General features: G+C 71.5%; 53 protein-coding genes and 3 pseudogenes. 27 read left to right on the plus strand and 29 right to left on the minus strand.

Annotated elements, in window-relative coordinates:
- From QMF80_RS06200 to QMF80_RS06215, 4 genes and pseudogenes are all read right to left on the minus strand, one after another.
- Positions 1-667, minus strand: a pseudogene (locus QMF80_RS06200) (hypothetical protein); the annotation flags it as partial.
- A gap of 61 nt (positions 668-728) precedes the next feature.
- On the minus strand, positions 729-1,589 hold the full coding sequence (locus QMF80_RS06205) for a hypothetical protein (protein ID WP_283450265.1): 861 nt from the start codon (positions 1,587-1,589) through the stop codon (positions 729-731).
- Positions 1,590-1,770: 181 nt separating this feature from the next.
- The gene (locus QMF80_RS06210) at positions 1,771-1,941 is read right to left on the minus strand and encodes a hypothetical protein (protein WP_283450267.1); all 171 of its coding nucleotides are present in this window, start codon (positions 1,939-1,941) and stop codon (positions 1,771-1,773) included.
- 146 nt (positions 1,942-2,087) lie between these two features.
- A complete protein-coding gene (locus QMF80_RS06215) occupies positions 2,088-2,447 on the minus strand; it encodes a hypothetical protein (protein WP_283450269.1) in 360 nt (119 codons plus the stop codon).
- Between the two features lie 156 nt (positions 2,448-2,603).
- Here QMF80_RS06215 and QMF80_RS06220 point away from each other — a divergent pair, with 156 nt between their 5' ends.
- Positions 2,604-3,635, plus strand: coding sequence for a helix-turn-helix transcriptional regulator (locus QMF80_RS06220; protein WP_283450270.1), 1,032 nt, complete (start codon positions 2,604-2,606; stop codon positions 3,633-3,635).
- A 455-nt stretch (positions 3,636-4,090) separates the two neighbouring features.
- Here QMF80_RS06220 and melC2 read toward each other — a convergent pair.
- The 3 genes and pseudogenes from melC2 to QMF80_RS06235 all read right to left on the minus strand — a co-directional run bounded on the left by melC2 (position 4,091) and on the right by QMF80_RS06235 (position 6,293).
- Positions 4,091-4,916 (minus strand): annotated as a pseudogene (melC2, locus tag QMF80_RS06225) (tyrosinase MelC2).
- Positions 4,913-5,308, minus strand: a complete 396-nt coding sequence (melC1, locus tag QMF80_RS06230; protein WP_283450272.1) for an apotyrosinase chaperone MelC1 — start codon at positions 5,306-5,308, stop codon at positions 4,913-4,915. Before melC1 ends, melC2 begins: the two are co-directional and overlap by 4 nt.
- A gap of 253 nt (positions 5,309-5,561) precedes the next feature.
- Positions 5,562-6,293 carry a hypothetical protein gene (locus QMF80_RS06235; protein ID WP_283450274.1) on the minus strand — a complete coding sequence of 244 codons (732 nt, stop codon included), beginning with the start codon at positions 6,291-6,293 and terminating at the stop codon, positions 5,562-5,564.
- Between the two features lie 197 nt (positions 6,294-6,490).
- On the opposite strand from QMF80_RS06235, the gene QMF80_RS06240 reads away from it, so the two are divergent.
- The 3 genes from QMF80_RS06240 (at position 6,491) to QMF80_RS06250 (ending at position 8,372) form a co-directional block, all read left to right on the plus strand.
- The gene (locus QMF80_RS06240; RefSeq protein ID WP_283450276.1) at positions 6,491-7,396 is read left to right on the plus strand and encodes an NAD-dependent protein deacetylase; all 906 of its coding nucleotides are present in this window, start codon (positions 6,491-6,493) and stop codon (positions 7,394-7,396) included.
- A 285-nt stretch (positions 7,397-7,681) separates the two neighbouring features.
- Positions 7,682-8,215, plus strand: a complete 534-nt coding sequence (locus tag QMF80_RS06245) for a bestrophin-like domain (RefSeq protein WP_283450278.1) — start codon at positions 7,682-7,684, stop codon at positions 8,213-8,215.
- A gap of 16 nt (positions 8,216-8,231) precedes the next feature.
- Positions 8,232-8,372 (plus strand): hypothetical protein, encoded by a 141-nt coding sequence (locus QMF80_RS06250; protein ID WP_283450280.1) that lies wholly within the window; start codon positions 8,232-8,234, stop codon positions 8,370-8,372.
- A 21-nt stretch (positions 8,373-8,393) separates the two neighbouring features.
- Here QMF80_RS06250 and QMF80_RS06255 read toward each other — a convergent pair whose 3' ends face one another.
- The 10 genes from QMF80_RS06255 to QMF80_RS06300 form a co-directional block, all read right to left on the minus strand.
- Positions 8,394-8,669: a hypothetical protein gene (locus QMF80_RS06255; protein WP_283450392.1), complete on the minus strand. Its 276-nt coding sequence runs from the start codon at positions 8,667-8,669 to the stop codon at positions 8,394-8,396.
- A 63-nt stretch (positions 8,670-8,732) separates the two neighbouring features.
- Positions 8,733-8,942 carry a hypothetical protein gene (locus QMF80_RS06260; RefSeq protein ID WP_283450282.1) on the minus strand — a complete coding sequence of 70 codons (210 nt, stop codon included), beginning with the start codon at positions 8,940-8,942 and terminating at the stop codon, positions 8,733-8,735.
- A 5-nt stretch (positions 8,943-8,947) separates the two neighbouring features.
- The gene (locus QMF80_RS06265) at positions 8,948-9,526 is read right to left on the minus strand and encodes a DUF5994 family protein (protein WP_283450285.1); all 579 of its coding nucleotides are present in this window, start codon (positions 9,524-9,526) and stop codon (positions 8,948-8,950) included.
- Between the two features lie 391 nt (positions 9,527-9,917).
- Entirely contained in the window at positions 9,918-10,580 is a 663-nt protein-coding gene (locus QMF80_RS06270) for a hypothetical protein (protein WP_283450286.1), read from the minus strand.
- On the minus strand, positions 10,577-11,119 hold the full coding sequence (locus tag QMF80_RS06275) for a SigE family RNA polymerase sigma factor (protein ID WP_283450288.1): 543 nt from the start codon (positions 11,117-11,119) through the stop codon (positions 10,577-10,579). The genes QMF80_RS06270 and QMF80_RS06275 overlap by 4 nt, the downstream gene beginning before the upstream one ends.
- Positions 11,120-11,195: 76 nt before the next feature.
- Positions 11,196-12,575 carry a pectate lyase family protein gene (locus tag QMF80_RS06280; RefSeq protein WP_283450290.1) on the minus strand — a complete coding sequence of 460 codons (1,380 nt, stop codon included), beginning with the start codon at positions 12,573-12,575 and terminating at the stop codon, positions 11,196-11,198.
- Positions 12,576-12,632: 57 nt separating this feature from the next.
- On the minus strand, positions 12,633-13,442 hold the full coding sequence (locus QMF80_RS06285; RefSeq protein ID WP_283450292.1) for a GH12 family glycosyl hydrolase domain-containing protein: 810 nt from the start codon (positions 13,440-13,442) through the stop codon (positions 12,633-12,635).
- A gap of 293 nt (positions 13,443-13,735) precedes the next feature.
- Positions 13,736-14,155 carry a RidA family protein gene (locus QMF80_RS06290; RefSeq protein WP_283450294.1) on the minus strand — a complete coding sequence of 140 codons (420 nt, stop codon included), beginning with the start codon at positions 14,153-14,155 and terminating at the stop codon, positions 13,736-13,738.
- A gap of 70 nt (positions 14,156-14,225) precedes the next feature.
- Positions 14,226-14,978 (minus strand): IclR family transcriptional regulator, encoded by a 753-nt coding sequence (locus tag QMF80_RS06295; protein WP_283450296.1) that lies wholly within the window; start codon positions 14,976-14,978, stop codon positions 14,226-14,228.
- 23 nt (positions 14,979-15,001) lie between these two features.
- A complete protein-coding gene (locus tag QMF80_RS06300; RefSeq protein WP_283450298.1) occupies positions 15,002-16,120 on the minus strand; it encodes a sugar kinase in 1,119 nt (372 codons plus the stop codon).
- Positions 16,121-16,324: 204 nt separating this feature from the next.
- Between QMF80_RS06300 and QMF80_RS06305 the strand changes: the two genes are divergently transcribed.
- Genes QMF80_RS06305 through QMF80_RS06320 form a run of 4 tightly spaced genes read left to right on the plus strand, consistent with a single transcriptional unit; the run spans position 16,325 to position 21,325 of the window.
- On the plus strand, positions 16,325-17,632 hold the full coding sequence (locus QMF80_RS06305) for an alanine racemase (protein WP_283450300.1): 1,308 nt from the start codon (positions 16,325-16,327) through the stop codon (positions 17,630-17,632).
- A complete protein-coding gene (locus QMF80_RS06310) occupies positions 17,632-19,269 on the plus strand; it encodes an N-acyl-D-amino-acid deacylase family protein (RefSeq protein WP_283450302.1) in 1,638 nt (545 codons plus the stop codon). Before QMF80_RS06305 ends, QMF80_RS06310 begins: the two co-directional genes overlap by 1 nt.
- Complete coding sequence (locus QMF80_RS06315; RefSeq protein ID WP_283450303.1) at positions 19,266-19,934, plus strand: bifunctional 4-hydroxy-2-oxoglutarate aldolase/2-dehydro-3-deoxy-phosphogluconate aldolase; 669 nt, start codon at positions 19,266-19,268, stop codon at positions 19,932-19,934. The genes QMF80_RS06310 and QMF80_RS06315 overlap by 4 nt, the downstream gene beginning before the upstream one ends.
- Positions 19,931-21,325: a GntP family permease gene (locus tag QMF80_RS06320; protein WP_283450305.1), complete on the plus strand. Its 1,395-nt coding sequence runs from the start codon at positions 19,931-19,933 to the stop codon at positions 21,323-21,325. The genes QMF80_RS06315 and QMF80_RS06320 overlap by 4 nt, the downstream gene beginning before the upstream one ends.
- Before the next feature lie 104 nt (positions 21,326-21,429).
- Here QMF80_RS06320 and QMF80_RS06325 read toward each other — a convergent pair whose 3' ends face one another.
- Entirely contained in the window at positions 21,430-23,037 is a 1,608-nt protein-coding gene (locus QMF80_RS06325; RefSeq protein WP_283450394.1) for a CocE/NonD family hydrolase, read from the minus strand.
- A 194-nt stretch (positions 23,038-23,231) separates the two neighbouring features.
- Between QMF80_RS06325 and QMF80_RS06330 the strand changes: the two genes are divergently transcribed.
- Positions 23,232-23,948: a TetR/AcrR family transcriptional regulator C-terminal domain-containing protein gene (locus QMF80_RS06330; protein WP_283450307.1), complete on the plus strand. Its 717-nt coding sequence runs from the start codon at positions 23,232-23,234 to the stop codon at positions 23,946-23,948.
- A 233-nt stretch (positions 23,949-24,181) separates the two neighbouring features.
- Here QMF80_RS06330 and QMF80_RS06335 read toward each other — a convergent pair whose 3' ends face one another.
- On the minus strand, positions 24,182-24,385 hold the full coding sequence (locus QMF80_RS06335; RefSeq protein ID WP_283450309.1) for a hypothetical protein: 204 nt from the start codon (positions 24,383-24,385) through the stop codon (positions 24,182-24,184).
- Positions 24,386-24,641: 256 nt separating this feature from the next.
- On the opposite strand from QMF80_RS06335, the gene QMF80_RS06340 reads away from it, so the two are divergent.
- The gene (locus QMF80_RS06340; protein ID WP_283450311.1) at positions 24,642-24,998 is read left to right on the plus strand and encodes an ATP-binding protein; all 357 of its coding nucleotides are present in this window, start codon (positions 24,642-24,644) and stop codon (positions 24,996-24,998) included.
- A gap of 108 nt (positions 24,999-25,106) precedes the next feature.
- Here the strand turns inward: QMF80_RS06340 and QMF80_RS06345 are convergent, their stop codons facing one another.
- Positions 25,107-25,280: a CsbD family protein gene (locus QMF80_RS06345; protein ID WP_283450313.1), complete on the minus strand. Its 174-nt coding sequence runs from the start codon at positions 25,278-25,280 to the stop codon at positions 25,107-25,109.
- A 204-nt stretch (positions 25,281-25,484) separates the two neighbouring features.
- Between QMF80_RS06345 and QMF80_RS06350 the strand changes: the two genes are divergently transcribed.
- The gene (locus QMF80_RS06350; RefSeq protein ID WP_283450316.1) at positions 25,485-25,646 is read left to right on the plus strand and encodes a hydrophobic protein; all 162 of its coding nucleotides are present in this window, start codon (positions 25,485-25,487) and stop codon (positions 25,644-25,646) included.
- A gap of 358 nt (positions 25,647-26,004) precedes the next feature.
- On the plus strand, positions 26,005-26,358 hold the full coding sequence (locus tag QMF80_RS06355) for a PRC-barrel domain-containing protein (protein ID WP_283450318.1): 354 nt from the start codon (positions 26,005-26,007) through the stop codon (positions 26,356-26,358).
- Between the two features lie 65 nt (positions 26,359-26,423).
- On the opposite strand, the gene QMF80_RS06360 is transcribed toward QMF80_RS06355, so the two are convergent.
- Both QMF80_RS06360 and QMF80_RS06365 read right to left on the minus strand, forming a co-directional pair.
- On the minus strand, positions 26,424-27,002 hold the full coding sequence (locus QMF80_RS06360) for an alpha/beta fold hydrolase (protein ID WP_283450396.1): 579 nt from the start codon (positions 27,000-27,002) through the stop codon (positions 26,424-26,426).
- A gap of 99 nt (positions 27,003-27,101) precedes the next feature.
- Positions 27,102-27,590, minus strand: coding sequence for a MarR family winged helix-turn-helix transcriptional regulator (locus tag QMF80_RS06365; RefSeq protein ID WP_283450319.1), 489 nt, complete (start codon positions 27,588-27,590; stop codon positions 27,102-27,104).
- Between the two features lie 458 nt (positions 27,591-28,048).
- Between QMF80_RS06365 and QMF80_RS38010 the strand changes: the two genes are divergently transcribed.
- The 4 genes from QMF80_RS38010 to QMF80_RS06380 all read left to right on the plus strand — a co-directional run bounded on the left by QMF80_RS38010 (position 28,049) and on the right by QMF80_RS06380 (position 31,298).
- Complete coding sequence (locus tag QMF80_RS38010; protein ID WP_349372185.1) at positions 28,049-28,222, plus strand: hypothetical protein; 174 nt, start codon at positions 28,049-28,051, stop codon at positions 28,220-28,222.
- A gap of 1 nt (position 28,223) precedes the next feature.
- Entirely contained in the window at positions 28,224-28,634 is a 411-nt protein-coding gene (locus tag QMF80_RS38015; protein WP_349372186.1) for a PP2C family protein-serine/threonine phosphatase, read from the plus strand.
- Between the two features lie 376 nt (positions 28,635-29,010).
- Complete coding sequence (locus QMF80_RS06375; protein WP_283450321.1) at positions 29,011-30,453, plus strand: globin domain-containing protein; 1,443 nt, start codon at positions 29,011-29,013, stop codon at positions 30,451-30,453.
- Positions 30,450-31,298: a pyridoxamine 5'-phosphate oxidase family protein gene (locus QMF80_RS06380; RefSeq protein ID WP_283450323.1), complete on the plus strand. Its 849-nt coding sequence runs from the start codon at positions 30,450-30,452 to the stop codon at positions 31,296-31,298. The genes QMF80_RS06375 and QMF80_RS06380 overlap by 4 nt, the downstream gene beginning before the upstream one ends.
- A gap of 3 nt (positions 31,299-31,301) precedes the next feature.
- On the opposite strand, the gene QMF80_RS06385 is transcribed toward QMF80_RS06380, so the two are convergent.
- Entirely contained in the window at positions 31,302-32,513 is a 1,212-nt protein-coding gene (locus tag QMF80_RS06385; RefSeq protein ID WP_283450325.1) for a phospholipase D-like domain-containing protein, read from the minus strand.
- Positions 32,514-32,892: 379 nt separating this feature from the next.
- On the opposite strand from QMF80_RS06385, the gene QMF80_RS06390 reads away from it, so the two are divergent.
- The gene (locus tag QMF80_RS06390) at positions 32,893-33,603 is read left to right on the plus strand and encodes a hypothetical protein (protein ID WP_283450327.1); all 711 of its coding nucleotides are present in this window, start codon (positions 32,893-32,895) and stop codon (positions 33,601-33,603) included.
- 19 nt (positions 33,604-33,622) lie between these two features.
- On the opposite strand, the gene QMF80_RS06395 is transcribed toward QMF80_RS06390, so the two are convergent.
- Complete coding sequence (locus QMF80_RS06395; RefSeq protein WP_283450402.1) at positions 33,623-33,757, minus strand: hypothetical protein; 135 nt, start codon at positions 33,755-33,757, stop codon at positions 33,623-33,625.
- Between the two features lie 17 nt (positions 33,758-33,774).
- Here QMF80_RS06395 and QMF80_RS06400 point away from each other — a divergent pair.
- From QMF80_RS06400 to QMF80_RS06445, 10 genes and pseudogenes are all read left to right on the plus strand, one after another.
- Positions 33,775-33,950, plus strand: a pseudogene (locus tag QMF80_RS06400) (DUF4232 domain-containing protein); the annotation flags it as partial.
- Between the two features lie 887 nt (positions 33,951-34,837).
- Positions 34,838-35,692: a hypothetical protein gene (locus QMF80_RS06405; RefSeq protein ID WP_283450329.1), complete on the plus strand. Its 855-nt coding sequence runs from the start codon at positions 34,838-34,840 to the stop codon at positions 35,690-35,692.
- The gene (locus QMF80_RS06410; protein ID WP_283450331.1) at positions 35,689-38,808 is read left to right on the plus strand and encodes a non-ribosomal peptide synthetase; all 3,120 of its coding nucleotides are present in this window, start codon (positions 35,689-35,691) and stop codon (positions 38,806-38,808) included. Before QMF80_RS06405 ends, QMF80_RS06410 begins: the two co-directional genes overlap by 4 nt.
- Positions 38,809-38,830: 22 nt before the next feature.
- A complete protein-coding gene (locus tag QMF80_RS06415; protein ID WP_283450332.1) occupies positions 38,831-39,832 on the plus strand; it encodes a methyltransferase in 1,002 nt (333 codons plus the stop codon).
- On the plus strand, positions 39,832-43,179 hold the full coding sequence (gene fabD / locus QMF80_RS06420) for an ACP S-malonyltransferase (protein ID WP_283450335.1): 3,348 nt from the start codon (positions 39,832-39,834) through the stop codon (positions 43,177-43,179). The genes QMF80_RS06415 and fabD overlap by 1 nt, the downstream gene beginning before the upstream one ends.
- A gap of 84 nt (positions 43,180-43,263) precedes the next feature.
- A complete protein-coding gene (locus tag QMF80_RS06425; protein WP_283450337.1) occupies positions 43,264-44,526 on the plus strand; it encodes a cytochrome P450 family protein in 1,263 nt (420 codons plus the stop codon).
- On the plus strand, positions 44,523-45,728 hold the full coding sequence (locus QMF80_RS06430; RefSeq protein ID WP_283450339.1) for a cytochrome P450: 1,206 nt from the start codon (positions 44,523-44,525) through the stop codon (positions 45,726-45,728). Before QMF80_RS06425 ends, QMF80_RS06430 begins: the two co-directional genes overlap by 4 nt.
- A 14-nt stretch (positions 45,729-45,742) precedes the next feature.
- Positions 45,743-46,159, plus strand: coding sequence for an aspartate 1-decarboxylase (panD, locus tag QMF80_RS06435; RefSeq protein WP_283450398.1), 417 nt, complete (start codon positions 45,743-45,745; stop codon positions 46,157-46,159).
- Positions 46,160-46,188: 29 nt separating this feature from the next.
- Positions 46,189-47,148, plus strand: a complete 960-nt coding sequence (locus tag QMF80_RS06440) for a class I SAM-dependent methyltransferase (protein ID WP_283450341.1) — start codon at positions 46,189-46,191, stop codon at positions 47,146-47,148.
- A gap of 34 nt (positions 47,149-47,182) precedes the next feature.
- Positions 47,183-48,532 (plus strand): acyltransferase domain-containing protein, encoded by a 1,350-nt coding sequence (locus QMF80_RS06445; RefSeq protein WP_283450342.1) that lies wholly within the window; start codon positions 47,183-47,185, stop codon positions 48,530-48,532.
- 48 nt (positions 48,533-48,580) lie between these two features.
- Here the strand turns inward: QMF80_RS06445 and QMF80_RS06450 are convergent, their stop codons facing one another.
- The 5 genes from QMF80_RS06450 to ccrA form a co-directional block, all read right to left on the minus strand.
- A complete protein-coding gene (locus QMF80_RS06450) occupies positions 48,581-49,135 on the minus strand; it encodes a DUF2087 domain-containing protein (protein ID WP_283450343.1) in 555 nt (184 codons plus the stop codon).
- Between the two features lie 70 nt (positions 49,136-49,205).
- Positions 49,206-49,541 (minus strand): DUF6204 family protein, encoded by a 336-nt coding sequence (locus QMF80_RS06455; RefSeq protein ID WP_283450345.1) that lies wholly within the window; start codon positions 49,539-49,541, stop codon positions 49,206-49,208.
- A 58-nt stretch (positions 49,542-49,599) separates the two neighbouring features.
- Entirely contained in the window at positions 49,600-51,276 is a 1,677-nt protein-coding gene (locus tag QMF80_RS06460) for an MFS transporter (protein ID WP_283450348.1), read from the minus strand.
- Complete coding sequence (locus QMF80_RS06465; RefSeq protein WP_283450350.1) at positions 51,273-52,010, minus strand: TetR/AcrR family transcriptional regulator; 738 nt, start codon at positions 52,008-52,010, stop codon at positions 51,273-51,275. The genes QMF80_RS06460 and QMF80_RS06465 overlap by 4 nt, the downstream gene beginning before the upstream one ends.
- A 117-nt stretch (positions 52,011-52,127) precedes the next feature.
- Positions 52,128-53,418 (minus strand): crotonyl-CoA carboxylase/reductase (gene ccrA / locus QMF80_RS06470; protein ID WP_283450352.1); only part of this gene is annotated, 1,291 nt, incomplete at its 5' end.

Genomic DNA, 53,418 nt, shown 5'->3' on the forward strand with positions numbered 1-53,418 from the left:
CACCGACGCTGCCCGCGCCGTCACCCGTGTACAGCTTCATGTTGCTGTTCGCGTCGATGCCCGCGATGTCCTGCTTGCCGTCACCGTTGAAGTCGGCGCCCACGGTCCGCGCCATGGTCGGCGCCGGGGCCGCGTCGTCGACGATGTTGTTGTAGCGCAGCGCGTCGTAGTAACTGGTCGGCCAGCCTTCCAGGGACGAGCTGTTGATGTTGGCCGATGTCGGGCCGTGCGTCGGGTTGTTGGTGTTGCTGTCGGCGTAGTAGGTGAAGGCGCCCGTGGACTGGTTCGTCCAGCCGGCGAAGAGGAAGGTGTGCGCGTCGGTGTAGTCCATCGCGTCGCCCGCCTTGAGCTGCGAGAAGTTGATCTTGGTGGACACGTCCGGCAGGGTCCACGTGGTCAGGCTGGAGCTCAGGTGCCAGGCCATGGACACGTACCCGGAGCAGTCCTCCCTGTACGTGCCGTTGGCGTCCGTGTGGTAACCGCCCTGGTTGTACGGAACGCCCTGGTCGACCCAGCTCTGGGCGCGGGCTATGACCTCGCCGCGGGTGATCGTGCCCCCGACGGAGGATGCGGCCTGGGCCGGAGCGGAGAGTGTCACGGCGACGCCGGCAGCGGTCAGCACGGTCAGGGACGCGAGAGAGGCCAGGGTGCGCTTGGTACGGGGCATGGTGATGTCTCCTTGGAAGGTCGAGGCGTGGAAGTCGAAGCGCCGGACGGAGCGACGGGACTCAGCGAGTGAGGGCGAGGCTTCCGGCGAGCGTGGTCAGGAGGTCGGCGTCGGCGGCGGGCGAGGCGGAGTTGCCCTGTCCGGCCGATGCCATGTCGCTGTACTGCAGGACGGTGAGCACGGCGCCGTCCTGGGCCAGGTAGACGTGGTGGGTCTGGGAGCCCGGCGCCGACATGCCCGGCACGGCGGTCCACTGGTACTGCCAGGCGGCCGCTGCCGGGTGGGTAGCGGTACGGGCCGACGTGGCGTCGGGGGTGTGGGCGCCCTGTTTGGTCTGTGCGTCACGCAGGGCGGCTTGGCACCCGTCGAGCTGCGCGCCGAGTGACTGGCGGACGTGGTCGGCGTCGGCCGGGGTGGCGAAGGTGAAGGTGTCCTGGATGGCCGGGGTCTTGGCGGTGCTTGCCCAGCCCTGCTGCTGCCAGCCGGTCGCGCCTTGAATGGCGGCGCACTCATTGAGGCTGCTGGTCGGGGTGACGGTGCGGCGCTTGGGCGAACCGATCGGCTTCCAACCCGCCTTGGCCTGATTGGGCAGTTCCCGGACGGTGAGGGGGGCGGGCACCTTGCCGCTCGTCGCCTGGCCGGACGTCGGCGTGACCGTCGGCGCCTTGGCCGTGGCCGAGGGCGCTGATCCTGCGGCGGAGGGCGTCCCGGTGGCAACGGGGGCACCGGCCGCACCGGCAGGCGTCGTGGTCGGGGTCGGCTTACCTGCGGCCGGGGCGGTGAGGGCCTGGGCGGTGGTACGCGGGGCGGCCCGCAGGTCCTCGGCGGCGAACGCGCTGGTGAATTCGGCGGTGGCCAGAACCGCGGCGGCAACCACGGGAACGGCGGCGATCAGCAGGATGCGGCGACGGGGCGTGGACATGGCGAGACAGTCCTTCGGGGCGGTGCGGGCACGGCGGTGCCCTGTGATCGGTGGGATGGCGGCAGATCTGCCGGATCGGCATCAGCGGCCAGGAGTTCGCTCGGGTGCCGCGGTTCGTGACAGCTGCCCTGCAGGCGCAGCGGTCGTGCAAGGGGATACGGCGAGTGACGCCGACCGGGGCCTACTGCCAGCCGGTGGTGGAGTGCGCGGTGGGCCCGATCTGCCAGCCGGTGGTCGCGGTGATGCGGGTGCCGTCGGCCGTGGCGGTGAACTGGCCGCCGAGCACCGGGGTGACCGCGGCGATGGCGAGGGAAGCGACCGCGGCGGCCTGGGCGAGACGGGTTCGAAGCATGGGAACGATCCTTTGCGAGAGCTGGGATGAAGGGCCGGTCCGGATGTGCGTCCCGCGGTGACGACATCTCCGGCGGTGCCTGCCGGGTTCGTTTCCCTGCTGGCGATCACTAGCTTCGTCGCAGCTCAAGGCGGGTGGAAGGGATCTCAGGTGGACGGAAGCGGACCTGGACCGTTCCGTCCAGCAGGGCCGGAAGAGGACAGGAGGAGGTTTTCGTAGAAGGGCGCGACCAAGGGGGCGCCGACCCGGGTGACCGACCAGCCGCGAAGTGCCGGCACGTCGTCGAGCGCACGGCGGAGGAGCTCCTCCGTATGCAGCTCCGCCTCATCCAGGCTGTCCGTGAGCACGTAGACGCCGACGACCGGGTCCGGCTGTGCGTGCCGGTGGACGGACACGTGCTCGACCGGGCCGTCGGCACCCGCGAGCACACGGATGAACTCGGCTGTGAGGGGCGGCAATTGATCGTCGGCAGAAGGGGCGCGCAGGCCGGCGTGGATGAGATACATGCACCCGACTCTCGCGAACGCACCATGCGGGCGGAAGTAATCAACCTGGACACTTCGGGCCTTGGACGGAATCGGCCACCGGTTGGCCCGGTCGAATGGCCGCGTGCGATGATCTACGCGCCTTGACCCACAAGGCTCACCCGGGGGGGTAACACTGTGCTGGGAACTCTTGGCCTCGACGCGACCGCAGAGGCTGCCTATCGGGCCATGCTTGCCCGCCCGCGCGACGGCGTGAGCGCTCTCGCCGAGCGCCTCGCGGTGCCCGAGGCGGACATCCGGCGAAGCCTGGACACGCTGAGCGAGCTGGCCCTGATCCGTCCGTCCTACGAGCGGGACGGGGAACTGTGCGCGGTCTCGCCCGAGGTCGGCATGGAACTGCTGATGGCCCGCCAGCAAGCCGAGCTGACGGCTCAGCAGTTGCGGATCGAGGCTTCACGCGTGGCTGCCGCGCAGCTCATCGCGGAATTCGCCGATCTGAACCCGGCCGCTTCCAGCCCGGGGGTCGAACAGCTGGTGGGCCTGGACGAGATCCGGACCCGGATCACCAGCTTGGCGCACGGGGTCCGGTCCGAACTGATGACGTTCGCACCTGGCGGGGGTCAGCGGCCGGACACGATGGAGGCATCGAAGCCGAACGACCTCGCGCTGCTCGGTCGAGGTGTGCGGATGCGCACCTTGTACCAGGACAGTGTGCGCAACAGCCTGACCACCATCGCCTACGCGACGTGGCTGAGCGAGCTGGGCGGAGGGGTACGCACCACCCCCGACCTGCCCACCCGGTTGATGATCTTCGACCGGACCACCGCGGTCATCCCGGTCAGCAGCGACGACAGCGCCGCGGGCGCCGTCGTCCTCACCGGCCACGGCACCCTCACGGCGCTGTGCGCGCTCTTCGAGAACGTGTGGGCCGACGCGCAGCCCCTGGGCGCCTCGCAGGAGCGGGACGAGATCGGACTCAGCGCGCAGGAGAGCACGGTGATCAGGCTGTTGGCGAGGGGGCTGACCGACGAGGCTATCGCCAAGCGACTGGCGGTCTCACCGCGCACGGCCCGCCGACTGGCCAACGGCCTGATGGAACGGCTGGGCGCCTGCAGCCGTTTCGAGTTCGGCGTCCGGGCGGTCCAACGCGGCTGGTTGCCTAGCACGGAACAGCTGTCGGGCTCCGCCGCGGCCGAGCTGCACGGCTGACGCCGCCGTACAGCCCTCGCGCGAAGCGGTCGGGGTGGGGCGTCATCGGGGGTGACGGGCCCGGTGCCCGCCCTTTCCCCGCCCGGCCGCTTCCCCCGCCCGCGCACCCTGACCGCCGACAGCGCCCGAGGGCTCGAGGTCCGGCTGACCTGACCGGAGGACGAGTTCGCCGCTCCGGCCCTCGCCGTCAAGGTCCGCGGCCGCGAGGCGAACTGACTCATGTACGGCTTCGTGCCACGTGCCACGTGCCGATCTCGCCGCGGTCGCCAGGTCGCCGCCGACGCGTACGCCCGACAGGTCACCTCCCGCACCCGGACAGTCCGACGGCGCCCCGGCCGCTCCTCCCCGGTCACAGCGCGGCGCGCCAACCGGCACGGCGCGGCACGGCAGGGAGCGACTGGGAGCGGAGTGCGGGCGGCCTCAACGCCGTCCCCGTGCCCCACGCCTGAGGCGTGCTACGTGTCGAAGGAGTAGAAGCGCCGGTGGTCGAGCATGTCCGCCGGAGTGACGTTGTTCCACGGCGGCAACGTGGCGTGCAGGTCGATCACGTTCGGCGTCCGCCCGGCGGGCTGGTAGCCGGCCTTGGGGTTGCGGGCCTGCCAGTCGGCCCACAGCTTGTCGATGAAGGCGTGGTGCAGCCAGAACACCGGGTCGTTGGGGGAGGCGGCGCTGGTCATGTGCCCGCCGACCCATACGTGGACCCGGTTGTGCAGGTTGACCCCGCGCCAGCCCTCCAGGTGGTTGCGGAATCCGTTGGAGGAACTGTTCCACGGAGCGGTGTCGTAGACCGGCATGGCGAGCACGGAATCCACCTCGGCCCGCGTCGGCAGCTGCGGCACACCCGTGCGGAGCCCGCGCCGCAGGTAGTCCCGCCGGTCGACCCCCACGGTGATGGCCCACTTGCTGCCCGCGTACGCGAATGGCCCGTCGAGCACCTGCCCGTCCCGCCCCCGGCTCGTGCCGCCCATGAAGTCAGCTGCCCACAAGGAGGAGTTAGTTCGGCGCGCGGTCGACGGTCCAGTCCCAGTACGGCAGCGAGACCTTCGGATCCACCCGTTGCAACGCCGCCTCGAAGTCCATCAGGAACCGCCGGTGCCAGGGCAGGAACGACGGAGTGCGGTGCCCGATCCGATTGCCGAAGTCGGAGTCGCTCATCAGGTAGTAGTTGTGCGCGTTGACGTACCGGTCGTAGACGCCCGTCCGCTTGAGTTCGAGCACCGCGTTCACGAACGCGCGCTTCTCGCCGGGGGTCAGCGCGGCCTGGCTCTTACGGACGATCACAGCTGGACCTCCTTCGGGGCGAACCGCGCCAGGGTGGCGCCCTGCAGCTCGCGCACGGCCGCCCGTGCGGCCGACACCGGATCCGGAAACGTCTCGTAGTGGTTGACGATGCTGACCCAGCTGCCGTCGGCATTGGGCATCAGGTGCAGCTCGGTCCCGTCGATCTTGACCGTCGGCACCCCCATCCCGTGGTGCCCGCCCGCCCCGAGCGTGATCTGGATACGACGCCCCTCGAACACCTCGTCGATCGTGCCGGTGGGTATGGAAACGGGCTTGCCGGATGCCCCGGCGGCCGTAGCGGGAGCCGACGAGGAGGAGCAGGCGCTCAGGCCCAGAGCGGTTCCCGCCCCGATACTGAGCCCCAAGGCTTGTCGGCGAGTGATCTTCTTCATGATCTGAAGAACTACCAGAATGCCGAAACCCACTGATCAGTGCCCTATGCGTGGGGGTAGCCGGGCGGTCGGGCGCCCGTAGGGGTGGTGGTGGGGTGTCAGGGCTGTTTCCCAGCGCGGGTGATGTGCTGCGCGAGCTGATCCGGGCCCGGCCGCACCTGCGGGAGCCGGCCGCCGCACTCCGGTCACTGAGCGGCCCCTGCACCCTTGATGCCGCCGGGCCGGCCACCGGCCGCTCCGGGGTCAGCAGCCGTCAGGCCGCGGTGTTCCAGGCGGTCGTCAGTCCGTCCAGCCACGCGGGCGGCAGCTCCCCGGCGTCCCACTCCTCACGGAGCGCCTGCGGCGCGGCGACCAGCCGCTCCAGCACGGCGATGCTCGGGGTGGAGTGCAGGAGCGAATAGCGGCCGTGTACCGCAATGGCGCTGCCTGGCCCGAATGCCGCGAACAGCCGCTCCAGTCGGGGGCGGTGGGCGGCGGCGAACTGCGTCAGCCGCCCGGCGTACCCGGCCCGCTGTCGAGGGCTCATCGTGCCCAGGACGGCCGTGAGCACCTCCTCGGTCACCTCCGGATCCAGCTCCGAGGCCGTGGTGAACGACAGGTACAGAGGCGTCAGCGCCACCCGCGCCCGCTCCACCTCCATACGACTGGCCCGCGGACGTTCCCCGGCCGTGCCCGGATCTTCGTCCGGTCCCAGGCCCCGTCGCAGGGTCCGCTCGGCAATGGCGCCGAGCTCCTCCAGGACGTCCCCGGCGCCGTCGAGCCAGCCGGACCCGTACGCCTCGCCCTTGTCCCCCGGCGCGGTGCGGCCGCCGTCGGCCAGCTCCTCGTGCGCGAGCGCCAGGACACCCGCCTCGACGAGTCCGATCAGTTCCCGCGCGTCCCCCGAAGGGACGCCCGCCCGCGCGAGGAGCTGCAGCAGCGTCGTCCTCGCGTTGTCGACACTGACCTCGTCCAGCCACTGCCGTCCCTCGTCGGCCGCGCTCATCGATTCCTCCTCATAGCTCGGGTAGTGCGCTGTGTACAACGAGACCGCTCCCTTCGTCCAAGGGTCCAACGCCCCACGACTCGGCTGTGATCCCCACGCCGACCGGACCCATGGCTCCGGTACCGATCTTCCGGGCGAGCCGGTCGGCGCCAAGGCGACGCTACGGGGATTCTCGCGGTGTTCCGTACCCTTGCGGTATGCGCATGCGCCCCACCTTGACCTGGACCCCCGCCGAGGACCTGCCCGAGGGCACCACGGACGTGGCGCCGGTCGCCGACGTGCTGGGCGCCGGAGGAGTGCTGGTCGTGAGCGGAGCCGGTCTCTCCACTGAATCCGGCATCCCGGATTACCGGAGCGAGGGCGGCAGCCTGCGCCGACACACTCCGATGACCTACCAGGACTTCACCGGCAGTGTCCAGGCCCGACGCCGGTACTGGGCGCGCGGCCACCTCGGCTGGCGCACCTTCGGCCGAGCCCGCCCCAATGCCGGGCACCGGGCGGTGGCCGCGTTCGGGCTGCGCGGACTGCTCTCCGGGGTGATCACCCAGAACGTCGACGGGCTGCACCAGGGGGCCGGCAGCGAGGGCGTCGTGGAACTCCACGGGAGCCTGGCCCGGGTCGTCTGCCTGTCCTGCGGTGCCTCCAGTACCCGCCGCGAGCTGGCCGTGCGGCTGGAGGAGGCCAACCCCGGCTTCGAGCCGGTGACGGCCGGACTCAACCCGGATGGTGACGCCGACCTCACCGACGAGCAGGTCGGGGGCTTCCGGGTGGCGCCGTGCGAGGTGTGCGGCGGGATCCTGAAGCCGGACGTGGTGTTCTTCGGCGAGGCTGTTCCGCCAGGGCGGGTCGAGCACTGCCGAGGGCTGGTCCGCGAGGCGTCTTCGCTGCTGGTACTCGGGTCCTCGCTGACCGTGATGTCCGGGCTGAGATTCGTTCGTCAGGCAGCCGAGGGCGGGAAGCCGGTGCTGATCGTCAACCGGGACGCCACCCGGGGCGACCAGCACGCCGTCACCCGCGTCGCGCTTCCCCTGGGAGCGGCCCTCACCGCTGTGGCCAGCCGACTGGGCATCCCTGTCGACGCCGAAGCGGTACCCGGGTCCTGAGGCCCGGCCTGCGTAGCCGTGACGTGGTTCGTGCCCTGCGTCGGCGCAGGGCGCCCCACCTCGGCGACCGCGCAGTCTCGGCGACCGTGGAGTCCGGACCGGCCGATGGGGCGGCCATGTCGATTCCGGTCCGGCGGCGTGGGCGGCGCCGAAAGGGGCCAGATATCAGTGGGCGTTCTCATTTGTCGTATTAAGTTAAGAGCGGCGACGTGGAATGCGTAGGCCGTGCGCACCCGGGTGGTGGGCGCAGGGAAGGAGTGCACTCCCGCTGATATGGTTTAGCGCGTGTTACTCACTTCACTCCTCGTCATGGCCGTTTCGGCTGCCTCGGTCATTGCTATTGCTTATCTTATGAATCACAGGCGTGGCGGAAAGGTGATGGATCTGCCCAAAGGGGTGGAAATGTCGATCGGGGCCATCAGTGGCCTCTTCGTCTTTTCGTTCGCGTTCCTCGCTGTCAACGCCCAGTCCGAGCTGACTACCGCTCGGAAAGCGGCGCTCAGCGAGGCCAGCGCGTTGAAGGACACCTACTTTGCCGCGCAGGGCCTTGAGGTTCAGGAATGTGATCGTGTCCGTCAGGAGCTCGCGTCGTACACGCATTCCGTCGTCGACGTGGAATGGTCGGCAATGAGAAAGGGACGCGCCGATCAGGGCACTGTGCGTCGACTGGATGCTTTGCGTTCACGCGTTTACCGGATTACAAGCAGCGACACCGATGTCAAAGCAGCGAAGGCGGAAGTCAGTCAGCGACTCCGCGATGTCTATGTGGCCCGCCGTGAGCGTCTGGCGGAAAAGGACGCCGCAGTGCCGATGCCCTAGTCGCGTCCATTTCGTCTTGCTCGGCATCGGGGCAGCAGGCTTCAGCTACATGATCTATCTCGTGATGGCCCTCAACCATCCCTATGGTGGAGGAGTGAGCATCGGTCCCGACGCCTATCTTGAGGCACTGTCGCGCTACCAGGACCTCGCCTTCTAATGCTCCCCCTCCTGGGGGGGATCAGACCTCGTCGGTGTCGGCGGTCGGCCGACTGCTGGTCAGCCAGGAATGGGCGGGTCCGGCCGCGGATGCCGTGTCGACGGTCAGGTGGAGCCGGGTGCCGCCGTGGCGAGCCGGGTAACTGCGCTGTTCCGCGCTGGCGAAGCAGCGGCGCAGGACCTCCGCGACCGCGCGGGCGGCCTCGGGGGAGGCCGCGACGATGCGGACTTCCGCGTGCCCGGCCGCGGGGAGGGTGCGGGCGTCGGTGCCGGCACCGGTGTCGGTGTAGGTCTCCATCAGTTTCAAGAGAATGTGGTCCTTTCGGCTGGAGGCGGCACGTCGGTCAGAGGAGGGTCCGGGTCATCGGGCGGTGCCTGTACGGTCAGCCGCGCCGCCATCTGCTGAGATCGGCCTGTGGTGCTTGCGGCTGCGCCTGCCGATGCCCGGGAGCGTGTCGCTGAAGTGGTGGGCGGCGATGCGGGCGTCGTGCTGGGCGTTGAGCAGGTGGATCAGGCGCATGCCGATGCCGGTCGCGAGGAGGATGACCGCGATGAGGATGACGGCGTCCATGGCGCTCACCTGTTCGCGTGCCCGGGCACGGGCGGCATGATCGGCCGCTCGGTCGGCTGTCCGTAGGGTGACATGCATGCTCCGCCTTCGGTCTCCCAGGACTCCTCCCGGCTCCGGGACTCACGTGGGGCGCGTCCGATGGCGGCTTCGTTGGCCATCAGTACGCCGGCCGTGAGGATGCTTCCGGGGATCGCGGCGGCGGCCATCAGCCGGGCGGCTGCGGCGGGTTCGGTCTCGGGCGGGATCACCAGCAGGTCCCAGCGGCCGACGGTGAAGGAGAGCAGGATCAGCTTGTCCGGGTGCTGCTCGGTGAACCATCCGACGTGCAGGGTGTGGCCGTCGACGGTCACGGTGTCCGGGATGACCGGCCAGCGGGTGGGGTTCACGGTGACGCGGGTGATGCGTCCCCAGGCCGCGTCGAGACCGGCCACCAGGAGCGGAAGCTCGACGGTGAGGTCGCGGGAGTAGGGCCACAAGGCTCCGTCCAGCTGGCCCGCGAGTGCGGTCTTCGGCGTGAGCGACAGACGCGCCGAAAGCTTGGGGGCGAGGTCGTGCGGCGTGGTCAGATCGAGAAGCGTGGTCATGTCGCGGACCTGCCTCCGGGCCGCCCGTCGGCGGCCCGGTGTTCGGCAATCGCCGGGAACGGCACCCGCATGGAAGCCGGTGTTCGAAGTGCACCCGGTCCCTTGACTGTACTCGTACACGAGGGGCCCGAACCGATTCACGACCAGGTGATTCGGGTGCACGGCGGCGCGCACCCCCGGGAGTAACGTGAACGCACGGGCGCGGCGGCATACCGCCCGACCATGATCATGCCCGCGCTTCACGGGGCGGCGGCCCACGCCACGGTCCGGATCCGGCGCGGCGAGGACGCGCCTCCTGGACCCGGCTTGAGCTGAGCGGCGACCGGCCCCACCGCCCCTGGCGGCTCCCGCCGCCCCCGTCCCCGGGAAGATCAAGAACGTACAGAACCGATCAGAAGGCGCCCCCGACCGCGTGCCGCGCGCCCGTGGCCGTGGTGGTCGTCGCCTCGTAGGTGTCGCTGCCCGCGTCGCGCCCGCCCGGGGCGTGGTTGTACTGGGTGGCGAAGACGTGCCGGCCCGCCGGGACGGTTCTGCCTGCCTTCAGGGTCCACCGGTAGACCATCGCGTCGCCGGTCTGGCGGACACTCACCTCGAAGTCGTCCCCCGGCAGGGTCTGCCAGGTGCCGGTGGTCGCCACACCGCCGGTCTGGGCGATGCGGATCTCGAGGGTGAGGGCGGCGAGCGGTTCACGGCTCTGGAGGGTGATGTTGCTCTGGGCCCAGTAGCCGTTGCTGTGCGGGTCGACGGAGCCGTCGGACCACAGCGGCCCGCTCTCGGTGCTCAGGACGCCGGTGTCGTCGGGCGCCGTCGCCACCTGTCGGCCGTGCCCGTCGTGGCTCAGGGCGGACTTGACGGTGAGGACACCGCCCACGAGGGCCGCGCCGACGGCGACCGTGGCGAGGGTGACGCGGCTCCAGGACACCGCCCGCGTCTGCTGACGGGCGCGGGAGGCGCCGGCGCCGGACATGCCGTGCCGCACACGCGCGAGCATCCGCTCCCGGTCCGGCTCGTGCGCCTGTGCGGCTTCCCGCAGCTTTCCTTCCGCGTCGTTCACCGGCTCCTCCCTCCCGCGAGTTCTCCGACGGCCCGCGGGCCGAGCAACTTCTGCAGTTCCGCCATGCCCTTGGAGGTCTGGCTCTTCACCGTACCGACCGAAATGCCGAGGGCGAGCGCCGTGTCCTTCTCCGAGAGGTCCAGTGCGTGGCGCAGGACCACACAGGCCCGTTTGCGAAACGGCAGCCTGGCCAGGGCCCTGCGTACGTCCAGGGCGGCGGCGACGTCCGGTGCGTCCGCCTCCTCGGAGCGGTTCGACCAGAAGAGGACGACCCGCCTGCGCTCACGCACCGCCGCACGGATCCGCGTACGGGCCATGTTGGCCACGATCCCGCGGGCGTAGGCGAGGGGGTGGTCGGCGCGGCGCACCCGGTCCCAGCGGTGCCACACCGCGACGAGGGCGTCCGCGGCCAGGTCGTCGGCATCGTCCGGCTCGCCGATGAGCATGCAGGCCAGCCGGGAGAGTTCGGCGTGGTGTCGTTCGAAGAAGGCGTGGAACTCGAGGGAGGCGTTGTCGTGGATCTCCTGGACGGGGGCCATGCTCGACTCTCCGTTCGATGTGCCCATGTCATGCCGTGAGTCGGCGACGGTAGCAGCCATGTCGGCGAACCGTGTTTCACGGAGTACGGACGGCAGGTCCGGCGAGACCACCGGACGCGGTCAGTACGCCGGCGCCCGCCGCCCGGCCGAGCGAGCCGGGGAGCGCGGCGGCGGAGGTCTCCAGCCCGGCGGACAGCGCGGGCCGCCAATTCACCGTCGGCCGGATCTGCTTGCCCGGGTTCGCGGCGTTGTAGGCGGCGACCAGATCGGCGCCCCGGCCGTTCACGAGGTTTCCGGTGCCCGCCAGCGCGCCCGTGCCGTCGCCGGTCAGCAGCCGGGAGACCTTCCCGTCCTCAGGGAGCGTCCAGTGGTTGTACTCGGCCACCACCTGGGCCCGCGCGCGGGAGCTGATGGAGTAGCTGAAGGCGTAGCCGTGGCTGTCGGCCGTCTCGAAGAGGTTGTTGTACAGGTGGATCTGTCCGACGCGGGCCAGCGGGGCGCGCTGCACGGTGCCCTGGAAGACGTTGTGGTGCAGGGTGACGCGCAGCTTGGTGTCCTTGTCGCTGCTGCCGATGAGCATCGTCTTGTCGTGGTCGGTGAACCGGTTGTACGAGACCGTGACCAGGTCGGAAGCGTTGGTGATGTCGAGCGCCCCGTCGTGGACCTGGTACTCGCGCCCGAAGTAGCGGGGGTTGCCGCTGTCGAAGCGGGGGCTGTCGGTGAACGTGTTGTGGTCGGCCCAGACATGGGTGGCCGCCCGCAGGGACAGCGCGTCGTAGGCGGAGTTCCAGTTGCCGTCCGAACCGTCCGTGGGATCCCACTGGGGGAAGCAGTCGCGGACGTCGGTGAGGGCGAGGTTGCGAACGATGGCGTTGTCCGCGTCCTTGATCTGGAGGCTGCCGCCCGTCAGTCCGGCGCCGGTTCCGGGCACGCCGACGATCGTGGTGTTCGACGGCACCTTGAACACGATCCGCGCCGCCTGCTTCTTCTGCGCGGCGGCCCGGGCCGACTCCTGCGCGCCGGAGGGCACCTTGGAGCGTCCCCAGTGCGCCGGGTCGTAGGTCTTCAGGTAGGAGGCGAGCGAGTAGCCCGTGCCCTTGGCGTAGTCCTCGCAGCCCAGGGATCGGCCGTCGTCGTCGGTGTTAGCGTCGATGGAGCCCTTGACGCGGATGATGCGGGGCGTCGACCCGGAGCCGTTGTCCAGCGCCTTGGCCAGCTCGGCCCGGGTGGAGACGGTGAACACCCGCGAGGCGCCGGCCGCCGAGCCGCCGGTGGTGCCCTTGCCGCTCGCCGCCCACCCGTCGCGTGCCGGGAGTGCGGCGTGCGCGAGGTCGGGGGCGGCGTGCGCGCTCATCGCCAGGGGGAAGGCGCCGAGTGCGACCGCGGCGGCGGCGGATGCGGCGACGAGGAGAGCCGTGCGGCGGGTACGGGGGCGACGGTGCGAGGGAGCAGACATGTGGAGGTCGTTCCTTGCCTGGGGGGAGGGAGGAGGGAGGCGGTACGGCACTGGGTGTCAGCCCACGTTCACCGAGTAGGCGGTGGTGTCCAGCTGCGCCTTGCCGGTGAAGACCTCCGTACCGGCCTCGACTCCGCTGAGGTAGTCGGTCCGGTCCACGAGCCCCCGGCGGACGAGGGCTTGGAGGAAGTCGTCCAGATCCAGGCTCGCGGAGGTGGTGTTGCCGACCCGGACGAAGGAGTAGACGTGCCAGCCGATGTCACCGACGTACAGGTCCCAGGCCGCGCCGCCGATCTCCAGCCGCTCGCGCTTGGTGCCCAGCGGGCCGGCCCCGCCGTCCTTGGCGAGCCAGACCATCACCTCGTGCTTGGGCCTGCTCCGCCAGTCCGTACGGTCCGAGTCGTGCAGCCAGAGGTCGTAGGCGACGTCGTACACGCTCTCCTTGGACTCCGTCACCTTGTACGACCAGGCCGTCCGCACGGGTTTCTGGTCCGACACCCGCACGGGCAGCCCGGTCTGCGCCACCTTCCAGCCCCAGTGCCACCCGAGAACGCTGCTCGCGTACGACTTGACCGCGTTCGGGTCGCCCGACCATTCGTAGTTCGTGCCCCATCCGATGGTTGAACCCGACGTGTACGTGTCCCAGGCGCAGCTCCAGCCCTTGCCGTTCTTCGCGCCCCACGTGTTGTTGTTGATCCAGTACTTGCCCATCGGGATCGACTCGTTCGGCGCGCAGCCACCCGTCGCGCTCGCACGCCCGGCCGGGGAGGCCACGGTGTAGGCGGCCTCGGCGCCCAGCGCGGCCAGGGCGAGCGCTCCGGCGGTGAAACGCCTGCGGGTGGGTCGGTGACGTCCACGTGCTGCCATGGGGGTGGGGCCTTTCGCTCGGTGACCTTGCACCCCTCAGTCGCCGCCGGTGCCCGATACGTTGCCGTGATCCACGCCACTGCGCGAGCGTGGATCCGGAGCGTGCGGGAGGGTCGGCCGAGCAGGGGCCGACCTCCGCGCAGGCTGACGCGGCAGTACCTCGCCGCCCCGGCCCCCGCCGCGCCACGACGCGTCGGCGCCCGGCAGGAGGAATTCCTGCCGGGCGCCGACTGCCCGGCCGCGGGGGACCGGGGGACTGTGGACTGGGGGGCCGGGGGGCCGGGGGGCCGGGGTCAGCCGATCACGGCCTGGGCGTCGATCTCGACCAGCATCGGCTCCTGCGGAAGCTCCACGAAGATCGTCGTGCGGCAGGGCTTGACCCCGCCCGCCGTGATGTTCTCGTCGATGAACTGTGCGTAGACCTCGTTCATCAGGGGGAAGTCGGATCGCTTGGTGAGGTAGACGCGGAACATCACCACGTCCTCGATGGTGGCGCCGCCCGCCTCGACGATGGCCTTGACGTTCTCCAGGGTGCGCCGCGTCTGGGCCTTCACATCCCCGTGGTGCAGGTACTCGCCGGTCGCGGGGTCCTGCGGCCCCTGGCCGGAGACCTGGAGGATGGGGCCCTTGCGCACTCCCTGGGAGAACATCCAGGCGGGCGCGGGGGCGCCGTCGGTGCGGACTTCGGTCTTGGCGGTGGTGCTGTCGCTCACGGTGTCTCCTCGTACGGAATGGGGGTGAGGGGGTGGGGGAACGGAAGGGGGCGGGGGACGGGGCGCGCTGTCAGGAGGCGGCCGGCGGGGAGCCCGCGTCGGCCGAGATGGCACGGGTGGCTGCCAGCAGCCTGGGCAGCAGCTCCAGCACCCGCTCGTACGGCAGCACCACGTCCGGCACCGAGATGGAGGCCGCCGCGACGGCGCGTCCGGAGGCGTCCCGGATCGGGGCCGCGATGCAGTTGATGAAGGACTCGTGCTCGGCGTGGTCCTCGGCCCAGCCCTGGGCGGTCACCTTGTCCAGCTCGGCGAGGAGGGCCTCGGGGCTGGTGATCGTGTGGGGGGTGTGGACGGTGAACTCGACGCCCTCGACCACCCGGCGCCGTTCGGCCTCCGGCAGGTCGGCGAGGAGCACCTTGGCGACGGCCGTGTTGTGCAGGGCCGCGCGCAGGCCGATCCGGGAGTACATGCGCACGGGGTGCCGGGAGTCGTACTTGTCGATGTAGACCACCTCGCCGCCCTCGTACGCCGCGAGGTGCACGGTCTGGCCGGTCTCCGCGTTGAGTTCGGCCAGGTGCGGCGCGGCCGTGTGGCGGATGCCGCGCTGCTCCAGGGCCAGACTGGACAGGGCGAACAGGCCCGCGCCCAAGTGGTAGCGGTAGCCCGCGTCCCGGTAGACGAACCGCGCTTCCTCCAGGCTCTGGAGCAGCCGCAGCGCGGTGGTCTTGTGCACGTCGAGCACGTGCGCGAGCTGTTCGAGGGAGCGGTCGCCCTCGCCTAGCTCGGTGAGGAGGCGCAGGGCACGGGTGACGGTCTGACTCATGGGTCGCGGTGCTCCGGGTCGGTCTATGGAGTGGTCGGCAAGGGGGTCGTCGTCGGCGGGCCGGTCGGCGATGGACTGGTCAGCAGGGGTGACACGATGCCATCCGCCGTGACCGAGGTCGCCGCCCACTGCTCCCGCGACGCGCCGAGGAGGCGGGTGAGGACCTCGTCGGGCGCCGGTACTCCGTGGTCCTCGTGCGCGATGAGCGCGGCGGCGGCGCTGAGGTGGCCGAGCCGCAGCCTGCTGCGCTGGTCGAGGCCGCGCAGGGTGCCGGCGAGGTAACCGGCGGCGAAGGCGTCGCCCGCTCCGGTGGCCTCCACCACCTCCACGGTCAGCGCCGGTTCGGTGACGGCCCGGCCGTCCCGGGTCAGGGCGGTCACGGCGTTCCCGGAGTCCTTGACGACGAGGGTGGCGGGCGAGGGGAACAGGGCCCGCAGCTCGCGCGGGTCGCCCGTGCCGAAGGCGGCTTCCGCTTCGTCCGCGCCGAGCAGGACGAGGTCCGCGGCGTCGAGCAGGGCCGGCAGCACTGCGGGGTCGCGGTCGTGCCACAGGGCCGGACGCCAGTTCAGGTCGAAGCTGACGAGGGTACCGGGGCGCCGGCGCTCCGGGGCGAGGAGCGCCCGCAGCAGAACGAGGCAGCTGTCGGAGAGCGCGGCGGTGATGCCGCTGAGGTGCAGCAGCCGGGCCCCGGCCAGCAGCCGCGCGGCGGCGGGGTCCGCGAGCAGGGCCGGGCCCAGGGCGGAAGCCGCCGAGCCGGTGCGGTAGTAGTGCAGGCGGCTGCTGCCCGCGCCCAGGTCCCCGAGGTGCCCGGAGCCGCCGGTCTCCTTGAGGTAGAGGCCGGTCGGCCGGTGCGGGTCGACGGCGACGGCGCTGGTGTCCACACCGCGGGCGCCGACCTCGGCGGTGAGCCGGCGCCCGAAGCCGTCGTCGCCGACACGGCTGATCCATGCGCTCGGTATGCCGAGGGAGGCCAGCGCGCACGCGACATTGGACTCGGCGCCGCCCACGGACGGCCGGAAGGCGCCGACGGTGTCGAGCGGGCCGGGGCCGTCGGCCAGCAGGACAGCCATCGACTCGCCCAGGCAGACGGCCTGGACCGGTTCGGCCGCGCGGGGTGCGGGTGCGGTGTCCTGCCGGTTCATCAGTACGTGCTCCCTGGCTTCGAGGCCTTCGACACTTCGGGCCGTCACCACTTCGGGCCGTCACCACTTCGAGGCGTTCGACTCTTCGAGGTCTTTTGGGCGTTGCCATCCGTTCCGACGGAATGCTAGAACCATAACAGCAACATACGCAACGAGCGTTGCACATGTTGCAACACACTGCATCAGCCGTACCGGAGGACCACCGTGGATCACCAGAGCTACGCACGCCATACCGACGGCCCCGGGATCAATCACGCCGCCGTGGCCGCACTGGCGGACGAACCGCTCGACTGGCGGTTCAAGGCGCTGCCCCGGGCGGCCCACGGCCTGACGGTCGGCCAGTACCTCGCGACCGGCCCCACCCTCGTCGGCCTCGGCACCCCGCTGCTGACTCTCGACGCCGCCGCCCTCGCGCACAACACGCGCACCATGGCCGACTGGTGCCGCCGGGCCGGGGTCGTCCTCGCCCCGCACGGCAAGACCACGATGGCCCCCGCCCTGTGGCGGGCCCAGCTCGAAGCGGGGAGCCACGGCATCACCCTCGCCAACCTGCCGCAGCTACGGGTGGCCCGCGCCTTCGGCGTCTCGCGGCTGATGCTGGCCAACACCCTCCTGGACCCCGCCGCACTGGCCTGGCTCGCCGGCGAGCTCGACCGCGAGCCAGAGTTCGCCTTCACCTCCTGGGTCGACTCCGTCACCTCCGTGGAACTGATGGACGAGGCCCTGCGGGCCGCGGGAGCCCGCCGCCCGGTGGAGGTGCTCGTCGAACTCGGCGCCGCGGGCGGCCGGACCGGGGCCCGCGACCTCGACACCGCCGAACGGATCGCGGCTGCCGTGGTGGCGGCCCCGACCCTGCGCCTGGCGGGCACCGCCGGGTACGAGGGTGCCCTGGCCCACGAGGCCACCGAGGCCGGACTGGCCGCCGTACGTGGCTACCTGCGCGCGCTCGCCGCTCTCCACCGCCGTCTCGCCGACGCGTACGAGAGCCCGTCTCCGGTCGTCACCGCGGGCGGCAGCGCCTACTTCGACACCGTCGCCGAAGAGCTCGTACCGCTCGCCGCAGAGGTGCCGGGCACCGTCGTGATCGTCCGCGCGGGCGCCTACCTCGCCCACGACGACGGCTTCTACCGGACCATCTCCCCCCTGTCGCGCACCCCTGGCGAGACGCCGCTGCGCTCCGCGATGCACGGCTGGAGCCAGGTCGTCTCCCGGCCCGAGCCCGAACTGGCCCTGCTCAACGGCGGCAAGCGCGACTTCCCCTTCGACGAGGGGCTGCCCGAACCCCAGTCGGTGCGCGGCCACGGCCCCCTCGCCTCGGGCGAGATCACCGCCCTGAACGACCAGCACGCCTTCCTGCGCGACGCCGGGGACCAGGCACCCGTGGGCGCGGTCCTGCGCCTCGGCCTCTCGCACCCCTGCACCGCCTTCGACAAGTGGGCCCTGATCCCCGTGCTCGACGACGCCGACGCCGAACATCCGCGCGTGGTGGACCTCGTAAGGACGTACTTCTGATGGCCGCCCCGACGCCCGATCTGCTCTTCCGGGGCGCCACCGTCGTCGACGGCACCGGCGCCGGACGCTTCCGGGCCGACGTCGCCGTCACCGGCGCGACGATCGAGGAGGTCGCCGCTCCCGGTGAAGGACCCCGTACCGCGCGCCAGGTCCTCGACGCGGACGGCCTCGTCCTGGCCCCCGGGTTCATCGACATGCACGCCCACTCCGACCTGCGGCTGCTGATCGAGCCCGAGCACCCCTCCCGGGTCACCCAGGGCGTCACCTGCGAAGTCCTCGGCCAGGACGGCCTGTCCTACGCCCCGGTGGACGACACCACCCTCCCGGCGCTGCGCCGCCAGATCGCCGGCTGGAACGGGAACCCCGGGGACGGATCAGGCTTCGACTGGGACTGGCGCACCATCGGCGAGTACCTCGACCGGATCGACCGGGGCGCCGGCGTCAACGCCTGCTACCTGGTGCCGCACGGCTCCGTACGGATGCTCGCCATGGGCTGGGACAACCGCCCGCCCACCCCGGCCGAGCTCGACCGGATGCGCGGGCTGCTCGCCCAGGGGCTGCGCGAGGGCGCGGTCGGCATGTCCAGCGGCCTCACCTACTCCCCCGGCATGTACGCCGACACCGCCGAACTCGTCGCGCTGTGCGAGGTGGTCGCGGAGTACGGCGGGTACCACGCGCCGCACCAGCGGTCCTACGGGGCGGGCGCGCTGGAGGGGTACGCGGAGATGGTGGAGATCGCCCGCCGCTCCGGCTGCCCGCTCCACCTCACCCACGCCACCATGAACTTCGGCGTCAACGAGGGCCGGGCGGGCGAACTGCTCGCGCTGGTCGACGCGGCCCTCGCCGGGGGCGTGGACCTGACCCTCGACAGCTACCCCTACCTCCCCGGCTCCACCACCCTGTCCGCCCTGCTGCCCAGTTGGGCCACCGAGGGCGGCCCGGACGCCACCCTGGCCAGGCTCACCTCCGCCGCCGACCGCGAGCGGATCCGGGAGGACGTGGAGGAGCGGGGCAGCGACGGCTGCCACGGCGTGGTCACCGACTGGGCCACGATCCAGCTCTCCGGCGTCCAGGACCAGCGCCTCGCGCCGCTCGTGGGCCGGACGGTCGCCGAGATCGCCGCCGAGCGGGGCCGCACCGGCACCGAGGTCTTCTTCGAGCTGCTGCGCGAGGACTCCCTGGCCACCACGATCCTCCAGCACGTCGGCCACGAGGAGAACGTCCGGGCCATCATGCGCCACCCCGCCCACACCGTCGGCAGCGACGGCCTGCTGACCGGGGCCCGGCCGCACCCCCGGGCCTGGGGCACCTTCGCCCGCTACCTCGCCCACTACAGCCGCGAACTGGGCGTGCTCAGCCTGGAGGAGACCATCACCCGGATGACGGGCCGCCCGGCCCGCCGCCTGGGCCTGGTCCGGCGCGGCCTCGTCCGTCCCGGCTACCACGCCGACCTGGTGCTCCTGGACCCGGACACCGTCCGGGACACCGCCACCTTCGAACACCCCCGGAGCCCGGCCGCCGGCATCCCCTACGTCTACGTCAACGGCACGGCCGTCGTCCACGACGGCACGCCCACCGGCGCACTGCCCGGCCGGGCGCTGCGCCGCACCCACCGAGGAACCGAGGCAGCAGCATGACCACCCCCGCGACCACCCCTGCCCCCACCACCGGGGCCCTCCTGGCCACGCTCGCCGCGGATCCCGTGATCGCCGTCGTGCGAGCACCGCGCATCCCCGACGCAGCCGCGCTCTGCGCGGCCCTGGCGGCCGGGGGGATCCACACGGCCGAACTCACCTTCACCACCCCCGGGGTGGGCGCCCACATCGCGCGGGCCGCCGCCGCCGGCCACCGGGTCGGTGTCGGCACCGTCCTCACCGCCGACCAGGCACGCGAGGCCGTCGAGGCCGGCGCCGGATTCCTCGTCACCCCGGGGCTGCGCCCCCTGGTCGCGGCCGCCGCACACGGGGCGGGCGTGCCGGTGGTGATGGGCGCGCTGACGCCCTCCGAGGTGGCCGACGCGCTGGACCTGGGCGCGGCGGCCGTGAAGATCTTCCCCGCGAAGCACTTCGGCCCCGGCTACTTCAGAGACCTGCACGGCCCCTACCCGGACATACCCCTGGTCGCCTCGGGCGGCGTCAACGCCTCCAACGCGGGCGCGTTCCTCGCGAACGGCGCGCTCGCCGTCTGCGCGGGCACCGACGTCGTGCCCCCGGCCGCGGTCGAGGCCGGGGACTGGGCGGAGATCACCCGGCGTGCCAAGGCGTTCACCAAGGTCCTGGCCGGGGCGGGGTACCAGCAGTGATCCACTGGCTCCAGCACGAAACGGCCGGACTGCTCGTCCTGTCCGCGATATCCATCGCCTTCCTCCTCCTGCTGATCATCAAGTTCAAGCTCGAACCCTTCATCTCCCTCGTGGTCACCGGCCTGCTGCTGGCCCTCGCGGCGGGCCTGCCCGTCAACACCATCGTCGGGACGGCCCTCAGCAGCAAGGAGTCGCTGATCGAAGGCGGCTTCGGCGGGATCCTCGGCCACATCGCCCTGATCGTCGGACTGGGCTCGCTGCTCGGCTCGCTCCTGGAGGCCTCCGGCGGCGCCGAAGTCCTCACCCAGCGGCTGCTCCAGGCGTTCGGCGAGAAGCGCGCGGGCCTGGCGATGGGCCTGACCGGCCTCATCTTCGGCATCCCCGTCTTCTTCGACATCGGCATCTTCGTCCTCGCGCCGCTCGTCTACGTGGTGGCCAAGCGCAGCGGCAAGTCGATGCTGCTGTTCGCCCTGCCGCTGCTGGCGGGCCTGTCGATGACCCACGCGTTCCTGCCGCCGCACCCGGGGCCGGTCGCCCTCGCCGGGCTGCTCGGCATCGACCTCGGCTGGCTCATCGTGATGGGCATGGCCTGCGGGCTGCCCGCGTTCTTCGTGGCGGGCGTGCTGTGGCCGAAGTGGATCGGCAACCGGATCATGATCGAGGTGCCGGAGGAGTTCACCGCCCCGCGGGAGGGCGCCGTGGACGCGGACGGCCGGGAGCCGGTGTCGCTGGCCAAGGTGGCGGTGGTCATCTGCGTGCCGCTGGTGCTGATCCTCGGCGCCACCTTCGGGACGGTCTTCCTGGACAAGGACGCGGCCGTACTGCCCTTCCTCACCTTCATCGGCAACCCCGCCGTGGCGCTCACCCTGTCGTGCCTGGTGGCCATCAAACTCCTGGGCCACGACCGGGGCATGACCAAGCAGCAGCTCACGGAGCTGGGCGGGGCGGCGCTGCGACCGGTCGGCATGATCCTGCTGGTGGTCGGCGCGGGGGCCTTCTTCGGCGCCGTCATCTCGGCCACGGGCGTCGGCAAGGCCCTGGCCGGGACCCTGTCCACAGCCGGGCTCCCGCTGATCGTCCTGGCGTACGTGATCTCGTGCGGTCTGCGCGTCGCCCAGGGATCGGCGACGGTCGCCATCGTCACCACGGGCGGCATCGTGGCCCCGCTGGTGAAGGACGCCGACTACAGTCAGCCCGCCCTGGCCCTGATCGCGGTCTCGATCGCGGCAGGCTCGATCATCGCCTCGCACGTCAACGACGGCGGCTTCTGGATCATCTCCAAGTACTTCAACACCTCGGTGAAGGACACCCTGAGGTCCTGGACCGTGCTGGAGACGATCCTGTCCGTCACCGGCTTCGCGGCGGCCATCGGCCTCAGCCTGGTGCTCTGACGTCAGCCGACCGTGACGCGTGGCCGGGATCCCTCCCGGGTTCCCGGCTCACCGCGTCGTCCTCGTCCCCACTCCACTCCGGAGGGTCATCGACCCGGCCGACCTCACGCGAGCCCGTCGTTTCGGGAAAGCATCAAGGTCGAGTTCGCGTGAACCGTGATGCGCACCGGTACGAAGGTGCGGGCGTCCACCGGCGACTCCCCGGTGCCTGGATTGCGGGTGTAGCGCGGGTGTGCGCCGCCACTGATCTGCCAGCGCATGCGGTGGCCGACGGCGAAACGATGGGCGGTCGTGCTCATCGGCACGGTGACCTGTGAGGTCGCGTGTTCGGTCGCCCGAAGTCGGCCCAGGCCGTCACAGATGTTGACGGAGCGGCCTTGTGCGTCCACGTCGCACAAGCGGGTGAAGACATCGGCGTGCCCGGTGTCCGTGGAGATGCTCAACCGTGCGGAGACCGGGCCCAGTACGTCCACGGGCTCGGTCAGTGGCGGCCCGGTGAACGTCAGGACGTCGTCTCGGGCCTCCAGGCTGCCGTTGTCCTGGGGCCCTGCGGTGCGGGAGAGCAAGGGCCCGCCGAGCGAGGGGGTGGGATCCGCCGGGTCGTAGCGGAACGACACCAGGGGTGCGCCGTCCGTCGGGGCCTGCTGGGTGAGATGCCCGCCCGGAGTGGGGTACCACGCGGTGGCAGCGGGGGCCGGGGCCCAGTCGTCGAGGTCCCGCCAGGCGTTCTCGCCGCCCACGTGGACGCGTACCGCAGTGGGGCGCAGGCCGGAGGAGTCGGCGTACAGGTGGGTGCGCAGCCATGCGAGACTCTCGGCGAACACCTCGGGCCAGCCCTGCTGCAGGGCGGAAGCGTGGGTCCAGGGGCCGACGAGCAGGGTTGTCGCGCAGCCGGCCTGACGCAGCCGATGGTACTGCTCGAAGGTCTGGTCGACCAGCACGTCGTGCCATCCGGTGATCAGAGCCGTGGGCACGCGGTGCCGCTCCGCCGGCTCAGCCAGCGACGCTCCGAGCCAGTGGGCGTCCGTGGCGTCGGGGTGCGTCATTACGTCGTCCAGCCAGGGCACTTCGCCCCCGAGGGCGGACTCGTACGCCCGGCGCAGGGGCTGCGCGGTGGTGACGGCGCGAAGGCGGCGCTGCAGGCGGAGCGCCGCCTTCAGGAACGACGCCACGCCCTGGTGCTGGTAGGTCATGCCCATGCCGACGACGAGGGCGTTCTCCAGGCGCAGCACACCACTGTCCGCGTGGAACAGGGCGTGCGGATCGTGCAGGCCCACCTGCACCACCATCGCCTTCAGTTCCGGCGGCGGATCCATGGCGAGGGCCCACTGTACGTAGCCCAGATAGCTGGGGCCGACCGTACCCAGTGTCCCGTCGAACCACGGCTGCCCGCGCAGCCACGACACGGTGGCCTGACCATCTGCGGCCTCGTTGCGCCACAGGTCGAACGCGCCGCCCGAGCCGCCGGTGCCGCGGCAGCTCTGCAGGACCACGTGAAAGCCCTGTTCGGCGAAGAGCAGGCCGTACATGGGAGACCACGGCAGGCCTCGGCCGTAGGGCGAGCGCACGAGGAGCGTGGGGAAATCGCCCTCCGAGCGCGGGAAGTAGTGGTCAGTGATCAACGGGCTGCCGTCGGCGGCCGGCACCTCCAGCCCCGGCTCCCATCCGACCTCGTGCCGTTTCGCCGGGAGGCCCCGCCAGGTCGCCCCCATCATCCGTGCGGACAGCGGCGGCCTTCCAGATGGTGGCGCCCAGGACGGTCCGGCCGCGGCATCGGGCTTGCGTGCTGACATCATTCACTCCCTTATTCCCGTACTGTGTACGAGAATAAAGCATGCTTGGATGATCTTGGCAAGGGCCGCCTTGCGAGAGCCGGCTCGACACCCGGGGGAAGGAGCGCACGACCGTGCCCCATGACGGAGGATCCGGCGCCGCAGGTGTCGACCCGGAACAGCTCTGGTTGCGTCCCGCCGAGCCCCGCAGGGGCCGCAGGCCCTCCTTCAGCCGCGAAGCGATCACGACGGCGGCCGTCGCGATCGCGGACGCGGAGGGCCTCGACGCGGTCACCATGCGCAGGGTCGCCGCCGAGGTCGGCGCCGGCGTCATGTCGCTCTACAGCTACGCCCCGGACAAAGAGACGCTGCTGGAGCTGATGGTCGACCACGTCAGCGGCGAACTGACGGTCACGGACCCGCCCACCGGCGACTGGCGCGCCGACCTGAAGACCGTCGCCCACATGCAGCGCGTCCACATGCTGCGCCATCACTGGCTGCCCGCCGCCCTGTCCACCCGCCGCGTTCCGGGCCCCCGCACGCTGGCCTTCCTGGAGCACGCGCTGGCCGTCATGCGCCCCACCGCCCTGGACGGTGGGGCGAAGCTGGAAGTCTTCGCCCAGCTCACCGGATTCGTGGCCGGGCACGTCGCCCACGAAATCGCGCAGGCGGCGGCGTCACGGTCCCCGGACCGGGCCGCGGCCGAGGCCCGCTACTTCGCCGCTGTCGCCGCCGACGGCCACCATCCGGAACTCGCCGAAGCCCTTGCCGCCCCGGGACGGCCCGTCACCCCCGAAGCGACCTTCACCCGGTTCCTCAACCGCCTGATCGACGGTCTCGACACCGGCTGATCCCCTATCCACCGCCCAGCGGGACGCGCTGCCCGCCGCGGGCGGCGGGCAGCGTCAGGTGCGCATCCTCGGCACGGGACCGCTGGCGAAGGTCACTCGTCCCGCGTACGCCCGCCCGGGACCGCCGACCCGGGGGAGGGGCTGCCGGTTCCGGTCCTGGTTCGGTTCCGGTCCTGGCAGGCACGGAGCAGAGGGGACAGCCGGCCGCGGCCAAGCGTCCGCGGCTCCTTGCGTCAAGGCCCGTTGAAGCCCATCAACGCGTCCCCGGCACCCTCGCGGTACCGCTCGTGGTCACGCTCCGGTTGGAGGCCGAGTATGTCCAGGAAACACAGCAGCTCGGCGGGGCTCACGGCGTGGGCCGCGATCGCCGCCCGTGCCGCTCGGCGCTCATCGGCTTCTGTGAGCGGTCGCGGGGTGTGCGTGTGGGCAGGGTTCATGACACATGATCCGACCACGGCCACCGGGTTCTCGCAGCACCGGACGCCAGGTGGCCGTTGGCCGAACGGAGCAGTTGCCCTCGGGAACCATTCTGCGGAACGCGGGCGGGCCGGAATCCCGGACTCGTCCGGTAGGCGTGGGGCGTCGGGCGTTGTGCGGGGATCACGTGGTTTTGGTACGGCACGGGGTAGACGGGGATACATGACGCGCTCACGGGAGGACCATCCTGAGCCGGCCCCTGCCGTCTCGGGACCAGTGCCCACCACGGTGGCGGCGGCCCGCGAGACCGTGGCGGCCCTGCTGGAGCGCTCGGGTCTGGCACCGGACCGCCGTGCGGTGATGGACGCGCTCATGGTCACCTCCGAACTGGTCACCAACGCGATCCGCCATGGAGGCGGGCTGACCTCCTTCCACGCGTACGTGCGTGGTGACGCGCTGCTGGTGTCCGTCGGTGACCACAGCCCCGAACATCCGGTGTCCGCGGCCGGGCACGTCCCCGGGATCCGGATCGGGGGGTACGGCTGGCCCCTCGTCCAGAGCCTCGCTGACCGCGTCACGGTGACCCCGCACGGCGATGGCAAGCGGATCACCGCGGACCTCACCCTCCGGTGACGCGGCTACCACGAGATCGCCTCGACAGGCCAACGCTCCTCATGACCGCGTGGAGGGCCGGACCCCGACCAGGGTCCGGCCCTCCACGCGGTCATGAGGAGCGCGGGTTCAGTCCTTGAGGACGTCCTTGATCTTTTCCTTCGCCTGGCGGGCGTCGCCCTTGGCCTGCTCGGCGCGGCCTTCCGCGGTGAGGCGTTCGTTGCCGACGAGGCGCCCGGCGGCTTCCTTGGCCTTCCCCTTGGCCTGCTCGCCCTTGGCCTTGGCCTTTTCTTCACCGGACACGGTCATCACTCCCAGCGGTAGAAAACGCTTGCGTCATCACGTATGACCGGATCCGTCGAAAGTAAACGTGCCCGGGTGGCGGCCCGGATTGTTTGTGCGCGGACGTACAGGCGTGGCTTCCCGCCTGCATGGATAAGAAACAAGTAAGTTCGTATGCATGGGTGGGGGTAGTCAGGGCAGACGGCGCTTCGGAGGTTGATAACTATGGTTCCCCTGCTTCTCGTTCTTCTGCTGGTCCTGATTCTCTTCGGTGCCGGTTTCGCGCTCAAGATCCTTTGGTGGGTCGCGATCGCGGTGCTGGTGTTGTGGCTGATCGGGTTCGTGGCCCGTCCGAAGGGCGGCAGCGGTCGCTGGTACCGCTGGTAGGCGGCACGTCTGCCGTCAAGGCGTGGTGTGGGGCCCGTACCGACTCGGTACGGGCCCCACACCCGTCTCATCCACCTTTACCCGTCTTCTTGGTGCGGGCGGGTTGGTGAGGGCGGCCTTTTTCGGGTACGCGCGTACATGGCCGGGCGGTTGCCGTGACGCAGTCGGAACCGGTTGCCTCCACAGATCGGCAGCCGCCCGCGTCACCCCGGACGGAGTTCGGAGAAGGACCGTTCGTGCCGCATGGCGAGAATTCCTGCGGGCAGGCGCTGTCTTGGCGCCATCGTGTCTCTCCGGTCCGGGGAAATGACGGGGAAGAAGCGGTGGCTGTTCCCGATGTGATGAAGGAGTTGTTCGTATGACTGAGAATGTGTGGGGTTACCGCGAGACGTCCGGCCGTCTGGCCGGTGCGGATCTGACGGGCTACAAGGTCGAGGCGAGCGACGGTTCCATCGGCAAGGTCGACAAGCATTCCGACGAGGTCGGTTCCGCGTACATCGTGGTCGACACCGGTCCGTGGATCTTCGGCAAGGAAGTTCTGCTGCCCGCGGGCACGATCGAGCGGATCGACGCGCGGGAGCAGAAGGTCTACGTCGCCCGGACCAAGGACGAGATCAAGGCCGCGCCGGAGTTCGACAAGGACACGCACCTCGGCAATGAGGACTATCACCGCCAGATCGGCGACTACTACGACCGGCCGCGACACTTCTGAGCGCGCTGGACAGCCGGCCCCGGGCCGGCGGTGTCACGGTGTGACCGGCGGGGTGTCCTGTGGGCTCATGCGAGGCCACTCGTCGGGGGCCAGGTGGCGAGCACGGCGGTGTCGTCGTCGAGGCCGTCACCGAAGCTGTCCAGCAGGCCGGTCAGCGCCTGGACGACGGCGTGCGGGGCTTGGCCGGCCTGCCCGGTGGCGAAGGACAGCGACGCCAGCAGCTCGTCGATGTCCTCGGCACTGAAGCCGCCCGCGTAGTCGGCGTCGTCGATGTACCGCGGCGACGGAGCGACCATCACCAGGGCGCCGATCCGCTCCTTCGCCGCGCCCGCGGCCAGCACCCCGACCATCGCGCTGACCGAATGCCCCACAAAGATCGCATCGCGCAGGTCGAGGGCTTCGCACACCTCCACCACATCCCTGGCATAACCGTCCAGAGAGGCGTAATGGTCCTCCGTGAACGCCGACGCATCGGAGCGGCCCGAGCCCACGTAATCGAACAGCACGACCCGGTAGTCCTCGGCCAGCGCGGGTACCGTCAACCGCCACATGTTCTGGTCGCAGCCGAAGCCGTGTGCCAGCACTACCGTCCGGCCGTGCGGGTTGCCGGTGACGGTGACGTTGTTCCTGCGGGCGACATCTATACGCGCAAGTCTCTCAAGCCCCGCCCGCCGCTCCAGCACGGCACGCGAATCACCCCGGCCCGCGTCTGTCGTCTCCACTGGAAGTCGTCCTGCTCAGGTTCAGGCGGTGTGCCGGTCCGCCGCGGCGGGGACGGGCTCACTCACCGCGGTGCACAGCGCGCTGAGTCCGGAGGCGAGGGCGTGCTGCGCGTCGGTAGGCATGCGGCTCAAGGCGCGGCGGAGCGCCTGTTCCCTGCGGAGCCTGACGCCCCGCAGGTGCGCGGTGCCCGCGTCGGTGAGCTCGAGCCGGGTCTCGCGGCCGTTGTGCGGGTGGGGGCTCCGGTGGAGGAAGCCGACTGCCTGGAGACGGTCGCAGAGGCGGGTGACGGATGGAGCGGCTGCCGAGAGGCGCCGGCCCAGCGAGCTCAGATTGAGGCCGGGCTCGCGTTCGATGATGTACAGCACACGGGTCTGGGCGGCCGTGAGCGGTGCGGTGTCGAGCATGCTGCGGCCGCGTTCCCAAGCGACTTCGAGGAGCTCGAGCACCTGCCCGATCTCGACCGCGGCATGAGAAGGGTGCTGCTGGAGAGTAGGAGGGGGCTCGCTCATGTGACACTCCCGCGGGGGCCATTGCGCCCGTTCCGGCTGGTCGATGCGTGCAGTCGCACCGACGAAGATATGTGAAGGAAAGGAGGACCGGTAGCAGGGGACAGACCCAGCGGCGTCGTCGAGCGTTCCCTGCGCGAGGCCGCGCAGCATGAGATTCTCACGGTGATCCGCTCCCTCATCGAGCGCCGTCACCATGCCGTCGAGGTGGAACTCCTGGTGGCGGACTACGCGGTGACACGGTTGCAGCCCGTCGGGGTGCTGCCACACACCCGCCCCCCGGTGCCGGTGCCGGTGCACGAGGGTGCTCCCGGCCGTGCGTTCGGAGCCCAGGAACCGCACTGCGTGCACGGCAGGCAGGCAGGCAGGCAGGCAGGCAGGCAGGCAGGCAGGCAGGCAGGCAGGCATCCACGGTAACAGTGCACCTGCCCGTCGGCGTCCGGGGAGACCGGCTGGGGGTCTTGAGCGTCAGTCTGCCCGCCGGAGGGGAGAACGACGGGCCGGCGAGCGAGGTCCTGGAGGAACTCCGCCAGCGCGCGAACGCGTTGGCGCGCGAGATGGTCGTCGCCGGACGGGACACGGACGTGTTCCCGCAGGCGTGCCGGGCGGCTGCGGTTCCACATCCCGACCGGTGACGTGGAGATCATCGACGTCGGATCCCCCCGGGTGTGGCGGCTGCGCGAGGGAACGGTCGAGCGGGCCGAGCTGGAGCACCAGGTGCCGCTGGGCATGTTCGAGGACACCGCCTACGTGGCGCAGTACTTCAAGGCCGAACCCGGGGACCGCCTACTGTTCGTCAGTGACGGCGTCTATGACGCGCTGTCGCCGGGCGGCGAGAAGTTCAGCCTGCGCGCCCTGGCCAGGTCGGTCACCCGTACCCGTCTGCTGCCCGCCTCACAGGTTCCCGGGGCCATGCTGCGGGAACTGCTCGGGTACCGCGGCTCCGGACCTGCCTCCGACGACTGCCTGATGGTGTGCGTGGACTGGCACGGCCGCCCCGTCGAGAGGCCTGACGGGAAATGTGAAGGTCTCGGGTGCGCTCTGTGAGGAGTTCGCATCGCTGCGCGGCTTTGATCTGGGCACATCCCTCATAACCGGGCGGCGGACGGCCTGTGTTGTCGGCCCGGCCCCTTGGTCACTCGGTTGAGGAATCCGACCCCCCGGCCCCCCTAGGGTGCTCTGACCAGCAGGAATACGGCCAGCTCGGCCAGTTCGAGGCCACGTTCGGGGATTTCCGAGGCCGGGGTAGGGTCGAGCCCGTTCGGATGTCCGGACTCCGTCGAGCGCCGAGTGCGGGACGGATCAACAGCGTGCAAGGGGCGGGTGGGACGTACGGGCAGGCAGGGTGAAGACAGGGAATTCGGGGCACACGCGGCCCCGAATCCGTAGGCCGACCGAAAGACGTCCGAGGCGAGGCGAACCGATGGACACCCCGACCAACACTTCGGCTGACGGCCGCAGCTCCGACGGGACAACCCGGGACGAAGGCTGGTTCAGCCCGAGCCCGGTCAAGAGACCGGCTGGGGGAGAGCGCGACGACCGGCACACGGCGGACCGGATACCCAGCCGCCCCGTCACACCGATTCGCCCTGTGCGCAGCGGTGCGGACAGGATCCGTACGGGCCCCGCGGCACCGGAGCCGAGCCCGGGGGCTCCCCAGTCCGCCACGCCGCCTCCCGCGCCGTCCGCCACGCCGCCCCCCGCCGCGCCGCCCCCCGCGGCCGCCGCCGCGCCCGAAGACACCTCGGACGCCGCTCTCCTGCGCCGCACCATGGCCGAGATCGAGCCCATCGCCGACAAGGTCACCTCGTACTTCTACGCCCTGCTCTTCGTTCGGCACCCCGACCTGCGGGCCCTCTTCCCCGCCGCGATGGACACCCAGCGCGACCGCCTCTTCAAGGCGCTGCTCACCGCCGCGACGCACGTCGACGATCCGGCCGCCCTGACCACGTACCTGACCCATCTCGGCCGCGGGCACCGGAAGTACGGCACCCTCCCCGGGCACTATCCGGCCGTCGGTGAATGCCTCATCGGAGCCCTCTCCCGCTACGCGGAGCGCAGCTGGGGTCCACGGGCCGAGGCCGCCTGGGTGGCCGCGTACACCGCGATCTCCCAGATCATGATCGACGCCGCGGCCGAGAACGAGCTGCGCGCACCCGCCTGGTGGCAGGCGGAGGTCGTCTCCCACGAGATGCGTACGCCGGACGTCGCTGTCGTGACGGTCCGCCCCGATCAGCCCTACCCCTTCCGCGCCGGGCAGTACGCCTCCCTGGAGACCCCCTGGTGGCCGCGCGTGTGGCGGCACTACTCCTTCGCCTCGGCGCCCCGCTCGGACGGCCTGCTCTCCTTCCACGTCAAGGCCGTGCCGGCGGGCTGGGTCTCCAACGCCCTCGTGCGGCGCGCCCGCCGGGGTGATGTGATCCGGCTCGGGGCACCCGCCGGGTCGATGACCGTGGACCACAGCACCGACAGCGGACTGCTGTGCCTCGGCGGCGGTACCGGCATCGCACCCATCAGGGCCCTGGTCGAGGACGTGGCCCAACACGGCCGCCGACGTTCCGTCCAGGTGTTCTACGGAGCCCGCCGCGACCACGACCTGTACGACATGGACACGATGCTGCTCCTGCAGAAGACGCACCCCTGGCTCTCGGTCCGCCCCGTCGTCGACGACGGGCCGACCGGTGGCCTGGGCGCCGGCCTCCCGGAGGCGGTGTCCCAGTACGGTCCGTGGCACACCTACGACGCGTACCTGTCGGGGCCGCCCGGGATGATCCGCCGAGGCGTCGACACACTCGTGGGCATCGGCATGTCCACCGACCGCATATGGCACGACTCCCTCGCCGAACTGGTCGGGGCGAGGACGTGAGCACATCCGAAGAGACCGGTCACCGCCGCGCCGCGCCGGATCGCACCGCACGTCCCGGCAGCGCCGGCGAACACCTGCTCCAGCAGCGCACGGGCACCGCCGAGCGCGCGGACACCTTCTATGCCGAACAGGTCCTCGACCGGCTCAACACCCGCATGCGGGACTTCGTGGCGCGGCAGGAGATGTTCTTCCTGGCGACCGCCGACGGACACGGCGAGTGTGACAACACCTTCCGTGCCGGCCCGCCCGGGTTCCTCCACGTCCTGGACGACCGGACCCTCGCCTACCCCGAGTACCGGGGCAACGGCGTACAGGCCAGCCTCGGCAACATCGAGGAGAACCCCCACGTCGGCATCCTCATGGTCGACTTCCTGCGGGACCGCATCGGCCTGCACGTCAATGGCAGGGCAAGGATCGTGGGCGACGACGAGATGCGCCGCGCTCATTCCTGGCTCGCGGTCGACCCCGTGCCCGGCCGCCGGGCCCGGGTCTGGGTGGAGGTCGCCGTCGAGGAGGCGTACATCCACTGCGCCAAGCACATCCCCCCTCTGCAGAAGGTGCCGCCGCAGGGCCCGGACCGGGCGTGGGGGACGGACGACGTCAAGCGCAAGGGCGGCGATTTCTTCGGAGCCGCCGCCGAAGCGCACGAACGGGGTCGCTTCGAGCCGCCGCCCCGCGCGGACACGCCTGCCTGGCGGGCAGAGGCCGAGCGGGTCCTGGAGAGAGCCGAGCGGCGCCGCACCGAGCAGCCCGGGGGACGGGCGTTCAGCGGCTGGTTCAGGACCCCGGATCGCCGGGCCGCGTCCTGGGGCCTGCGGAACCAGCTCCCCGACGCTTCGACCTGAGCCTCACAGGTACCGGCGGATGGGGATGACGGCGAGTTCCCGTGCCCGCTGGAGGGGGGAACGCCGCTTCCAGCGGCCTCCCTTGATCTGCTCGCTGACCTTGAGGTCCTCGTCGAAGTGCTGGTCCAGGGTCGCGGTGAACTCCGTGTCGAGGACGGCGAGCATGATCTCCTCGTCATGGTCCAGCGAGCGCCGGTTGAAGTTCGTCGAGCCGATCAGGGAAGCGACCCGGTCCACCGTGATGATCTTGGCGTGCATCATCGTCGGCTGGTACTGGTAGATCTTCACACCACAGGCGGTGAGGTCCTCGTAGTAGTACTGACCGGCGAGCTGGCAGACCCGCTTGTCGGTGAACGGCCCCGGCAGCAGGATCTCCACCTCTACCCCGCGCCGCGCCGTCGCGCACAGCAGCTCGATGAAGAAGGCGTCCGGTGAGAAGTAGGCCGTGGCCAGGCGCACGCGTTCCTCGGCGGACTCCAGCACGACCCGGATCAGGGTCTGCATGTCCTGCCACCCGAAGCTGGCCGACCCGCGTACGACCTGCACCACGGCATGGCCCTGCTGTTCGTGGGTGATGAACCGGTCCCGGTGGTCGAAGAGCTCCTCGTGGCACTCCGCCCAGTTCTGAGCGAACGCGGCGCCGATCCCGTCGACCGCCGGACCGCGCACCTGGACGTGGGTGTCGCGCCACTCGTGCTCGTTGCGGGCGTCACCGCACCACTCCTCGGCGATCCCCACACCCCCGGTGAACGCCGTCTGCTCGTCGACGACCAGAACCTTGCGGTGGCAGCGGTGGTTCTGCTTCAGCGGCGACAGGTACAGCGGCTTGCGGAACCAGGCCACCTGCACGCCGGCCCGCTCCATCATCGCCAGCTGCTCCTTCTCGATCAGCCGACTGCCGAACCCGTCCAACAGCAGCCGCACCCGTACCCCGCTGGCCGCCCGCTCGGAAAGGGCCCGGGCGAACCGCTCCGCGATCTCGCCACGCCAGTACACGAACGTCATCATGTCGACCGTGTGCCGCGCACCGGCGATGCCGTCGAGCATCGCCGCGAAGATCTCGTCACCGTTGCGCAGGGGGACCAGTGAGTTGCCCTCGGTGGCGGCGATGCCGATCAGCCGCTCCAGGCGTCTGCGTATCCGCGGGATCCGCGCGTCCAGATCCGGCTCCGAACCGCCGTCGCTCGGCAGCGCCGCATCCTGTATGTGCGTCATGACGGCACCCGTTCGACGTGAGGGAAGCGGCCGGGGCCGCGGGAGGCCGCCCCGGTATCCGGCGGCCGGGCACGCCGACTGTACCCGCGCCCAGGTCAGCCACCGGACGCGGGCACCCCGCTCCCACGACGCCAGGAGGGTCCGGCGCGGACCGGGCCGGTGGATCCACCGGACGAAAGCCCGCAGGGCAAGCGGGCTCACCCATCCCGACCACGTGCCGGTCGTGCGGACCCCCGCGAGTCGGCAGGCGTACGTCCCCGAGGAGCCCGCGCCCAGTGCGTAGGCGGGCGACCCGGCGCACAGCCCGCGCCGCATACTGGGCACCGGATACGGGCGCCGGGGGACACCGGGGGACACCGGGGAAACAGGGGGGAGCCGCATGGACGGCGAGGCAGTGGGTCCGGCCACGGACGACCTGTTCGCGGCGGCCCTGGCCGAAGTCCAGGCGGACGACGACGGCCCGGTGCCCGGCCTGCTCGCCCTGCACGCCCGGCCGACCCGGCTGGTCTTCGAGCGGGCGGCGGCCCTGTTGGCCCACGAGGAACCGGCAGAGCGGGAACTGGGGGCGCGGGTCCTGCGCGAGCTGGGCCGCCACGGCGCCGACGGCCGCAGGCCCTTCACCACGGAGACCATCGCGGTCGTCATGGCGGAGCTGCCCAGCGAGCCGGACCCCTGGGTCCTGGGGTGCATGATCTCCGTCCTCGGCTACCACGCCGCCCGCGAGAACCTCGACCTCGTGCTCGGCCACCGGTCCCACGCGGCGCAGCCAGTGCGCTTCGCGGTCGCCGCCGCGCTTCCCGACCTGGCCGATCCCGGCCGTACGCAGGGCCGGGTCGTCGAGGCGCTGCTCCGGCTGGCCGAGGACGACGACGCCGCCGTCCGCTGGTACGCCCTGTACGCGCTGTTCCACGAGACGGCCGGCGTCGCCGACGAGGACCGGGTGGGCTGGGCCACGGCCCTGACCACCCGCGCGGATCCGGAGCGGCGCGGCGAACTGCGCCACCTCGGCACGACCCTCGACGACCGCGCGGATCCGGGCCTGCGCGCGGCCCTCGGGGGTGAGCGGCTCGGCGCGCCGCCAACTCCTTGAGGACCCCTTCACCACCGGCTCAGCTCTCGCGCCCGGCGGCGGTGGCCGTTGCGGCGGGTCTCTCGCTCACGGCCTGCCAGAACGGCGATGACGGCATGGGGCAGAGCGGCCCGTCGTCCGCGTCCAGCGCGTCCAGCGGGTCATCCGCGTCCACCGCGTCTTCCTCGGGCCCCGGTCAACACGTCGGGCGGCTCCGGCATCCGCGTCACCGGGCTGGTGGTGACCCCGCCGGACGAGACGAAGTCGGTCACCCTTGCCTGGCCGGGCGCCGCCACCCTGCCCGTCACGGACGGCACCGGCTCCCCGGTGCAGGTCGGCCCGGTCGGTAGCGCGGTCAGGGAGGCTGACCCCCCACGCCCCGAAGCGGGGGCGGGGGCGACGTCGGAGGCCGGCAGACGGGACCAGGCCACCCCGGCACCGGACCGGGCTGGGCCGGACCGGGTGGGGCTGGGCCGGGCGGCGAGCGCCCGGTCGTCGCCATTCCCTCATGGGGGACGCATGGCACCTCCAGGTGCCCCGACTGGTCTCTGTCAACGGGCGCACCAGCGCTGGTACGTGGCCGCGCCGACGCATACCGTAGGGGGAGCCGGCTGACAGTGGCGTTACTTCCGACCTTCCCGCCTCGCCGCATCTCCGGCCCGACAGTGCTATCGACGGCGGAGTGCCCTGGTCGAGCCCGGATTCGCACAGCTCTTCCCGCGATGCGGACCCCGGTTCAACTACGGCGGTCGCGACGGCGTGGACAGGGGGAGTGAACTCCTCGGGGCGGTCCACGGCCTCGGCGAACCCTTCGACCACACGGCTGGAACCAGCTTCTGACCGAGGCTGGAGAGTGGCGGGGCGGCGGCCTCCGGGGGTGCCCGCCATGTCGCCGGAAGCCACTTCGTATGGGGGCTGTCACACGACAAAAGGGGACATCCAAGAATTTCTCCCCAAGGGCTCCAGGCGCCCTCCAGGGTGGGTCCCCGCAGGCTCGAGGGGCTGTGTGCCCTGTGAAACTTCCTGGATATGGGGCCGGGGCGTGATGGCGGGTGGCGGAAACCCCTTCTTTTATGTCTGAAATCCCTTGGCGTGATTCTCGATCCGTTCGGAGTTTCCCCGGCCGGACGGCGAGTGGCCCATGATCAAATCTTTGTGGACAGCGCCGATTGGCGACCCTAGTATCTGGCCTGGCCTGGCCGGAGACGGTCGAGAAAATAAATCGATGAAACTTTGACTTTCGGGGGATCTTTATATGCCCAGCCCCACCGTGTGGAATATCGTTTCGGACGCAGGCTCCGACACCGACACCGACATCGTGCTCGCGGCCGATTTCCCGGTGACGGGCAGGAACGAGGGTGGATTCGCGGATCTGGCCCCGGGTCTGAAGCTGGACTGCGACCTGTGGCAGACCGTCGCCCCGGTCCGCGACCCGGAGACCGACGACCTGGACCACCGCTACCTGGAGCCCTGGCTCTCCGAGGTGGCCGCCTCCGGTCGCACGGTCCGCGCCGTGCTCGGCTACTGCGCCGGCTCCGTCTTCGCCGGAGTGCTGGCCGAGAAGATCGGCGCACGGCAGTCGACCGTCCCCCGTGTGGTGCTGTTCGACCCCGAACTGGTCGACGTACCCACCGTGCACATCCAGTTCGGCCGGGTCGTCGGCAACATGACCACCGTTTTGACCGCGGAGGAGATAGCCGAGCTGTCCGGCGCCGCCGAGCGGCTCTCCGCGCAGCCCGGCATCGCCCCGGCCCCCTTCGCCGCAGGGTTGTACGCGGCCTTCCGCCCGATCGGCACCTCGGCGCTGCGCCGGGCCGGACTCGACGAGGACTATGCCGGCGAACTCGTCCAGCTGGTCGGCTCGTTCATGTCCTACCTCGCCACCGCCGCCGGACTCGACCCGCGCCCCGGCTGGAAGGGGGCCACGGTTGTCACCTCCGCCAGCGAGACCAGCGGACTGAACCGGATGCGCACCACTCCCGGCGTCGCGCCCATCGAGGTCGCGGATGAGCGGCGCTTCGAGGTCGAGCACCGGGACCTGCTGCGCACCCCCGCCATCGCCGAAGCGGTGGCCGGAGTCCTGGCCACTCGGCCCGGGGAGCACGCGTGAGCCCGGAACCCCCGGCCGCCACGGCCCAGGACGGCTCCGGCCCCGCCGCCGGGCACGAACGGGCGAGCCGCAAGGAGACCACCCTCTGGCTCCTCGACGAGCTGGTCCCCGGCAGCGGCGCCAACAACCTGTCGCTGGCCCTGCGCGTACGGGGGCGCCTCGACGCCACCGCCACCGCGCAGGCCGTGCGACTGCTGACGGACCGGTTCGAGGTACTGCGGACGGTCTACCACCGCGACGGCGCCGCGCTGGCCAAGGCCGTCGTGCCCTCCCTGGCGCTCACGCTGGAGGAGGCGGAGCACCACGGCGGCGCGGAGGACGAACCGGCCGTGCTGACGGCCTTCGTGGCCCGCCCGTTCACCCCGGACGGCAGTCCCCTCGTACGCGCCCTGCTGCTGCACGGGCCGGACGCCGACGTCCTGTGCCTGGCCCTCCACCACGCCGTGTCCGACGTGCAGTCGACGGCTATCCTGCGCGCCGAGTTCGTCACCCTCTACGAGGCGGTACTGGAGGGCGGCCACCCCGCCCCCGCCGAGGTGCCCGCCCTGCGCGCACCCGCACCGTCCCCCGAGAGCCGCGCCTACTGGCAGGAGCGCATGGCCGGCTTCAGCTCCTCGGGCCTGGAACTCCTCTGCGAGCAGCGCGACCAGAGCGTCACCACCCTCCGGGGCGACGAGGTCACCCACGTCCTGTCGCCCGAGGCCCACGGCGTCGTACGCCGCCTCCAGCGCGAGCTGCGGGCGCCGGAGTCCGTCGTCCTCCTCGCCGCCTACGCGGTGCTCCTCGCCGCGCACGGCGCCGGGCCCGACCTCACCATCGGCTCGCCCGTCAACACCCGCCCCCGCGAGGCGGTGGACGCGGTCGGCTACCACAGCAACCTCGTGGTCCTGCGCCTGCTGCTCGACCGCGACGCCACTTTCCGGGACCTCACCGCCCTGACCCGCCGCTCGTTCATGGAGGCGATGGCGCACAAGGACGTACCGGCCGACGACGTGCTCGACATGGTCGAGCGCGGGGACTCAGGCTGGCGCAACGCGCTGTTCAAGCACGTGTTCAACTACGTCCCCTTCGCCGACGACCAGCGGGCCTTCACCCTCGCGGGCGCCGAAGCCCAACTCCTCGTCGTCGAGAACGGCTTCAGCCAGTTCGACCTCGAATTCTTCGTCTCGGCCAACTCGGAGACCGCCACGGTCCGCGCCGCGTTCTACACCGGGGTGCTGGACCGCTCCGACGTCGAGCTGATGGTGCAGCGCTACGACGCCCTGCTGGTCGCGCTGGGCACTGGGGCGGACACCCCGATCGCCTCCCTGCCGTCCTGGTCGGCCCGGGACCACGAGGTGATCGACGCCGCCAACGCCACGGACCGCGCGATCGACCTGCCGTCGGTGCTCACCGGGTTCGCCCGCCGCGCCGCCGCCGACCCCACGGCCGTGGCCGTACGGGAGGGCGACAGCACGGCCACGTACGGCGCCCTGTGGTCCGCGGCCGTCGACACCGCCGCCCGGCTGACCGAGGCGGGCGTGCGCCCCGGCGACGTCGTCGCGCTCCTCCTGCGGCGCGGCCCCGCACTGGCGGCCTCGGTGTTCGGCACCTGGCTCGCGGGCGCGGCCTACCTGCCGCTCGACCCCAACCACCCCGCGGAGCGGCTGACCTACCAGCTCGACGACACCCGGGCCCGGGTCGTCATCGTCGGCGCCGGGATCACGGCCCCGCAGGGCCGTACCACCGTGCCCGCCACCGACTGGGACCGGGTGCCCCAGGTGCCGGTGGACGAGACGGCGGTGAAGGCCGACCCGGACGCCCTCGCCTACGTGATCCACACCTCCGGCTCGACCGGCAAGCCCAAGGGCATCCCGATCCGGCACGGCAGCCTGGTGAACCACATCGTCGACTACGCCGAACGCTTCGGCGTGGCCGGCTCCACGCGCCCCACCGGCTGGCTCAGCACGTACAGCTTCGACACCTCCTCGCTCGAACTGATGATGCCGCTGCTCCACGGCGGCCACACGGTGGTTCTCCCGGACGAGGCGCGCACGGACGGCGCCCTGCTGGCGGCCGCCGTCACCACCCACGACATCGGCCTGCTCCAGGCGACCCCCACGACGTGGCGGATCGTCGCCCACGCGGCCGCCGAGGTGACGGCCGGACGCGTCCTCCTCACCGGCGGGGAACCCCTGCCGGCCGAACTGGCCGCCCGGCTGATCGACGCGGGCGCCGAACTGTGGAACGTCTACGGCCCCACCGAGAGCACGATCTGGGCGACCGCGGGCCGCGTGGCTGGCCACGACGGACGGGTGGACGTCGGCTCGCCCGTCGCCAACACCCGGATCTTCATCGCCGACCCGCACGGCAAAGCGCTCCCGGTCGGCCTCCGCGGAGAGCTGTGCGTCGCGGGCGTCGGCGTCGCCTCCGGCTACTACGAGCGGCCCGAACTGACCGCGGAACGCTTCGGGGAGAACGCGGAGTACGGGCGCTTCCACCGCTCGGGAGACGTGGCCCGCTGGCGGCCCGACGGCAGGATCGACCTGTTCGGCCGGATGGACCGGCAGGTCAAGCTGCGCGGCAACCGGATCGAACCCGCCGAGATCGAGGCGGTCCTGCTCACCCACCCCGACGTCGAGGCGGCGGCCGTCGTGGTCGTCGGCGATCCCGGGGCGGACGGCTACCTGGCCGCCTTCGTCCGGGTCCCGGGCCGCCCCGGGGCCGTGGACGAGCTGTGGGACCACGCGCACGGACAACTCCCGCGCTCGGTCGTCCCGCACCGGTTCATCGCCGTGGACGCCTTCCCCCGCACCGGCAGCGACAAGGTCGACCACCTGGCCCTCGCCGAACAGGCTGCCCGGCACTCCGGCCCGGCCGTCGGCGACCGCGACGCCGACGACGCGGACCGGGACGACGACCTGACGGCCACCCTCGTCGGCCTGTTCGGCGAACTGCTGGACCGCACCGACCTCGACGCCGGCACGCACTTCTTCGCCAACGGCGGACACTCGCTGCTGGCCGTCTCCCTCGCCCAGCGGATCAGGGACACCACCGGTGTCCGGCTCGCGCTGACCGACGTGTTCGAGACCCCCACCCCCGCCACCCTGGCCGACCGGCTGCGCCGGCTCGTCTGACGGAACCGAAAGAGACGCTCTCATGGAAATCCTCAAGCTCGCCGTCAGCGGTTGGTTCGCCCGGGCCCTCGCGGTCGCCGCCCGGCTGGAGATAGCCGACATCCTCGACGGCGGATCGATGACCTCGGCCGAACTCGCCGAGCGCACCGAGACAGACCCCGCCGTCCTGCACCGCCTCCTGCAGATGCTCACCGTGCCGGGCGTGCTGGAGCGGGACGGGGAGAAGTTCCGCCTGACCGAGGCCTACGCGCCGCTACGCGCGGACCACCCCTTCACCCAGCGCCACTTCGCCGTCCTCGCCGCCGAGTTGTACGACGACGCCTTCGCCGGACTGATGCACACCGTGAAGACCGGCAAGTCCGGCTTCCAGGAGGTGTTCGGGGACTCCCTCTACGGCTACCTGGAGACCCACCCCGAGACGGCCGACCTGTTCGACAAGGGCATGGTCGACCTGGCGACGCCGGTGGCCCAGTGCCTGCTCGGCCTGCACGACTTCGGCGCCGTGAAGACGGTCGTCGACGTGGGCGGCGGCAGCGGCGGACTGCTCCCCGGCCTCCTGGCCGCCCACCCGGGCATGCGCGGCGCCGTGGCCGACCGGGCCAGCGTCTGCACCCGGGGCCGCACGGCACTGGAACGGGTCGCGAAGGAGGACGTGCTCGACCGCATCGAGTTCACGCCGAGCGACTTCTTCGTCGAACTCCCCGCAGGCGCCGATCGCTACCTGCTGAAGAACGTGCTGCACGACTGGACGTACGAGAACTGCGTCCGGATCCTGCGCACCGTCGCCACCGCCATGGCCGACAGCCCCGCGGACGCCCGGCTGCTCGTCGTGGAGCCGCTGGTGGAGAACGACATCGACGGCTGGCGCGCGATGTTCCAGGCGGTGGCCTGCGACGAGGGCACCACCGGCCTGGACGAGCCCGCCATGCGGCGCGCCCTGGAGGAGGCGGGCTTCACGGTGGAGTCGGTCGGACAGCTGCCCACGCAGCACAAGGTCTTCGAATCCTCCCTGCGTGTCTCCTGATGCTCACGCCGGTCTTCCTGTTCGCGGGGCAGGGCTCGCAGTACCACGGCATGGGCAAATGGCTCTACGGGGCCGACCCCGCCTTCCGTGAAGCCCTCGACTCCCTGGACGCGACCGTCCGCGAGGTGCGCGGCGAGTCGGTGATCGAGGCGATCCACGGCGGTGGCCGCGGCCCCGAGCACCCGATGACCCGGTTCTCCCTCACCCAGCCGGCGATCTTCATGGTCGAGTACGCGCTGGCGCGGATGCTGCGGGCCCACGGCTTCGAACCCGGCGCGGTGCTCGGCGCCAGCCTGGGCGAGGTCGCGGCCGCGGCCGTCGCGGGCGCCGTCGACCCCGACGCGTGCCTGCGCTCCCTGCTGCGCCAGGTCGACGTCTTCGAGACCGAGTGCCCCCGCGGCGGCATGCTCGCGGTCCTGGCCGACGCGGGTCTCGCCGACCGCGACCCGGCCCTCGCCGGGGCGCACGTCGCCGCCGTCAACTCGCCGGAGAACTTCGTCCTGGCGGGCACCGCCGAGGTCCTGGACCGGATCGAACAGCACCTCCACGCCACCGGCACGCTGTGCCAGCGGCTGCCCGTCCTGTTCCCCTTCCACTCGCCCCTGATCGACCCGGTCGAGGGCGTGTTCAAGGACCTGATCGGCGACCTGGCCATGAAGCCGGCCACGATCCCGCTGATCTCCGGCACCACGGGCGCGGCCGTGCGGATACCCGACCCCGCGCACCTGTGGCGGGTGCTGCGCGAACCCTTCGACCTGACCCGGGCCCTGGGCCCGCTCCTGGAACGGGACGACCTGCTCTTCCTCGACCTCGGGCCCTCCGGGTCCATGGCCAACCTGGTGCGGGCCGCGCTGCCGAAGGGCAGCGGTTCGAGTGTGCTGCCCCTGCTGTCCCCGTACGCCCGCGACGAGGTCCTGTACCGGGCCGTCCTGGACGCCCGTCCCCGCCTCGCCGCGACCCCCGCAAGAATCGAGGTGAACCCCGTGAGCGCTCCCGCAGCGACCGCCGTGCACCGGCCCGCCGCCGCACCGACGCTCGACGTCCACGTCTTCCCTGGGCAGGGCGCCCAGGTCAAGGGCATGGGCAGGGAGGTGTTCGACCGCTTCCCCGACCTCGTCGCCCGCGCCGACGCCGTCCTCGGCTACTCCGTCCGCGAGCTGTGCCTGGAGGACCCGGGCCGCAACCTGCGGGACACCCGCTACACCCAGCCCGCGCTGTACGTGGTCAACTCCCTCACCTGGCTGGCGGTCGTGAGCGAGGGCGGACGGCTGCCCGACTACGTCCTCGGGCACAGCCTCGGCGAGTTCTCCGCCCTGTTCGCCGCCGGGGTGTACGACTTCGAGACGGGCCTGCGCCTGGTCGCCGAGCGGGGCAGGCTCATGGGGCAGGTCACGGGCGGCACGATGGCCGCCGTCTCGTACGTCGACGCCGCGCTCGTGGAGCGGGTCCTGCGCGACCAGGGCCTCACCGACATCGACATCGCCAACTACAACGCACCCACCCAGACGGTCATCGCCGGCCCCGCGGACTCGGTCAACCGGGCGCTGCCCGCGCTGAAGGAAGCCGGTGCGCGGTGCGCGCCGCTGAATGTCAGCGCGCCCTTCCACAGCCGGTACATGGCCTCCGCAGCCGAGGAGTTCGGCCGACTGCTGGACGCCACGGCCTTCGCCCCGCCGAAGATCCCGGTGATCGCCAACGTGGACGGTCGGCCCTATACCGCGGGAGCGGTGGCCGCCACCCTGCGCCGGCAGATCGCCTCCCCGGTGCGCTGGACCGACAGCGTCCGGCTCCTGATGGGCCACGGCGACTTCCAGGTGCGCGAGCTCGGTCCGGGGCAGGTGCTGACCAAGCTCATCGCCCGGATCCGTACCGAGGCGACCCCCCTCCCGGTGGCCGAGCCCGCCGCGTCGGGCGAGGACTCCGCGTCGGGCGAGGACTCCGCGTCGGCCGGCTCCGCCGCGTCCGCCGCACCGCGGCGGCCGGTGCCCGTCCGTACGGAGCCCGGGCCGCTCGCGCCCGTACGCCCCGCGCCGGCCTCCGCCGGGTCGCTCGGGTCCGAGGCGTTCCGCCGTGACTACGGCGTCCGTCTCGCCTACGCCGCCGGAGGCATGCGGCAGGGGATCGGCTCCGTCGACCTGGTCGCCCGGATGGCCGGGGCCGGACTGCTCTCCTACTTCGGCGCCTCCGGGCTGGCGGCCCCGGACGTGGCCGCCGCGGTCGCCGCGATCCGCGCACGCGTCCCGGCCGGGGCGCCGTTCGGCGTCAACGTCACGCACGACCCCTTCGAACCGCGGGCCGAGGCCGACCTGGTCGACGTACTGATCCGGGACGACGTACGGTTCGTGGAGGCCTCCACCCACGTCGAGGCGACACCCGCCCTCGTACGGCACCGGCTGACCGGAGCCCGGGTGCTGCCGGACGGCGCCGTGCACGTGCCCCGCAAGATACTGGCGAAGGTGACCCGGCCGGACGCCGCCCGGCTGTTCATGGAGCCGCCGCCCGCCGAACTGGTGGACCGACTGGTGGCGGACGGGCTGCTCACCGCCGAGGAGGCCGAGGCGGGCGCACGCGTCGCGCTGGCCGACGACGTCTGCGCGGTGGGGGACGCCGGGGACCACTCCGACATGGCAACCCTGTGGGCGCTGCTGCCCGCGCTGCGCGGACTGCGCGCGGAGCTCGGCGGCGTGGCCGGGGCCGTACGCGTCGGGGCCGGGGGCGGCATCGGCACCCCGGAGTCGGCGGCGGCCTCCTTCGTCCTGGGCGCCGACTTCGTCCTCACCGGATCCATCAACGTGTGCACCGCCGAGAGCGGGACCAGCGCGGCGGCCAAGGACCTGCTCCAGGAGGCGGACGTCCACGACACCGCCTTCGCGCCGTACGGCGACCTCTTCGAACTGGGCGGACGGGCCAGGGTGTTGCGCAAGGGCGTGCTGTTCCACGCCCGCGCGGGAAAGCTCCACGACCTGTGGCGCAACCACGACTCCTGGGAAGCGGTACCCGCCGCGGTGCGCTCGAAGGTGGAGCGCGACTACCTGGGAGCCCCCTTCGAGGAGGTCCTCGCCCGCCTCGGCAACTCCTCCGAGCCCGCCCTCGACCCCAAGCGGCGCATGGCGCTCGTCTTCCGCTGGTACTGCGCGCAGGCAGCCCGCTGGGCGATCGAGGGCGCGCCGGGCCGGGTCGCCGACTACCAGATCCCCTGTGGACCGGCCCTCGGCGCCTGCAACCGCTGGCTGGCCCGGACACCGCTGCACGCCTGGCGGGACCGGCACGCCGACGTGCTGGCCGACCGCCTGATGACCGAGGCCGCCGAGGTCGCGAGCGACGGGCTCCGAAGCCGCAGCTCCTGACCCGCCGAGGGCAGCGGAACCAACCACGTCCACGGCACCCCCCCCCGCACGATCGAAACCATCGCAAGGAGCGAGGCAGAGCGCATGACCGAAACCCCCACACCGGAACGTCCCGCCGCATCGGATGACATGGCGAGTGAGTTCGATCTGTCCGACCCGAACTTCATCACCGACCCGGAGGCGGGGGAGCGCTGGCTCGGCGGCCCCCGGCCCGTCTGCCGCGGGAAGTTCGCCGACGGCAGCGACATCTGGGTCGTCACCGGGCACCACGATGTCAAGACCGTGCTCGGAGAGCCGACCCTGCGCAGCCGCCCGCCGGGCGACTCCCACCGCGAGAGCATGCTCAGCCGGGGCATCCCCGAGGACATCGTCGACATGTTCGACTCCACCTTGCTGACCATGGACGGCGACGACCACATGCGGGTCCGCCGCCTCGTCACCCGGGCCCTGTCCGCCCGCCGGATGCTGGCCCTGACCCCGGCCGTCGAACGCGTGGCGGGGCGCCTGCTGGACGACCTCGCGGGCAAGGACGAGCCCGACCTGATCGCGGACTACGCCCACCCGCTGGCCATCATCGTCATCTGCGAACTCCTCGGCGTCGACGAGGAGTACCGCGAGCAGTGGCGCGAGTGGAGCGAGACCCTCGCCCAGGCACTGCGCCCGAACCCCGAGCAGTTCGCCCCGGCCGTACGCGGCATGGCCCGGGTCACCAGGCAACTGATCGCGGCCCGCCGGGCCGAGCCGCGGGACGACCTGATCTCCGAACTCGTCCAGGCCCACGAGGAGGACAGCGACCGGCTGACCGACGACGAGCTGACCGCCCTGGCGATGGTCCTCGTACAGGCCGGCCACGACACCGTCCGCAACCTCGTCGCGCTCGGAGCCTTCACCCTGCTCCAGCACCCCGGTCAGCTGGAACTGCTGAAGAACGACCCCTCCCTCGGCAGCCGGGCCGTCGCCGAACTCGTCCGCCACACCGCGCCGGTGAAGCACACCTTCCGCCGCTTCGCCACCGAGGCCGTCGAGATCGGCGGGGTGAAGGTGCAGCCCGGCGAGGCCATCCAGGTGGTGCTGGCCGCCGCGAACAGGGACCCCGAGGTCTTCGAGGACCCCGGACGCCTCGACATCACCCGCGAGCAGAACCCGCACCTGGGATTCGGCCGGGGCGCGCACTACTGCCTGGGCGCCAGCCTCGCCCTGATCGAGGGCGAGGTCGCCCTGACCGCGCTGTTCCAGCGGTTCCCCGATCTGTCGCTGGCCGTCGACCCGCGGGAGATCGAGCCGCGGTACCTGCTCTCGATGCAGCGCCTTCCCGTCCGTCTGTCCCCGCAGGGCGAGGCGCGATGACCGAGGTGCCGCCCACGGTCCCGGGGCTGCCGATGACCCGGGGCCGGTGCCCCTTCGACCCCGACCCCGAACTGGGCGCGCTCCGGGCCGACCACCCCGTCACCCGCATGGAGTTCCCGGACGGCCACGTGGGCTGGCTGGTCACCGGCTACCCCCAGGTCCGCGGGCTGCTGGCCGATCCCCGGATGAGCTCCCGGGGGGAGGCGCTGCGCTCGCCCATCGCGCTGCCCATGGCGGCTGACCGTACCGAGCCGGCCCCGGGCATGTTCACGGCGATGGACCCGCCGGAGCACACCCGCTACCGGCGGGCGGTGGCAGCCTGGTTCTCGGCGCGCCGCACCCGCACCCTCGAACCCCGGCTGACGGAACTCGCCGGGTGCCATCTGGACGCCATGGCCGAAGGCAGGGGCGACGGCCCGGTGGACCTGGTGGCGCGGTTCGCGGAGCCCATGGCCGCTTCGGTGATCTGCGAGCTGCTGGGCGTGCCCTTGTCGGAACGCCCGGCGTTCGACCGGGCCGTCAAGACCCTCTTCACCGTGCACTCCTCGGCCGAGGACGCCGTCGCGGGCTGGCACGCCCTCGTCGGCCTGCTGCGCGCACTGGTCGAGGAGAAACGCGCCGAACCGGCGGACGACCTGCTCGCCACCCTCGTCACCGAGGGCCGGCTCACCGACGAGGAGCTCGTCACGGTCGGCAGCGTGCTGCTGGCCGCCGGATACGACACCAGCGCGAACATGATCGCCCTCGGCACCTTCGCCCTGCTGGAACACCCCGAGCAGTTCGCCGCGTTGGCCGCCGACACCTCCCTGGCCGAGCGGGCGGTCGAGGAACTGCTGCGCTACCTGACGGTCGTCCACGCGGGCGGGATCCGCGCGGTGGGCGAGGACCTCGAGTTCGAGGGACACCGGATGGCGGCCGGTGACGCGGTCTCGCTCTCCTTCGCCGCGGCCAACCGCGATCCGGCCCTCTGCGCCCGGCCCGACACGCTCGACGTCACCCGCGAGCCCGTACCGCACCTCGCCTTCGGGCACGGGGTCCACCAGTGCGTGGGGCAGCAACTCGCCCGGCTGGAACTGCGGATCGCCTTCGAGGCCCTGCTCGGCCGCTTCCCGGGACTGCGCCTCGCCGTCCCGGCCGCGGAGGTCCGTACCCGCGCGGACGCGATCATCTACGGCGTCCAAGAACTACCGGTGACCTGGTGAACGGAGAGAACGTGCTGTACCGAGAGATGTTCAAGTCCAAGATCCACCGTGCCACGGTGACCCAGGCGGACCTGCACTACGTCGGCTCCGTCACCATCGACTCCACCCTGATGGCCGCAGCGAACCTGTTGCCCGGGGAGAAGGTCGACATCGTCGACATCGACAACGGGGCCCGGCTCAGCACCTACGTCATCGAGGGCGAGGCCGACAGCGGGGTCATCGGGATCAACGGCGCCGCGGCCCACCTCATCAACCCCGGCGACCTGGTCATCATCATCTCCTACGCCTCCATGAGCGAGGAGCACGCCCGCTCCTACCGCCCGAGCGTGGTGTTCGTCGACGCGGCGAACCGCCTCGTCACGACCGGCACCGACCCCGCCGACGTACCCGGCGGATTCGGCCTGGTGCGCGGAGACACCGTCAGCGCCTGACCACCCCATCCTGCTCACCGGAGACCCACATGAGTGCCACCCCTGACGTCATGACCGCCTTCACCAGCGGCCTCGCGGACATCAACCTCGACGAGTCCGGCGCCGCCCGCCGCGGCGAGAACGCCTCAGGCATGAAGTCCGCCAGCGCCACCATCTACGACATGGCCGCGACGCTCTCCGGCCACGGGGCCCTGTGGAACTGGGGCATGCACGACCCCGCCCTCGCCGAGGAGATGCGCGCCCGCGTGCCCGGCTTCGGCGAGCCCTGGACCGACGGCTTCAGCGAGCAGCTCTACTTCCTCGCCCTGCGCGATCTCCCCATCGGCCTCGACGACTACGCCGGGCGCCACGTCCTGGAGGTCGGCTGCGGTATGGGAGAGGGCCTCAACCTCCTCTCCCGCATCGCCCCCGGCGCCCGCATGACCGGCCTGGACCTGGCACCGAAGGCCATCGCACGGGCCACCGCCACCCTGTCCCGGGGCGACGCGCTCACCTACGTCCACGGCGACGCGGAGGACCTGCCCTTCGAGGACGGCTCCGTGGACGTGCTCGTCAACATCGAGAGCTCGCACACCTACCCCGACCTCGGCAAGTTCCTCGCCGAGGCCGCGCGCGTGCTGCGCCCCGGCGGCTTCCTCAGCCACATCGACGTCTACACCCGGCAGCGCACGGAGACCATGCGGCGCACGGCGGAGGAGACCGAGGGCCTGGAATGGACGGCCGACCACGACATCTCGGACCGGGTCCGCGCGGCCGTCCGACGCCGGATGGCACCGGGCAGCCACTTCCGCACCACCCTGGGCAAGCAGCGCATGAACCCGCTGGTGCGCCAGATCGCGGCGCACAGCCAGATCCTCATGTTCGGCGGCATGTTCGCCGGCTACCAGCCGCCGCCCGCCATCAAGGCGCTCAACAAGCTGGGCATCGTCCCGTGGATGAGCGGCCTGCCGATGGAGAGCTACCGCCACCGGATCGCCGTCCGCCGATGACCCGCCGCCCGGGCCGGAACCGAAAGGGGCACGCATGAACCCACGGCTGTTCGCCGTCGCCGCAAGCACCGGGGACCTGCTCCAGGCCCTGCTGTACGCCCACATCGACAGGATCCGCGGCGGCCGCGCCCTGCCCTCACTCGCCCGGTACTGTCACGAGGCGGCGACGGGCACGACCGGCGCCCACCGGATCGCCTTCGCCGTCGACTCGTACGACGACCTGCGCACGCAGTTGGAGGAGGCCCGCGCGGGCGACGTGGGGCGGATCCCGGCGGAGGTCACGGCCCGGCGCCCCGGGCTGGTGTTCGTCTTCGCCGGACAGGGCGCCCAGTGGTACGGGATGGGCCGGGAACTGCTCGCGCAGCAGCCGGTGTTCCATGATGCGATGCACCAGTGCGACCGCCTGGTACGCGAGTTCGCCGGCTTCTCCGTCGTCGAACAGGTGCAGCTGTCGGCCGAGGAGGCCCGGCTGGACGAACTGGACGTCCTCCAGCCGACGATGGTCTCCTTGCAGATCGCCCTGACGGCGCTCTGGCGCAGCTGGGGGATCACTCCGGACGCGGTCGTCGGGCACAGCATGGGGGAGATCGCCGCCGCCCACACGGCCGGCGGACTGACCCTGCGCGAGGCCATGATGGTCGCCTGCAGGCGCAGCGCGCTGCTGCGCCGGATCTCCGGCAAGGGAGCCCTGGCCACGACGGAACTCTCACCCGCCGAGGCGCACGCGGTGGCCGAGGCCAGCGGCGGCGCGATCAGCGTGGCGGGGGAGAACAGTCCCCGCTCCACCGTACTGGCGGGGGACTCGCGCTCGCTCGCCGCGCTCGTCGGCGAGCTGGAGGAGCGGGACGTCTACTGCCGGGTGATCAAGGGGACGGTCGCATCGCACAGCCACTACGTGGAGGAGCTGCGCGACGACCTCCACGCCGCCCTGCGCACCCTGGAGCCGACCCCCACGCACCTGCCGATGTACTCGACCGTGACGGCCGAGCCGGTGCCCGGCGCCGGGCTCGGGTCCGCGTACTGGATGCGCAACCTGCGGGAGCCGGTACGCTTCGGGGCCGCCGTGGAGCACCTCGCCGCCGCGGGTCATGAGGTGTTCGTCGAGATCAGCGCCCATCCGGTATTGCTGAGTCCGGTACGCCAGACCCTCGAACAGGGGGAGCGCCAGGGCTGGTTGCTGCCCTCTGGCACGCGCCGGACCGAGGTCCGCTCGATGCTCGCCTCGCTCGGGACCCTGTACGCCTGCGGGCGGGAGCCGGACTGGGCCGCGCTGCTCCCGCAGGAACGGGCAGACCCCCTGACCCCGTTCCAGGCCGCCGTACTGGAGGCCGTACGCCGGCCCCGGCCGGTACCCGCGACGGCGGGGCGGACCGCGCGGCACTAGTGAAGGCCGATGGGCCCCGCGTCCGGCCGGACGCGGGGCCCATCGGTGTCAGGCGGCGTCGGCCGGAGCGGCGGTGAGGCCGTACAGCCCCGACTCGCGGCGCAGCACCCCGGAATCGACAAGGGCCCGGCGCAGCGACACGGGGTCCAGGACACCGCTCTCGCACCACGGCTCCAGACGCTCCGTCACCGTGCGCTCGTCGAAGTCCTCGCCGGGGGCGAAGGTGGCCTCCGCCACGTGCCGCAGCACGGTGCGCCGTGCCTCGTGGTCGGCCTCCTCGGGCAGACCCACCAGCACCCGGTCGCGAACGAAGCCGCGCAGCCGCGCGTCGGGCTGCTCGGCGGCGGCCTCCGCCTCCCGGCGGCGGGCGGCGGTCTCCGCCGCCCCTTCCAGGGCTCCTTCGTTGATGGCGAGCCGGCCGCGCCCTTCGGGCACGAGCAGACCGTTCCGGGTCAGCTGCCCGATGGCCTTGGCCGCCACCGGGGTGTCGAGCCCCGCGGCCGAGAGGATCTCGGAGGAGGTGGACGCGCCGAGCGCGACCGCGGAGAAGACACGGCGCAGCGTCGGGTCGGACATCACGAGGGTGAATTCGTCAGGTGTCATCAGAGTGTTCCGCATCCCTGCCGGTGCGGGCCGGCCCGGCGCGCGCGCCGGGCCGGCCGGGACCTTCGGGTCAGCGCCCCTTCCGCTTGATCTTGATGCTGGCCAGGTCGGTGGACACCGACTTGAGTTCGACGCACTCGGCACCGAGCCGGCCGACGGCCGCCTCGGCGAGCTCCTCGGCCTGCGCGAGGACGAGCTCCTCGGTGTCGTCGTCGCTCGCCGGAATCAGCACGCGGAAGGTGAACCCGTGCAGCCCGCGCTCGTAGGCCACCGTGCCCTCGGCGGTGAACCGGGCGCTGAGCACGCCGTGGGCGTCCACCTGGGCGAGCAGCGACGCGCGCTGCTCCTCGTCGAGGGGCGCGAACTTGCCCCGGGTGAGGACCTGATAGGTCGTACTGCTGATCATGATCGGGCGTCTCCAGACGTGGTTCTCGGGTGCGACTGGTCGTCAGCGGAGGTACGCATCAGGCCGCTTCCTCCCGCCGGACCCGGTGGTGCGGCAGGAGAAGCACGAGGGCGGTGACCGGGACGAGGCCACCGGCCGCCCAGTACAGCGTCTCGCTGTAGGTGGCCACGAACGTCTTCGCGCGGATCTCGCCGAGCGCGCCATTGATCGTATCCCGGGTGCCGCTGTCGGCGCCCTGGACCAGGGTGGAGCACGTGTCCGGAACCTTCGTCAGATCGTCCTGGCTGAGCGCCTCGGTCGCGCAGTCCTGGAGTCCCGCGGCCTGCTGGGGCGACACCGACTGCACGGTGGGGGCCACCCGTTCGGCCTGCGGCCCGGCGTTGCCCACGAGCGCCGCGAAGAAGAGGCTGCCGATGATCGCCACGCCGAGCGCGGCACCGAGCTGGCCGGTGGCGTTGATGATGCCGGACGCGGCGCCCGCCTCCTGCGGCTTGACCTCCCTGAGGACCAGCGCCGTCAGCGGGGGCATGAGCAGGCCCATGCCGGAGCCGATCAGGAGCATGGACGGGATCGCGTGCCAGGAGGTGATCTCCGTACCGAAGTGGTCGGCCGCCCAGGCGTAGGAGAGGATGCCCGCGAACATCAGGACCGCCCCCGCGAGCAGGCAGTAACGGCCGTAGAGCGGGGAGAGCTTGCGCACGGCGAGACCGCCGACGACCGGTACGCACAGGGAGAACGGGATGGCGGTCAGACCTGTGTGCAGAGCGGACCAGCCGAGACCGGCCTGGAGGTAGAGGGTCCAGCTGAGGAAGAACCCGGCGGGGATGGCGCTGAAGAGGAGCTGGACGCCGATGCCGGCGCCGAACGCGCGGACCTTGAACAGGGACAGGGTCACCAGGGGCGAGCCGTCCTTGCGGGTCTTGTAGCGTTCGTAGACCACGAACAGCACGAGGACCGGGGCGGCGGCGACGAGCGAGACGATGCTCCAGATCGGCCAGTCGAGTTCGCGGCCGAGGGTCAGCGGCACCATGAGCATCAGCAGTCCGAGGACCACCAGCAGCATGCCGATGATGTCCAGGTGTTTCGCGTGGGGGGAACTCGACTCCCGCATCCACTTCGAGGCGCCGATCAGGGCGACCACACCGACCGGCAGGTTCACCACGAAGATGCTGCGCCAGCCGAGGTCCAGCGGGCTCCAGGCGATCAGGGCGCCACCGATGAGGGGGCCGGAGACGATGGCCAGGCCGATCATGCTCGCGTAGAGGCTGACGACACGGCCGATCTCCTGGGGAGCGAAGGAGACGTGGATGAGAGCGAGTACCTGGGGCACCATGATCGCGGCGGTGAGTCCCTGGAGCGCGCGGGCGGCGACGAGCAATTCGGTGCTGGGCGCGGCGGCGCACATGGCGGACGCGAGGACGAAGCCGCTGACGCCGATCAGGAACATCCGCTTGCGGCCGAAGATGTCACCGAGCCGGCCGCCGGTGATCAGCAGGACCGCGAAGCTCAGGGTGTAGCCGGCGGTCATCGCCTGGATGGCGACGGTGGAGGCACCGAGGTCGCGTTGGATGCTCGGGATCGCCACGGTGATGATGTTGGCGTCGAGCAGGTCCATGAAGGTGGCGACCAGCAGGACGGTCAGCGCGAACCACCGTTTCGGGTCGAGTTCGGGCGCGTCGGGGGTGGCAGGTGGGACGGCGTTAGCCGACTTTTCTGCCTGCCCTGCCTTGTTCATGGGGTTTTCTCCAGGTTCTCGGTCGGGGGTTCGGTGGCGGGTGCGGCGGTGGGTTCGGTGGCGTGTTCGGGGCTGCGGGCGAGAGCGGTCCAGGACTTCATCAGGAGCTCCACCACGTCCACGACGGAGTCCATGCCGCCGGCGTCGGGCGAGAGCACGCGCTGGATGGACAGTCCGTCGTCCAGGGCGTGCACGATCAGCGCCAGCAGTTCCACCGGCGCGGGCGTGGTCACGCCGCGCGCGGCGAAGCCCTGCGCCAGGGCTCGGGCGATGGCGTCCCGGGAGCGGCGCTCGCGGTCCGCCAGTACGGGCAGCAGCTCCGGGTCGCGCAGTCCGTAGAGCCAGAGTTCGGTGCGCAGGGCGAGCCAGCTCGCGAGGCTCTGGTCGCGTCGGCGGTGCCAGGAGCGGAGGTGGTCGAGCATCTCCTCGAAGGTGGCCGCCTCACGGGTCATCGCCTGGATCTCTTCCAGCTCGTGCTGGGTCCGCTGTTCGAGCAGGGCGAGGACGAGTTCGTGCTTTCCCTCGAAGTTTCCGTAGAAGGCACCCCGCGTGTAGCCGGCGGCCTCGACGATCTGTTCCACCGAGGTTCCGCTGACGCCCTGGCCGGCGAAGAGCTCGGCCGCCGACTGGAAGATGTGCTCGCGGGTGACCTGTCGGCTCTGCTGCCGGGTGAGTCGCTTGGTGATGGTGACCGCCTCCTTGGCGCGCTGCCCAGATACAAAACTGTATCCCAATACGGTTCCGTATCTGAAATGCATTCAGGGAGGAGGCCGCGCCGGGGGCGCGCACGCCAACGGGCTGCCACCGGCGCCCCGAAGGCGTGGTGACAGCCCGTTGGCCGAGCCGGACGGTCAGGCGTGCGCGGGCGCCGGGATCCGGAAGCGGTTGATGGCGTCGAGGTGCCGCGCGCGCATCTCGTGGTCGCGCACGCCCAGGCCCTCCTCGGGGGCCAGCGCGAGGACGCCGACCTTGCCGTGGTGCAGGTTGCGGTGCACGTCGTACAGGGCCTGGCCGGTCTCCTCCAGCGGGTAGACCTTCGACAGCGTGGGGTGGATCCGGCCCTTGGAGATCAGCCGGTTCGACTCCCAGGACTCCCGGTAGTTGGCGAAGTGGGAGCCGACGATCTTCTTGAGGGACATCCACAGGTAGCGGTTGTCGTACTCGTGCATGTAGCCGGAGGTGGAGGCGCAGGTGACGATGGTGCCGCCCTTGCGGGTGACGTAGACCGAGGCGCCGAAGGTCTCGCGGCCGGGGTGCTCGAAGACGATGTCCGCGTCCTCGCCGCCGGTCAGCTCGCGGATGCGCTTGCCGAAGCGCTTCCACTCCTTGGGGTCCTGGGTGTGCTCGTCCTGCCAGAACCGGTAGCCCTCCGCGCTGCGGTCGATGACGGCCTCGGCGCCCATGGCCCGGCAGATGTCCGCCTTCTGCCCGTTGGAGACCACGCAGATCGGACGGGCGCCACCGGCGAGGGCGAACTGGGTGGCGTAGGAGCCGAGTCCGCCGCCCGCACCCCAGATCAGGACGTTGTCGCCCTGCTTCATCCCGGCGCCGTTGCGGGAGACCAACTGGCGGTACGCGGTGGAGGCGACCAGACCGGGGGAGGCGGCCTCCTCCCAGCTCAGGTGCCGGGGTTTGGGCATCAGCTGGGTGGACTTGACGAGTGAGATCTCCGCCAGGCCCCCGAAATTCGTCTCGTAGCCCCAGATCCGCTGTTCGGGGTCGAGCATCGCGTCGTTGTGGCCGTCCGGTGCCTCCAGCTCGACCGAGAGGCAGTGCGCGACGACCTCGTCCCCGGGCTTCCAGGCGTGGACGCCCGGCCCGGTGCGCAGGACGACCCCCGCGAGGTCGGAGCCTATGACGTGGTACGGGAGGTCGTGGCGCTTGGTCAGCTCGCTCAGCCTGCCGTACCGCTCCAGGAAGCCGAAGGTGGGCAGGGGCTCGAAGAGGGCGGACCAGACGGTGTTGTAGTTGACGGAGGAGGCCATGACGGCCACCAGGGCCTCGCCCGGGCCCAGTTCGGGCACCGGCACCTCGTCCAGGTGTATCGACGCGCGCGGGTCCTTGTCGCGGGTGGCGAGCCCGGAGAACAGGTCCGTCTCGCTCTTGTGCAAGGTGACGGCCCGGTACGCCTCGGGGAGGGCG

This window comes from Streptomyces sp. G-G2, assembly GCF_030063135.1.
GTDB lineage: Bacteria > Actinomycetota > Actinomycetes > Streptomycetales > Streptomycetaceae > Streptomyces.

Excerpts from the sequence above, each read along its gene's own strand:
- QMF80_RS06205 (WP_283450265.1), bottom strand. The coding sequence starts at position 1,589 with ATGTCCACGCCCCGTCGCCGCATCCTGCTGATCGCCGCCGTTCCCGTG.
- QMF80_RS06210 (WP_283450267.1), bottom strand. The coding sequence starts at position 1,941 with ATGCTTCGAACCCGTCTCGCCCAGGCCGCCGCGGTCGCTTCCCTCGCC.
- QMF80_RS06215 (WP_283450269.1), bottom strand. The coding sequence starts at position 2,447 with ATGTATCTCATCCACGCCGGCCTGCGCGCCCCTTCTGCCGACGATCAA.
- melC1 (WP_283450272.1), bottom strand. The coding sequence starts at position 5,308 with ATGAAGAAGATCACTCGCCGACAAGCCTTGGGGCTCAGTATCGGGGCG.
- QMF80_RS06235 (WP_283450274.1), bottom strand. The coding sequence starts at position 6,293 with ATGAGCGCGGCCGACGAGGGACGGCAGTGGCTGGACGAGGTCAGTGTC.
- QMF80_RS06240 (WP_283450276.1), top strand. The coding sequence starts at position 6,491 with ATGCGCATGCGCCCCACCTTGACCTGGACCCCCGCCGAGGACCTGCCC.
- QMF80_RS06255 (WP_283450392.1), bottom strand. The coding sequence starts at position 8,669 with ATGGAGACCTACACCGACACCGGTGCCGGCACCGACGCCCGCACCCTC.
- QMF80_RS06260 (WP_283450282.1), bottom strand. The coding sequence starts at position 8,942 with ATGGACGCCGTCATCCTCATCGCGGTCATCCTCCTCGCGACCGGCATC.
- QMF80_RS06265 (WP_283450285.1), bottom strand. The coding sequence starts at position 9,526 with ATGACCACGCTTCTCGATCTGACCACGCCGCACGACCTCGCCCCCAAG.
- QMF80_RS06275 (WP_283450288.1), bottom strand. The coding sequence starts at position 11,119 with ATGGCCCCCGTCCAGGAGATCCACGACAACGCCTCCCTCGAGTTCCAC.
- QMF80_RS06280 (WP_283450290.1), bottom strand. The coding sequence starts at position 12,575 with ATGTCTGCTCCCTCGCACCGTCGCCCCCGTACCCGCCGCACGGCTCTC.
- QMF80_RS06285 (WP_283450292.1), bottom strand. The coding sequence starts at position 13,442 with ATGGCAGCACGTGGACGTCACCGACCCACCCGCAGGCGTTTCACCGCC.
- QMF80_RS06295 (WP_283450296.1), bottom strand. The coding sequence starts at position 14,978 with ATGAGTCAGACCGTCACCCGTGCCCTGCGCCTCCTCACCGAGCTAGGC.
- QMF80_RS06300 (WP_283450298.1), bottom strand. The coding sequence starts at position 16,120 with ATGAACCGGCAGGACACCGCACCCGCACCCCGCGCGGCCGAACCGGTC.
- QMF80_RS06310 (WP_283450302.1), top strand. The coding sequence starts at position 17,632 with ATGGCCGCCCCGACGCCCGATCTGCTCTTCCGGGGCGCCACCGTCGTC.
- QMF80_RS06315 (WP_283450303.1), top strand. The coding sequence starts at position 19,266 with ATGACCACCCCCGCGACCACCCCTGCCCCCACCACCGGGGCCCTCCTG.
- QMF80_RS06325 (WP_283450394.1), bottom strand. The coding sequence starts at position 23,037 with ATGGGGGCGACCTGGCGGGGCCTCCCGGCGAAACGGCACGAGGTCGGA.
- QMF80_RS06335 (WP_283450309.1), bottom strand. The coding sequence starts at position 24,385 with ATGAACCCTGCCCACACGCACACCCCGCGACCGCTCACAGAAGCCGAT.
- QMF80_RS06350 (WP_283450316.1), top strand. The coding sequence starts at position 25,485 with ATGGTTCCCCTGCTTCTCGTTCTTCTGCTGGTCCTGATTCTCTTCGGT.
- QMF80_RS06355 (WP_283450318.1), top strand. The coding sequence starts at position 26,005 with ATGACTGAGAATGTGTGGGGTTACCGCGAGACGTCCGGCCGTCTGGCC.
- QMF80_RS06365 (WP_283450319.1), bottom strand. The coding sequence starts at position 27,590 with ATGAGCGAGCCCCCTCCTACTCTCCAGCAGCACCCTTCTCATGCCGCG.
- QMF80_RS06375 (WP_283450321.1), top strand. The coding sequence starts at position 29,011 with ATGGACACCCCGACCAACACTTCGGCTGACGGCCGCAGCTCCGACGGG.
- QMF80_RS06385 (WP_283450325.1), bottom strand. The coding sequence starts at position 32,513 with ATGACGCACATACAGGATGCGGCGCTGCCGAGCGACGGCGGTTCGGAG.
- QMF80_RS06390 (WP_283450327.1), top strand. The coding sequence starts at position 32,893 with ATGGACGGCGAGGCAGTGGGTCCGGCCACGGACGACCTGTTCGCGGCG.
- QMF80_RS06405 (WP_283450329.1), top strand. The coding sequence starts at position 34,838 with ATGCCCAGCCCCACCGTGTGGAATATCGTTTCGGACGCAGGCTCCGAC.
- QMF80_RS06415 (WP_283450332.1), top strand. The coding sequence starts at position 38,831 with ATGGAAATCCTCAAGCTCGCCGTCAGCGGTTGGTTCGCCCGGGCCCTC.
- fabD (WP_283450335.1), top strand. The coding sequence starts at position 39,832 with ATGCTCACGCCGGTCTTCCTGTTCGCGGGGCAGGGCTCGCAGTACCAC.
- QMF80_RS06425 (WP_283450337.1), top strand. The coding sequence starts at position 43,264 with ATGACCGAAACCCCCACACCGGAACGTCCCGCCGCATCGGATGACATG.
- QMF80_RS06430 (WP_283450339.1), top strand. The coding sequence starts at position 44,523 with ATGACCGAGGTGCCGCCCACGGTCCCGGGGCTGCCGATGACCCGGGGC.
- QMF80_RS06440 (WP_283450341.1), top strand. The coding sequence starts at position 46,189 with ATGAGTGCCACCCCTGACGTCATGACCGCCTTCACCAGCGGCCTCGCG.
- QMF80_RS06445 (WP_283450342.1), top strand. The coding sequence starts at position 47,183 with ATGAACCCACGGCTGTTCGCCGTCGCCGCAAGCACCGGGGACCTGCTC.
- QMF80_RS06450 (WP_283450343.1), bottom strand. The coding sequence starts at position 49,135 with ATGACACCTGACGAATTCACCCTCGTGATGTCCGACCCGACGCTGCGC.
- QMF80_RS06455 (WP_283450345.1), bottom strand. The coding sequence starts at position 49,541 with ATGATCAGCAGTACGACCTATCAGGTCCTCACCCGGGGCAAGTTCGCG.
- QMF80_RS06460 (WP_283450348.1), bottom strand. The coding sequence starts at position 51,276 with ATGAACAAGGCAGGGCAGGCAGAAAAGTCGGCTAACGCCGTCCCACCT.